This is a genomic window from Bacillus sp. GZB (assembly GCF_001975995.1).
Lineage (GTDB): Bacteria > Bacillota > Bacilli > Bacillales > Bacillaceae > Bacillus > Bacillus velezensis.
In genome coordinates this window covers 571372-627705 of record NZ_MTQG01000016.1, presented here as the reverse complement: position 1 = coordinate 627705, position 56334 = coordinate 571372, and the positions used below count along the sequence as shown (strand labels likewise).

At 46.9% G+C, this 56334-nt stretch carries 63 protein-coding genes and 2 pseudogenes (2 of these 65 cut by a window edge); 55 read left to right on the top strand and 10 right to left on the bottom strand.

Annotated features, from left to right (window positions below):
- The 3 genes from BXO87_RS08995 to BXO87_RS08985 all read left to right on the top strand — a co-directional run.
- Positions 1–406, top strand: partial view of a YitT family protein gene (locus tag BXO87_RS08995; protein ID WP_007407623.1) — the 3' portion only. It extends 224 nt beyond the left edge of the window; only the last 406 of its 630 coding nucleotides appear in the window; the start codon falls outside the window, past its left edge; its stop codon occupies positions 404–406.
- Positions 407–501: 95 nt separating this feature from the next.
- Positions 502–2004 (top strand): cardiolipin synthase, encoded by a 1503-nt coding sequence (gene cls, locus BXO87_RS08990; protein WP_076851336.1) that lies wholly within the window; start codon positions 502–504, stop codon positions 2002–2004.
- Between the two features lie 80 nt (positions 2005–2084).
- Positions 2085–3809: an ABC transporter ATP-binding protein gene (locus tag BXO87_RS08985; RefSeq protein WP_020956475.1), complete on the top strand. Its 1725-nt coding sequence runs from the start codon at positions 2085–2087 to the stop codon at positions 3807–3809.
- Between the two features lie 70 nt (positions 3810–3879).
- On the opposite strand, the gene BXO87_RS08980 is transcribed toward BXO87_RS08985, so the two are convergent.
- The 3 genes from BXO87_RS08980 to cls (BXO87_RS08970) form a co-directional block, all read right to left on the bottom strand.
- Positions 3880–4152, bottom strand: a complete 273-nt coding sequence (locus BXO87_RS08980; protein WP_003151087.1) for a hypothetical protein — start codon at positions 4150–4152, stop codon at positions 3880–3882.
- 68 nt (positions 4153–4220) lie between these two features.
- A complete protein-coding gene (gene uvsE, locus BXO87_RS08975; protein ID WP_047936272.1) occupies positions 4221–5183 on the bottom strand; it encodes a UV DNA damage repair endonuclease UvsE in 963 nt (320 codons plus the stop codon).
- A 12-nt stretch (positions 5184–5195) separates the two neighbouring features.
- A complete protein-coding gene (cls, locus tag BXO87_RS08970; protein ID WP_020954350.1) occupies positions 5196–6395 on the bottom strand; it encodes a cardiolipin synthase in 1200 nt (399 codons plus the stop codon).
- A gap of 138 nt (positions 6396–6533) precedes the next feature.
- Between cls (BXO87_RS08970) and BXO87_RS08965 the strand changes: the two genes are divergently transcribed.
- The 3 genes from BXO87_RS08965 (at position 6534) to pyrG (ending at position 11245) form a co-directional block, all read left to right on the top strand.
- Positions 6534–8642: a (Fe-S)-binding protein gene (locus tag BXO87_RS08965; protein ID WP_047936271.1), complete on the top strand. Its 2109-nt coding sequence runs from the start codon at positions 6534–6536 to the stop codon at positions 8640–8642.
- 227 nt (positions 8643–8869) lie between these two features.
- Positions 8870–9397 (top strand): DNA-directed RNA polymerase subunit delta, encoded by a 528-nt coding sequence (gene rpoE / locus BXO87_RS08960; protein WP_032875929.1) that lies wholly within the window; start codon positions 8870–8872, stop codon positions 9395–9397.
- A 240-nt stretch (positions 9398–9637) separates the two neighbouring features.
- Positions 9638–11245, top strand: a complete 1608-nt coding sequence (gene pyrG, locus BXO87_RS08955) for a glutamine hydrolyzing CTP synthase (protein ID WP_007407615.1) — start codon at positions 9638–9640, stop codon at positions 11243–11245.
- A gap of 47 nt (positions 11246–11292) precedes the next feature.
- On the opposite strand, the gene BXO87_RS08950 is transcribed toward pyrG, so the two are convergent.
- Complete coding sequence (locus BXO87_RS08950; protein ID WP_007614394.1) at positions 11293–11814, bottom strand: DUF2529 domain-containing protein; 522 nt, start codon at positions 11812–11814, stop codon at positions 11293–11295.
- Positions 11815–11978: 164 nt separating this feature from the next.
- Between BXO87_RS08950 and spo0F the strand changes: the two genes are divergently transcribed.
- From spo0F to BXO87_RS08900, 11 genes and pseudogenes are all read left to right on the top strand, one after another.
- On the top strand, positions 11979–12353 hold the full coding sequence (gene spo0F / locus BXO87_RS08945; protein WP_012118670.1) for a sporulation initiation phosphotransferase Spo0F: 375 nt from the start codon (positions 11979–11981) through the stop codon (positions 12351–12353).
- Between the two features lie 175 nt (positions 12354–12528).
- Entirely contained in the window at positions 12529–13386 is an 858-nt protein-coding gene (locus BXO87_RS08940) for a class II fructose-bisphosphate aldolase (protein WP_003151102.1), read from the top strand.
- A 118-nt stretch (positions 13387–13504) separates the two neighbouring features.
- Positions 13505–14143 (top strand): fructose-6-phosphate aldolase, encoded by a 639-nt coding sequence (gene fsa / locus BXO87_RS08935; RefSeq protein ID WP_007407613.1) that lies wholly within the window; start codon positions 13505–13507, stop codon positions 14141–14143.
- Between the two features lie 307 nt (positions 14144–14450).
- Positions 14451–15740: a UDP-N-acetylglucosamine 1-carboxyvinyltransferase gene (locus BXO87_RS08930; RefSeq protein ID WP_007407612.1), complete on the top strand. Its 1290-nt coding sequence runs from the start codon at positions 14451–14453 to the stop codon at positions 15738–15740.
- Positions 15741–15773: 33 nt separating this feature from the next.
- Entirely contained in the window at positions 15774–16739 is a 966-nt protein-coding gene (gene glpX, locus BXO87_RS08925; protein ID WP_003151105.1) for a class II fructose-bisphosphatase, read from the top strand.
- Between the two features lie 201 nt (positions 16740–16940).
- Positions 16941–17150 (top strand): annotated as a pseudogene (locus BXO87_RS21260) (hypothetical protein).
- Complete coding sequence (gene rho, locus BXO87_RS08920; protein ID WP_003151107.1) at positions 17147–18433, top strand: transcription termination factor Rho; 1287 nt, start codon at positions 17147–17149, stop codon at positions 18431–18433. Before BXO87_RS21260 ends, rho begins: the two are co-directional and overlap by 4 nt.
- Before the next feature lie 122 nt (positions 18434–18555).
- The gene (rpmE, locus tag BXO87_RS08915) at positions 18556–18756 is read left to right on the top strand and encodes a 50S ribosomal protein L31 (RefSeq protein WP_003151132.1); all 201 of its coding nucleotides are present in this window, start codon (positions 18556–18558) and stop codon (positions 18754–18756) included.
- Between the two features lie 84 nt (positions 18757–18840).
- A complete protein-coding gene (locus tag BXO87_RS08910; protein WP_014306007.1) occupies positions 18841–19431 on the top strand; it encodes a thymidine kinase in 591 nt (196 codons plus the stop codon).
- Positions 19432–19707: 276 nt separating this feature from the next.
- On the top strand, positions 19708–21405 hold the full coding sequence (gene malS, locus BXO87_RS08905) for an oxaloacetate-decarboxylating malate dehydrogenase (protein ID WP_007407609.1): 1698 nt from the start codon (positions 19708–19710) through the stop codon (positions 21403–21405).
- Positions 21406–21491: 86 nt separating this feature from the next.
- Positions 21492–22448 (top strand): AEC family transporter, encoded by a 957-nt coding sequence (locus BXO87_RS08900; RefSeq protein ID WP_007407608.1) that lies wholly within the window; start codon positions 21492–21494, stop codon positions 22446–22448.
- Positions 22449–22481: 33 nt separating this feature from the next.
- On the opposite strand, the gene racA is transcribed toward BXO87_RS08900, so the two are convergent.
- Together racA and gloA2 are read right to left on the bottom strand one after the other, a co-directional pair.
- Complete coding sequence (gene racA, locus BXO87_RS08895) at positions 22482–23045, bottom strand: chromosome-anchoring protein RacA (protein ID WP_038460183.1); 564 nt, start codon at positions 23043–23045, stop codon at positions 22482–22484.
- A 110-nt stretch (positions 23046–23155) separates the two neighbouring features.
- Complete coding sequence (gloA2, locus tag BXO87_RS08890) at positions 23156–23539, bottom strand: SMU1112c/YaeR family gloxylase I-like metalloprotein (protein WP_007614387.1); 384 nt, start codon at positions 23537–23539, stop codon at positions 23156–23158.
- A gap of 111 nt (positions 23540–23650) precedes the next feature.
- Between gloA2 and prfA the strand changes: the two genes are divergently transcribed.
- The 3 genes from prfA (at position 23651) to BXO87_RS08875 (ending at position 25932) form a co-directional block, all read left to right on the top strand.
- Positions 23651–24721: a peptide chain release factor 1 gene (gene prfA, locus BXO87_RS08885; protein WP_003151139.1), complete on the top strand. Its 1071-nt coding sequence runs from the start codon at positions 23651–23653 to the stop codon at positions 24719–24721.
- A gap of 1 nt (position 24722) precedes the next feature.
- On the top strand, positions 24723–25583 hold the full coding sequence (gene prmC / locus BXO87_RS08880) for a peptide chain release factor N(5)-glutamine methyltransferase (protein ID WP_038460181.1): 861 nt from the start codon (positions 24723–24725) through the stop codon (positions 25581–25583).
- A 97-nt stretch (positions 25584–25680) separates the two neighbouring features.
- The gene (locus BXO87_RS08875) at positions 25681–25932 is read left to right on the top strand and encodes a DUF5316 family protein (protein WP_076851312.1); all 252 of its coding nucleotides are present in this window, start codon (positions 25681–25683) and stop codon (positions 25930–25932) included.
- Here BXO87_RS08875 and BXO87_RS08870 read toward each other — a convergent pair.
- On the bottom strand, positions 25919–26293 hold the full coding sequence (locus BXO87_RS08870) for a UPF0715 family protein (RefSeq protein ID WP_032869468.1): 375 nt from the start codon (positions 26291–26293) through the stop codon (positions 25919–25921). The genes BXO87_RS08875 and BXO87_RS08870 overlap by 14 nt on opposite strands.
- 160 nt (positions 26294–26453) lie before the next feature.
- Between BXO87_RS08870 and spoIIR the strand changes: the two genes are divergently transcribed.
- The 18 genes from spoIIR to BXO87_RS08780 all read left to right on the top strand — a co-directional run bounded on the left by spoIIR (position 26454) and on the right by BXO87_RS08780 (position 40631).
- A complete protein-coding gene (spoIIR, locus tag BXO87_RS08865) occupies positions 26454–27134 on the top strand; it encodes a stage II sporulation protein R (RefSeq protein WP_038460177.1) in 681 nt (226 codons plus the stop codon).
- Positions 27135–27204: 70 nt separating this feature from the next.
- Positions 27205–27648 (top strand): GNAT family N-acetyltransferase, encoded by a 444-nt coding sequence (locus BXO87_RS08860; RefSeq protein WP_007614382.1) that lies wholly within the window; start codon positions 27205–27207, stop codon positions 27646–27648.
- A 156-nt stretch (positions 27649–27804) separates the two neighbouring features.
- Entirely contained in the window at positions 27805–28845 is a 1041-nt protein-coding gene (locus tag BXO87_RS08855) for an L-threonylcarbamoyladenylate synthase (RefSeq protein WP_038460175.1), read from the top strand.
- A 68-nt stretch (positions 28846–28913) separates the two neighbouring features.
- Positions 28914–29471, top strand: coding sequence for a manganese efflux pump MntP (locus tag BXO87_RS08850; protein WP_038460173.1), 558 nt, complete (start codon positions 28914–28916; stop codon positions 29469–29471).
- Between the two features lie 73 nt (positions 29472–29544).
- Positions 29545–30000 carry a low molecular weight protein arginine phosphatase gene (locus BXO87_RS08845; protein WP_038460171.1) on the top strand — a complete coding sequence of 152 codons (456 nt, stop codon included), beginning with the start codon at positions 29545–29547 and terminating at the stop codon, positions 29998–30000.
- Positions 30001–30133: 133 nt separating this feature from the next.
- Positions 30134–30583, top strand: coding sequence for a ribose 5-phosphate isomerase B (gene rpiB / locus BXO87_RS08840; RefSeq protein WP_038460169.1), 450 nt, complete (start codon positions 30134–30136; stop codon positions 30581–30583).
- A gap of 13 nt (positions 30584–30596) precedes the next feature.
- Positions 30597–31139 (top strand): TIGR01440 family protein, encoded by a 543-nt coding sequence (locus tag BXO87_RS08835; RefSeq protein WP_007407598.1) that lies wholly within the window; start codon positions 30597–30599, stop codon positions 31137–31139.
- 146 nt (positions 31140–31285) lie between these two features.
- Entirely contained in the window at positions 31286–32533 is a 1248-nt protein-coding gene (gene glyA, locus BXO87_RS08830; protein ID WP_007614376.1) for a serine hydroxymethyltransferase, read from the top strand.
- A gap of 133 nt (positions 32534–32666) precedes the next feature.
- Positions 32667–33296, top strand: coding sequence for a uracil phosphoribosyltransferase (gene upp / locus BXO87_RS08825; protein WP_003151154.1), 630 nt, complete (start codon positions 32667–32669; stop codon positions 33294–33296).
- A gap of 421 nt (positions 33297–33717) precedes the next feature.
- Positions 33718–34101 (top strand): ATP synthase subunit I, encoded by a 384-nt coding sequence (gene atpI / locus BXO87_RS08820; RefSeq protein ID WP_003151155.1) that lies wholly within the window; start codon positions 33718–33720, stop codon positions 34099–34101.
- Between the two features lie 7 nt (positions 34102–34108).
- Positions 34109–34843, top strand: coding sequence for a F0F1 ATP synthase subunit A (atpB, locus tag BXO87_RS08815; RefSeq protein ID WP_029325729.1), 735 nt, complete (start codon positions 34109–34111; stop codon positions 34841–34843).
- A gap of 45 nt (positions 34844–34888) precedes the next feature.
- The gene (gene atpE / locus BXO87_RS08810; protein WP_003151167.1) at positions 34889–35101 is read left to right on the top strand and encodes a F0F1 ATP synthase subunit C; all 213 of its coding nucleotides are present in this window, start codon (positions 34889–34891) and stop codon (positions 35099–35101) included.
- 142 nt (positions 35102–35243) lie between these two features.
- Positions 35244–35756, top strand: a complete 513-nt coding sequence (gene atpF / locus BXO87_RS08805; protein WP_003151168.1) for a F0F1 ATP synthase subunit B — start codon at positions 35244–35246, stop codon at positions 35754–35756.
- The gene (locus BXO87_RS08800) at positions 35753–36298 is read left to right on the top strand and encodes a F0F1 ATP synthase subunit delta (RefSeq protein ID WP_003151169.1); all 546 of its coding nucleotides are present in this window, start codon (positions 35753–35755) and stop codon (positions 36296–36298) included. The genes atpF and BXO87_RS08800 overlap by 4 nt, the downstream gene beginning before the upstream one ends.
- A 16-nt stretch (positions 36299–36314) precedes the next feature.
- Positions 36315–37823, top strand: a complete 1509-nt coding sequence (gene atpA, locus BXO87_RS08795; protein ID WP_003151170.1) for a F0F1 ATP synthase subunit alpha — start codon at positions 36315–36317, stop codon at positions 37821–37823.
- Between the two features lie 75 nt (positions 37824–37898).
- The gene (atpG, locus tag BXO87_RS08790) at positions 37899–38762 is read left to right on the top strand and encodes an ATP synthase F1 subunit gamma (RefSeq protein WP_003151172.1); all 864 of its coding nucleotides are present in this window, start codon (positions 37899–37901) and stop codon (positions 38760–38762) included.
- A gap of 25 nt (positions 38763–38787) precedes the next feature.
- Positions 38788–40209, top strand: a complete 1422-nt coding sequence (gene atpD / locus BXO87_RS08785; RefSeq protein ID WP_003151173.1) for a F0F1 ATP synthase subunit beta — start codon at positions 38788–38790, stop codon at positions 40207–40209.
- Between the two features lie 23 nt (positions 40210–40232).
- Positions 40233–40631, top strand: coding sequence for a F0F1 ATP synthase subunit epsilon (locus BXO87_RS08780; protein ID WP_038460167.1), 399 nt, complete (start codon positions 40233–40235; stop codon positions 40629–40631).
- 44 nt (positions 40632–40675) lie between these two features.
- On the opposite strand, the gene BXO87_RS08775 is transcribed toward BXO87_RS08780, so the two are convergent.
- Entirely contained in the window at positions 40676–41146 is a 471-nt protein-coding gene (locus tag BXO87_RS08775; RefSeq protein ID WP_032875950.1) for a hypothetical protein, read from the bottom strand.
- 172 nt (positions 41147–41318) lie between these two features.
- Between BXO87_RS08775 and BXO87_RS08770 the strand changes: the two genes are divergently transcribed.
- The 16 genes from BXO87_RS08770 (at position 41319) to BXO87_RS08700 (ending at position 54602) form a co-directional block, all read left to right on the top strand.
- A complete protein-coding gene (locus tag BXO87_RS08770; protein WP_007614366.1) occupies positions 41319–41549 on the top strand; it encodes a DUF1146 family protein in 231 nt (76 codons plus the stop codon).
- A gap of 141 nt (positions 41550–41690) precedes the next feature.
- Positions 41691–42431, top strand: coding sequence for a YwmB family TATA-box binding protein (locus BXO87_RS08765; protein ID WP_007614364.1), 741 nt, complete (start codon positions 41691–41693; stop codon positions 42429–42431).
- Positions 42432–42464: 33 nt separating this feature from the next.
- Positions 42465–43775, top strand: coding sequence for a UDP-N-acetylglucosamine 1-carboxyvinyltransferase (gene murA / locus BXO87_RS08760; protein WP_007614362.1), 1311 nt, complete (start codon positions 42465–42467; stop codon positions 43773–43775).
- 199 nt (positions 43776–43974) lie between these two features.
- Positions 43975–45006, top strand: coding sequence for a stage II sporulation protein D (gene spoIID, locus BXO87_RS08755; protein ID WP_012118658.1), 1032 nt, complete (start codon positions 43975–43977; stop codon positions 45004–45006).
- A gap of 264 nt (positions 45007–45270) precedes the next feature.
- A complete protein-coding gene (locus BXO87_RS08750) occupies positions 45271–45957 on the top strand; it encodes a VWA domain-containing protein (protein WP_038460165.1) in 687 nt (228 codons plus the stop codon).
- A 309-nt stretch (positions 45958–46266) separates the two neighbouring features.
- Complete coding sequence (locus BXO87_RS08745; RefSeq protein ID WP_012118657.1) at positions 46267–46947, top strand: VWA domain-containing protein; 681 nt, start codon at positions 46267–46269, stop codon at positions 46945–46947.
- 85 nt (positions 46948–47032) lie between these two features.
- On the top strand, positions 47033–47197 hold the full coding sequence (locus BXO87_RS20820; protein ID WP_003151191.1) for a hypothetical protein: 165 nt from the start codon (positions 47033–47035) through the stop codon (positions 47195–47197).
- A gap of 94 nt (positions 47198–47291) precedes the next feature.
- Complete coding sequence (gene fdhD, locus BXO87_RS08740) at positions 47292–48080, top strand: formate dehydrogenase accessory sulfurtransferase FdhD (protein ID WP_017418742.1); 789 nt, start codon at positions 47292–47294, stop codon at positions 48078–48080.
- 17 nt (positions 48081–48097) lie between these two features.
- The gene (gene moaA, locus BXO87_RS08735; RefSeq protein WP_012118655.1) at positions 48098–49123 is read left to right on the top strand and encodes a GTP 3',8-cyclase MoaA; all 1026 of its coding nucleotides are present in this window, start codon (positions 48098–48100) and stop codon (positions 49121–49123) included.
- 190 nt (positions 49124–49313) lie between these two features.
- Entirely contained in the window at positions 49314–50444 is a 1131-nt protein-coding gene (locus BXO87_RS08730; protein WP_007407584.1) for a response regulator aspartate phosphatase, read from the top strand.
- Between the two features lie 121 nt (positions 50445–50565).
- Positions 50566–51045, top strand: a complete 480-nt coding sequence (locus BXO87_RS08725; protein WP_038460162.1) for a hypothetical protein — start codon at positions 50566–50568, stop codon at positions 51043–51045.
- A gap of 74 nt (positions 51046–51119) precedes the next feature.
- On the top strand, positions 51120–51308 hold the full coding sequence (locus BXO87_RS08720) for a CsbD family protein (protein ID WP_026092293.1): 189 nt from the start codon (positions 51120–51122) through the stop codon (positions 51306–51308).
- Between the two features lie 353 nt (positions 51309–51661).
- On the top strand, positions 51662–51979 hold the full coding sequence (ureA, locus tag BXO87_RS08715) for an urease subunit gamma (protein WP_007407581.1): 318 nt from the start codon (positions 51662–51664) through the stop codon (positions 51977–51979).
- Positions 51976–52350 carry an urease subunit beta gene (gene ureB / locus BXO87_RS08710; protein ID WP_003151199.1) on the top strand — a complete coding sequence of 125 codons (375 nt, stop codon included), beginning with the start codon at positions 51976–51978 and terminating at the stop codon, positions 52348–52350. The genes ureA and ureB overlap by 4 nt, the downstream gene beginning before the upstream one ends.
- The gene (ureC, locus tag BXO87_RS08705) at positions 52347–54056 is read left to right on the top strand and encodes an urease subunit alpha (RefSeq protein ID WP_038460160.1); all 1710 of its coding nucleotides are present in this window, start codon (positions 52347–52349) and stop codon (positions 54054–54056) included. The genes ureB and ureC overlap by 4 nt, the downstream gene beginning before the upstream one ends.
- 141 nt (positions 54057–54197) lie before the next feature.
- Positions 54198–54602 carry an Rrf2 family transcriptional regulator gene (locus BXO87_RS08700; RefSeq protein WP_007614341.1) on the top strand — a complete coding sequence of 135 codons (405 nt, stop codon included), beginning with the start codon at positions 54198–54200 and terminating at the stop codon, positions 54600–54602.
- A 354-nt stretch (positions 54603–54956) separates the two neighbouring features.
- Here the strand turns inward: BXO87_RS08700 and xynA are convergent, their stop codons facing one another.
- Positions 54957–55598: an endo-1,4-beta-xylanase XynA gene (gene xynA, locus BXO87_RS08690; protein WP_038460158.1), complete on the bottom strand. Its 642-nt coding sequence runs from the start codon at positions 55596–55598 to the stop codon at positions 54957–54959.
- A 380-nt stretch (positions 55599–55978) separates the two neighbouring features.
- Here xynA and BXO87_RS21015 point away from each other — a divergent pair.
- Positions 55979–56059 (top strand): annotated as a pseudogene (locus BXO87_RS21015) (NAD(P)-dependent oxidoreductase); the annotation flags it as partial.
- A 37-nt stretch (positions 56060–56096) separates the two neighbouring features.
- On the opposite strand, the gene BXO87_RS08680 reads toward BXO87_RS21015, so the two are convergent.
- Positions 56097–56334 carry the 3' portion of a DUF5362 family protein gene (locus BXO87_RS08680; RefSeq protein ID WP_032875973.1) on the bottom strand. Its footprint extends 149 nt past the window's final position, so 238 of the gene's 387 nt are visible here — the last part of the coding sequence; its start codon lies beyond the right edge, outside the window; its stop codon occupies positions 56097–56099.

Sequence of the window (56334 nt, the reverse complement as noted above, 5' to 3'; positions counted from 1 at the left end):
TGCAGTCACAGTACTGACTCTGTTTACCGGCGCGGATCACTGGCTGCCGCCGGTCTCTGTTTCACCGCTTGCCGGGGCGATTTGCGGCGGGGCGCTGATCGGGTTCGGCCTGTCGCTCATGTTTTATCATCAGGCATCGCTCGGCGGCGCCAATATCCTCGCTTTATTTCTGCAAAAGCGCTGCGGATGGAATCCGGGTGCCGTTAATTTCCTCTTCGATTTTGGCGTCGTGCTGGCCGGCATTTTTTCCGTCGGGTTGCTGAAAGGGCTCTTCTCCTTAGTGTCGATAGCGGTCACCGGTCTGATCATCGGCATCTTCAAAAATAAAATCAAAGGCAGCTGCTCGCTCAATCCGGCATTGCTTCAGAACATCACACCCGGCCAATCACAAGAAGCTTCATCATAAGCCTTTCCGCTCGTGCGGAGAGGCTTTTTCATATGTTTACAGGCCTGAAAACAGAGGGTATACAGAGATATCGGATCAGATGGGAGAGAGTCGGGATGCTGAAAAGGAGACTGGAATTTTGCTTTTTATATATGATGCTTATCGGAGCATATGTCATATGGTTTTTTCCGGTTTCCAGGCTTGAGTTTTACGGAGGGGTGCTTTGTTATGCAAGCATTATTTTGTTCAGCATTTATTCGTTAATTCTTGAAAACCGCACCTCGCAGCACACGCTGTTATGGATTCATATTCTTGTGTTTTTTCCGATCGCCGGGTACTTATTTTACCTTTTTTCCGGCCAGCTTTATGAAAAAGGCAAGCTGTTCAGGTCGAAACGGACATACAACCGGGAAAAGCTGAGAACGATATTTGATATGGAACAAACTCCCGACCTGACCGGGCTGAAAGGAAATCAGAAGCGTTTCTTTCAATATTCAATCAAGGCGTCCCATATGAATATCAATACAAAAAGCAGGCTGAAGATGCTCAAAAACGGGGACGAAACATTTCCGGAGCTGTTTGAGGCGCTCCGGGAGGCCGCGTCATTTATACATATTGAGTATTACATGTTCAAATCAGACATGCTCGGGCACAAGATGATGGACATTATGATGGAAAAGGCGCGTCAAGGCGTGGAAGTGCGGTTTTTGTTCGACGCGGCCGGCAGCCTGAAGCTGGCCGGAAAAGATATTAAAAAACTGAAACGCGCGGGCGTGAACATCGTCCCGTTTCTGCCGCTGAAATACGGTTTTTTCAACCAAAAATTCAATTTCAGAAATCACCGCAAGATCGTCATCGTTGACGGGAAAGTCGGTTTTGTCGGCGGGCTGAATGTCGGCAAGGAGTATATCGGCAAAGACCAAGATGTCGGCTTTTGGCGGGACACCCATATGAAAGTCGAAGGAGAAATCGTTCAGACGCTCCACAGCATTTTTATGCTTGATTGGGAATACGTTTCGGATGAGGTGCTGATTGATCAGAAAGCATATACCCGCCCGGTTGCGGCAGAAAGCGGCGGCGTCTATCAAGTCGTTCCGACAGGCCCCGATATGAAGGAGCGGATGAGCGATCTGTATTATGCCATGATAGCGGCGGCCGAATCGTCTGTATGGATCGCGACGCCTTATTTCGTGCCGAATGAGCCGATCCGCACAGCGCTAAAGGAGGCTGCTGCCAGAGGCGTCCGGGTGCGTGTCATGGTGCCGGAAACCAATGACGGATTTTTAACCCAGTACGCGACGAGATCATATTTCCCCGAGCTTCTTCGCGAAGGAATCGAAGTCTATTCTTATCAAAAAGGCTTTATGCATCAAAAGGTGCTCATCACTGACGGAAACCTCGCCTCTGTCGGGACGGCGAATATGGACATGAGAAGCTTTCAGCTGAACTTTGAAGTCAATGTCTTTTTTACGGATCAAGAGGCGATCAAAGATCTTGAAGCGCATTATCTGGAGGATATGAAGGAGTCTGAAAAAATCAGCCCCGTCCGTTTCTATAAGCGCACATTATGGGAAAGAACGAAGGAATCCTTCGCACGGTTATTTTCCGGCGTTTTATAAAAAACGCTTTTAAAACTCCTTGTGTATAGTATAATTGAGAAATATTATCATTAAGAACGAGGCACAAGGAGGACGGAATCGTGCTGCGACAATTTTTTTCTTATTATAAACCGTACAAAAAGCTGTTTTTTCTCGACTTCTTTTCTGCCATCGCCGGCGGATTGATGGAGCTGAGTTTTCCTCTGATTGTCAATTACTTTATCGATACATTGCTTCCGGGGCGGGATTGGAGTCTGATTATTTTGACTTCCGCTGCTTTATTCGGGGTCTACGCCCTCAGCTCGGCACTTCAGTATGTTGTGACGTATTGGGGCCATATGCTCGGCATTAACATTGAAACCGATATGCGGAAAAAGCTTTTCGACCATCTGCAAAAGCTTTCGTTCAAATTTTACGATAACAACAAAACGGGCAGTTTAATGTCCAAGCTCACCAATGATTTGATGTATATCGGAGAAACCGCCCACCACGGGCCTGAAGACCTGTTTATCGCGATCATGACGATTTTGGGCGCGTTCGGTGTGATGCTGTTCATTAACTGGCAGCTTGCGCTGTTGACTTTTATCATTATGCCGGTCGTCATATGGCTTGCTTTGTATTTCAATAAAAAAATGACCTCTGCATTTACAAAACTGAACAAAGACGTCGGGGACTTCAGCGCGAGGGTTGAAAACAATATCGGCGGCATCCGTCTTGTTCAGGCTTTCAGCAATGAAGCGTTTGAAACGCAGCGGTTTGACGTGAACAATCAGCGTTTCCGCAAAACAAAGCTGACGTCATATAAAATCATGGCGAAAAACGGCTCGATCAGTTACATGCTGACAAGATTCGTCACGCTGTTCGTCTTATTGTGCGGCACATGGTTCGTGATCCGCGGATCGTTATCTTACGGGGAATTCGTCGCTTTTGTGCTGCTGACGAACGTTCTGTTCCGTCCGATTGATAAAATCAACGCGATTATTGAGATGTATCCGAGAGGCATTGCCGGTTTTAAAAGCTTTATAGAAATACTGGAAACGGAGCCTGATATCAAGGACGCCCCGAACGCGAGACATGTGTCCGGTTTAAAAGGGAATATCCGTTATGATGGTGTGTCATTCGGTTACGAAGAAAACAGTCCGGTTCTGTCGGGAATCAATTTGTCCATTCATGCCGGGGAGACAGTCGCATTCGTCGGGCCTTCGGGAGCGGGAAAATCAACGCTGACAAGTCTGCTGCCGCGCTTTTATGAGCCGTCTGAAGGCGTGATTTCCATTGACGGAATCGATATTAAGGACATGACGCTGTCATCATTGCGCGGACAAATCGGCGTCGTCCAGCAGGATGTCTTTCTGTTTTCCGGCACATTGCGGGAAAACATTGCTTACGGGCGGCTCGACGCGTCTGAGGAAGAAATCTGGCAGGCCGTCCGCCAGGCGCATTTAGAGGACTTGGTAAACGGGTATCCCGACGGTTTAAACACGGTGATCGGCGAGCGCGGCGTGAAACTGTCAGGCGGGCAGAAGCAGCGGCTTTCCATCGCCAGAATGTTTTTGAAAAACCCGTCGATCTTAATTTTAGACGAGGCTACATCAGCCCTCGATACAGAAACGGAAGCCGCCATTCAAAAATCGCTGCAAGAGCTGTCTGAAGGACGCACGACGCTTGTGATCGCCCATCGGCTGGCTACGATTAAGGATGCGGACAGGATCGTCGTCGTCACGAAAGAAGGCATCGCTGAACAAGGTCATCATAAGGAACTGCTGGCATCCGGCGGCATGTACCAGAGACTTCATCAGGCCCAATTCGGCGAGCTGATTCATTAATAAAAGAAAAAGGATAGACGAGCGGGGGCCGGGCAGCCTCCTGTCTATCCTTTTTTTATGTAGTCCGTATTTAATGGGCTTCTTTTTGCGCAGGTTCGATGATATGTTTGAAACGGTCAACAAGCTGCACCGCTTTCTTTCCTTCCACTACAATTAAATATTCTTGTTCTTTATGGGCCATTCTGAACGTTTCCAGCTCAATGATATCTTTGATTTTGCACATCGTTTTTTTAGAGTAGATATACAGCTCGTGGCCTCCCGTGTGGCAAAGCTGATAAAGCTGAAGCATGTTTCGTAAAGTGAACTTCTTAGCGGCTATTTTCAAAGATGTAATGTTTTTCATGTGTTTTCTCCTCCGTCTGATGGTCTGTTATTTCGGAAATTCCCCATATAAACGGGTGATAAACCTGGTTATGCCTTCCACTTCAGCACTCCGCCCGCCAGGCGTTTGACTCCGCGGATGGCGCTTAATTCTTCGACGAGCCGGAGCAGCGCCCGGTCTTTTTCTTTCGCCTCAATCATAAAATCGATGTCCGTATCCCATTGTCGAAACCGCTCCAGCACCGGCAGAATAAAATTCGCATCCACATAGTCCGCATGACTGCGTATGGCTGATTCTGATTTTGGCGAGGAGAGATGGACCTTCGGCTTTAAGCCGATCCGCTGCCATGTTTTGATCATCCGCGGAAGAATGTCATCTAAATCAGCGTCATCGGTCGGATTGGCGTAAAAATGGTGATAATCAAACACAAACGGAATACCTTCTTGTTCACATACACTGAGTGTTTCCTCGGACGTATATGTTTTATCATCGTTTTCTAAAGTCATCCGCTGTTTGATGACATCGGGAAGTTCTTTCAGATTCACGCGGAACCGGCCAAGCGCGCTTTGTTTGTCACCGTAAGCGCCTCCGACATGGATGTTGATGACGGAACGGTCCGCGATGCCCATTGCGTCCAGCATGTCATAATGATAGGCCATATCCTTGACCGCATTTGCGGTAATCTCCTGTTTCGGGCTTGTAAAAAGCGTGAATTGGTTCGGATGAAAGCTCGTTCTGAGATCATATTTTCTGACCAGCCCGCCGATCTCACGAAACTCCTGGCGAAACGGCGTGACAAAATCCCACAGCACATCCGGATGGGTGGCGAGCGGCACAATCGAGCTTGAGAACCTGTACAGCGGGATGCCGTGGCTGATCACATAGTGGATGGTGCGCAGCGTATTGGTGAGATTGGCTTTCGTCACAGAAAGCAGGGCGTCTTTCCGCTCACTGCGGGAAAGCTTGGTATAGCGCGCATATGTTAAGGTTTTTGCGGGGGACGCGTCCCAAAGGCACATGGCGTTTGCGACGAATCCGAATCTGAACAGCATATGGTTTCTCCTTTATAAAAAGTAAGATATGGCCTTTCCCAGCCATTCTGCAGGAAGCTGTCTGACGGAGCGCTGTTTCACTTTTTCTAATGTGAGAAGCTCGGATTTTTCGATATCCTGCTTTATGGTTGAAAGCACTTCCTTTGTAAAGGCTTCATCATGAATGATGACATTCACCTCTTCATTCCAGAACAGGCTCCGTTTATCAAAATTCGGCGTGCCGATAATGCTGATGCGGTCATCAATAATGAAAGCTTTGACATGATAAAAGCCTTGATAATACCGATAGATGAGGCAGCCGGCCTTCAGAAGCTCGGGATAATAGGTAAAAGCTGTTTCCCGAACGAGCGGGTGGTCTGACTTCATCGGCACGATCAAGATGACTTTGACGCCTTTTCGGCAGGCTGAAATAAGCGCTTCCTGAAGCTTTTTGCTCGGTACATAATAAGGCGTGCCGATAATGATTTTTTTCTCCGCCTTACGGATGCAGTTTTCATAATGCGACTCAAGCGAAAAACCGTCAGATGCATATGTCCTATGAGAGATATTCCCTTCGGATAATGCCGGATAAACCCCGGGTGATCCGGGTGCTTTTCCGGTGTTTCGTTTCAGATCGCTTACAAAAAGAGTCTGAAGATCCGCCGTGCCTTCGCCGGTCATCCGCAGGTGATAATCCTCCCAGTTTCCGAACTTCGCTTTTTTGCCGAGGTACTCTTCAGCGATATTAAAACCGCCGACATAGCCGATTTTGCCGTCAATGACGGTCACTTTCCGGTGATTCCGTTTTTGCAGCCTGAAAAAAAGAAACGGAAATGCCGGTTTATTTAGAAAATGAACGTGAACGCCGGCTTTTTTCATCGTTTGAATGGAAGGCTTTTTCACTTGGCGGCTGCCCGCCCAATCGAGCAGCAGATATACGGAGACGCCGGCCTGGGCCTTTTCCTTCAATAAATGAAACATCTCATGGCTGACTTGATCGTTCTTCATAATAAAAAACATCATATGAATAGAAGAGACGGCTTGGCGGATATCAGCCGTCATCTGCCGCACAAGCTCGCTGCCGCAGTGAATGAGTGTGATATCACTCTTTTTCGGGTCAAAAACGGGCTCATACGCCTGTTTTTTGTACGCCGCTCGGCCAAGCAGCATATCAAGCAGCATAAGTGCGATCAATATGATAAAAATGACAAGCAACACAAAAATGACCTTCATACCGACGCTCCTTTCCGAAGTATTCGTAGTGTGCCCTGAGAATGTGAATTTAATTATTGACTGAACACTCATTCATTATTTATGATAAAGTAAAGATATGACAATGAAGAGGGGTATCAGAACAAAGGGGGAGACAAGATGAACGCATTTCTCATGGTAAACGCGCTGCTGTTTTCAGCTGTAACCGCTTACGCCGTTTATTTATTCGTTTACCTGATCAGAACGAGGATCGCTTATATTAAGCTCGGCCAAAGGGAAGAATTTGATAAACGCCTGAAAGAACGTCTTCAGAAGATATGGGTGAATGTGTTCGGACAAAAAAAACTGCTGAAAGATAAAAAGAGCGGCATCATCCACGTTCTGTTTTTTTACGGTTTTATACTCGTTCAGTTCGGCGCAATTGATTTTATTCTGAAAGGGCTGCTTCCTGACCGTCATCTGCCGTTCGGTCCGCTTTATCCGGCGTTTACCTTTTTTCAGGAAATCGTCACGTTTCTGATTTTAATCGCCGTAGTCTGGGCGTTTTACCGGCGCTACATTGAAAAACTCGTCAGACTGAAACGCGGGTTTAAAGCGGGGCTTGTCCTGCTGTTTATCGGCGGACTGATGGTGACGGTGCTTCTCGGGAACGCCATGAACCTTTTATGGCACGATCATTCTCTGTCTTGGACGGAGCCGATCGCTTCCTCCATTGCGTTTGTGCTCGGCGGTCTTTCAGCGCCGGCTGCCGCCGCCGTGTTTTATGTTTCATGGTGGCTTCATCTGTTGTTTTTGCTCAGCTTTTTAGTGTACGTGCCGCAATCAAAGCATGCGCACTTAATTGCGGGTCCGGCGAATGTGTTCCTCAGCAGGCTGGATTCAAAAGGAAAGCTGGAAAAAATCGATTTCACCGATGAGACGAAAGAAAGCTACGGCGTCGGAAAGATTGAAGACTTCCGCCGCTCTCAGCTTGTCGACCTTTACGCCTGCGTCGAATGCGGCCGCTGTACAAATATGTGTCCGGCCTCCGGTACGGGCAAGATGCTCTCGCCGATGGACCTCATTTTAAAGCTCAGAGACCATTTGACGGAAAAAGGCGCTGCGGTGACGTCAAAATCTCCGTGGGTGCCCGCGCCCGTTTTTCAGCACACGAAAGCGAATCAGCTCGCCGCGGCTTCCTCAGGGGGAGGATCGCGTGAAGCGGCCGCAGCCATTGATTACAACCCGAGCTTAATCGGCGAGGTCATCACGGAAGAGGAGATTTGGGCGTGCACCACTTGCCGCAACTGTGAGGATCAATGTCCGGTCATGAATGAACACGTTGATAAAATTATCGATCTTCGCCGTTATCTTGTGCTTACGGAAGGGAAGATGGACAGCGACGCGCAGCGGGCCATGACAAGCATTGAAAGACAGGGAAACCCGTGGGGCTTAAACCGGAAAGAGCGGGAGAACTGGCGGGAGCAGGCTGATACAGAAATTCCGACAGTGAGTGAAATGAAAAAACAAGACAAAGAGTTCGACTATTTGTTTTGGGTCGGATCAATGGGTTCCTACGATAACAGGAGCCAAAAGATTGCCGTCTCATTTGCAAAGCTGCTTAATGAAGCGGGCGTATCCTTTGCGATTCTCGGCAATAAGGAAAAAAACTCAGGCGATACGCCGCGCCGTTTGGGCAACGAGTTTCTGTTCCAAGAGCTGGCGGAACACAACATCGGCGAATTTGAAAAACACGGAATCAAAAAAATCGTCACGATTGATCCGCACGCCTATAATATGTTCAAAAATGAATATCCTGATTTCGGATTCCGGGCCGAAGTCTATCATCATACTGAATTATTAGCCGAGCTTGTGTCACAGGGGAAACTAAAACCGCTTCACCCGGTGAATGAAACGATTACCTTCCATGACTCGTGCTATTTAGGAAGATACAATGAAGTGTATGAGCCGCCGAGAGCGATCTTAAAAGCCATTCCGGGCGTTCAATTGAAGGAAATGGAGCGCAGCCGCGAAAACGGGATGTGCTGCGGCGCCGGAGGAGGGCTCATGTGGATGGAAGAAGAAACGGGAGCGAGAATCAACACGGCCCGGACTGAGCAGGCGCTTTCTGTCAGTCCGACGGTCATCAGTTCCGGATGTCCTTACTGTCTGACCATGCTCGGCGACGGTACGAAAGCGAAAGAAGCCGAAGACGCGATCGGCACTTATGATGTCAGTGAATTGCTCGCCATGTCTGTATTCGGCGCTGAAAAACAAGAGTCTTTATAGAAAGAAGCGTGCCGCCGGCGCATATGCCGGCGGCTTTGTTTTCGCACATCAGCCGATTTATGAAGGGACGGCTCTAAAATTTCTTAAATTACGCTGTTAAGGGTAGCATATTCTGTTTTAATTTGTTTATAATGAGAGGTATGGTTTATGAACAAAACAATACAAATTCGTTCTTATTATAGGATAGAAACAGATACATATAAGTAATAGAAAGGGAGTGTCCGACCTTGAGTATCAAACAATATTCTCAGGAACAGCTGAAGCAGATGGCTTTAGTTGAAATCGCTCACGAAATTTTCTCAGAACATAAAAAACCGGTTCCGTTCCAGGAGCTGCTGAATGAAATGATCTCCTTGCTCGGTGTTACGAAAGAGGAACTGGGCGACCGTATCGCCCAATTTTATACAGACCTGAACATTGACGGCCGCTTTATTGCTCTGTCAGACCAGACGTGGGGGCTTCGCAGCTGGTATCCGTACGATCAGCTGGACGAAGAAACACAGCCGACTGTAAAAGCGAAAAAGAAAAAAGCGAAAAAAGTCGTTGAAGAAGATCTCGACCTTGATGAATTCGAGGAAGTTGATGAAGATGACATCGATCTCGATGAAATAGAAGAAGATATTGACCTTGACGCAGACAGCTTCGACGACGAAGATATCGATGAAGAAGATGACGACGAGCTTGAGATCGAAGACGATGTGATTGAAGAAGATGAGGAAGATTATGATGATGAGGAAGAGGAACGCAAAGACTGATTTTATATCAGCAAAACGATCTTGACTTTCATTGTCGAACTATGTAGTATGTATTTTGGGCTCTTCAAAAAGAAGAGAATTCATAAGAGTGCTACGCTCCCTTTCAAGAAATTGAAAGGGAGCTTTCTTATTTTCATCTCCCAAATTCTTTTACACATCATTTGTTTTTAGTGAAATGATTTTCTATAAAACGGCACATTTTAAGGAATGTAGCGCAGACCGAAGAGAGGAGCAAACGAAATGACGAAATATATTTTTGTAACCGGGGGAGTTGTATCATCACTCGGAAAAGGAATTGTGGCTGCGTCACTTGGCCGCCTTTTGAAAAACAGAGGCATGAGCGTCACTATCCAAAAATTTGACCCTTATATCAACGTTGACCCGGGAACGATGAGCCCGTACCAGCACGGTGAGGTATTCGTTACCGATGACGGCGCTGAGACTGACCTTGACTTAGGGCATTATGAGCGTTTCATTGACATTAATCTGAACAGATTCAGCAACGTGACGACCGGCAAAATTTATTCTGCCGTATTGAAAAAAGAGCGCCGCGGGGACTACCTCGGCGGAACGGTTCAGGTCATTCCGCATATCACAAATGAACTGAAAGACCGCGTGTACCGTGCAGGCAAAGAAACAAACGCAGATGTAGTCATTACTGAGATCGGCGGAACAGTGGGAGACATCGAATCCCTTCCGTTCCTTGAAGCCATCCGTCAAATGAAAAGCGACATCGGCCATGAAAACGTGATGTACATTCACTGTACGCTTGTTCCGTACATCAAAGCGGCGGGCGAGCTGAAAACAAAACCGACGCAGCACAGCGTAAAAGAGCTGAGAAGCCTCGGTATTCAGCCTAATATCATCGTCGTGCGCACGGAAATGCCGATTTCTCAAGATATGAAAGATAAAATCGCGCTCTTCTGCGATATTGACACGAAAGCGGTCATCGAGTGCGAAGATGCGGACAACCTTTACTCCATCCCGCTTAACCTTCAGGAGCAGGGACTCGATAAGCTTGTCTGCGATCATATGAAATTAGAATGCAAAGACCCGGATATGACGGAATGGAAAGACCTTGTCACGAAAGTGAAAAACTTGTCTAAAACCATTACAATCAGCCTCGTCGGTAAATACGTCGAGCTTCAGGATGCTTACATTTCAGTCGTTGAATCACTGCGCCACGCCGGCTATGCGTTTGACGCTGATGTGAAGATCAAATGGATTAACGCCGAAGAAGTGACAGAAAGCAATATTCAAGAGCTGACTAGCGGCACAGACGGAATCATCGTGCCCGGCGGTTTCGGAGATCGCGGCGTAGAAGGGAAAATCATCGCCGCCAAGTATGCGCGTGAGAATAAAATTCCGTTCTTCGGCATCTGCCTCGGTATGCAGATTGCATCCATTGAATATGCGCGAAACGTATTAGGTCTGGAAGGGGCTCACTCTGCGGAGATCGATCCGTCCACTCCTTATCCGATCATCGACCTTCTGCCAGAACAAAAAGATGTCGAGGATCTTGGAGGAACGCTTCGTCTCGGACTGTACCCTTGTAAGCTCCAGGAAGACACGAAAGCCTTCGAAGCGTATGCGGATGAAGTGGTATACGAACGCCACCGCCACCGTTATGAATTCAACAACGAATACAGACAGCAAATGGAAGAGAACGGTTTTGTGTTCTCAGGAACAAGCCCTGACGGCCGTCTTGTGGAAATCATCGAGCTGAAAGACCATCCTTGGTATGTCGCTTGCCAGTTCCACCCTGAGTTCAAATCAAGACCGACAAGACCTCAGCCTTTATTCAAAGACTTTATCGGCGCTTCCGTACAAGCTGCAGAACAGAAGTAATAAAAAAAGACTTGCCTCCTTTAAAAGCGGCAAGTCTTTTTTCTGCATCAGGCATATTCCTGCATCATTTCCTTTAACGTAAAGGACAGTGCGTGATAGACATACAGGCCTGTCATTAATGAAGGAAAGCCGTATCTTGTCCCGTCTTCATCAGGCAGAAGCGGCATTTTTAATTTGCTGTCAATATGAACATCACAAAATGCCTCAATCCCGGTTTGATCTTTGATGACAGGAGATACGCCAACGAGGCCGATCCCTTTTTCATAAAGCTTTTGAGCCAGAGCCTGTTCTTCAGCCGTGCCCGGACCTGAACAAAACATCAGCACCCTGTCGCTTTCTGTAATCGAATCAGCTGTATCCGGAAACGCTTTGACGGAAGGCATCGGTTCTGAGCCGAGTTCCGCCTCGCACAAAATGCCCTGCATCTCATTTGCGCCGTATAAATAAATGGTATGACCGCTGACGGCTGCCTGCGCCAGCAGGCGCGCGCCGTCTTCTATTGCTTCGGATTCCTTATCCTGAATGCGGGAAAAAATGCCTGCAAGCTGCGTCGTAAATATCTTTAACATGAGTGAAACCTCCTTTACACATACAAGAACAGTATACAACAAAAGAGAAAATGCTCAGAAAATGTCGGAAAGTAGACTATTATAATTAAAGGAAATGTGAAAATCAAACAGAATACATAAACAACTGCTTCCTTTTGACGAAAATGATAATATTGGGGTGTAAAATGATGAATGAAAAGATTTTAATCGTAGATGACCAATACGGTATACGCATATTGCTCAATGAAGTGTTTCATAAAGAAGGGTACCAGACGTTTCAGGCCGCCAACGGCATACAGGCGCTGGACATCGTAACGAAAGAACGGCCCGATCTCGTGCTTTTAGATATGAAAATCCCCGGCATGGACGGAATCGAAATTCTCAAGCGCATGAAGATGATCGACGAATCCATCCGCGTCATTATCATGACCGCTTACGGAGAACTCGATATGATTAAGGAATCAAAAGAGCTCGGAGCGCTGACCCATTTTGCGAAACCTTTTGACATTGATGAGATCAGAGACGCGGTGAAAAAATATTTACCTCTAAAATCGAATTAATAAAATTAGAAACAATTATGTCATTGTGTTGCCGATTTGTCGAAAAGTTGGTATCCTAGAGATGGAGAAAAAGCGATCTGTTGTTTTACATATGACAGGTTTTTATGGTCATGCTATAGGTGGAAAGCTTTTTTCGAGAAGAAGCAAATCAGGCTACATAAGGAGGACTTTCGACATGCCTTTAGTTTCAATGACGGAAATGTTGAATACAGCTAAAGAAAAAGGATATGCTGTTGGACAATTTAACTTAAATAACCTTGAGTTCACTCAAGCTATTTTACAAGCAGCAGAAGAGGAAAAATCCCCGGTTATTCTTGGTGTTTCAGAAGGCGCGGGACGCTACATGGGCGGCTTCAAAACAGTGGTTGCCATGGTTAAAGCTCTTATGGAAGAATACAAAGTGACAGTTCCTGTCGCCATTCACTTAGACCACGGTTCAAGCTTTGAATCTTGTGCGAAAGCGATTCATGCAGGTTTCACTTCTGTAATGATCGACGCATCTCACCACCCGTTTGAGGAAAACGTAGCAACTACAGCTAAAGTGGTTGAGCTTGCTCATTTCCACGGCGTTTCAGTTGAAGCTGAGCTTGGAACTGTAGGCGGACAGGAAGATGACGTGATCGCTGAAGGCGTAATCTATGCTGACCCTAAAGAGTGTCAAGAACTTGTAGAGCGCACTGGCATCGACTGCCTTGCACCTGCACTGGGTTCTGTTCACGGTCCTTACAAAGGCGAACCGAACCTCGGTTTCAAAGAAATGGAAGATATCGGCAAATCAACCGGCCTTCCATTAGTACTTCACGGCGGTACAGGAATTCCGACTGCCGACATTAAAAAATCAATCTCACTTGGTACGGCTAAAATCAACGTAAACACTGAAAACCAAATTTCTTCTGCAAAAGCTGTCCGCGAAACATTGGCAGCTAAGCCGAACGAATACGATCCTCGTAAATATCTTGGACCTGCTCGTGAAGCGATCAAAGAAACGGTTATCGGCAAAATGCGTGAGTTCGGTTCTTCAAACCAAGCTTAATCCAATGTAACATCCATAAACCGCCTGACAGCATTGACAGGCGGTTTTATGTCTTACCTTTAGAAAGCGCAATCATGTTTTACAGTTCTGAAAATTTATTACTGGGGAGGCTTTCCTTATGTTATTTTTCATTGATACAGCAAACATTGACGAGATTAAAGAAGCTTATGAACTTGGCGTTCTTGCCGGAGTTACGACAAACCCTAGTTTAGTGGCGAAAGAAGCTGACGTGTCTTTCCATGACAGACTTCGTGAGATTACGGAAGTCGTGAGCGGATCAGTAAGCGCGGAAGTCATTTCCCTGAATGCTGAAGAGATGATTGAAGAAGGTAAAGAACTTGCGAAAATCGCACCGAATATCACGGTGAAAATCCCGATGACGTCTGAAGGGTTAAAAGCCGTAAAAGCGCTGAGCGACCTGAACATTAAAACAAACGTAACGCTCATCTTCAGTGCCAACCAGGCGCTTTTGGCGGCAAGAGCCGGAGCGACTTATGTATCTCCGTTCTTAGGCCGTCTGGATGATATCGGCCATAACGGTCTTGAACTGATTTCAGAAATCAGACAGATTTTTGACATTCATGATATTGATACACAAATCATCGCAGCTTCCATCCGTCATGCGCAGCACGTGACTGAAGCCGCTTTACGCGGTGCGCATATCGGTACGATGCCGCTTAAAGTCATTCACCAGCTGGCGAAACATCCGTTAACGGATAAAGGCATCGAGCAATTCTTGGCAGACTGGAATAAATAGGTGAAAAGGGCGGCAAACCGGTTGCATCCGTTTGCCGCACCCTTATGTTTTCCTGTTTGGCAGCGGGCCTTCAGTATCAAAGTGAAGAGTGTGTTTCCCCGGAATGTGAACCCGGCGGGCCTCTGTGCATCCTGTGTTAAAAATGCCCCGCAAAGCTTCGCTATTTTCTTCCTGTTATTTTATAATGTCCTTGTATTCTTTCTCTTCGAATTGGCTACATTTTGGACAAGAGCTTTATTTGCAGAGACAGAATAAAATGCCATTTTATTTACGCTCCGCAGCTATCTTCTTATGGAAGGAGACTATCATGGAAAAGTTGAATATTGCCGGCGGCGATCCGTTAAACGGAACCGTACATATCAGCGGTGCGAAAAACAGCGCCGTCGCATTGATACCCGCAACCATTCTGGCAAATTCCGAAGTAACGATCGAAGGGCTTCCGGAGATCTCAGATATTGAAACGCTGCGTGACCTGCTGAAAGAAATCGGCGGAAACGTCCATTTTGAAAAAGGAGAAATGGTCGTCGACCCTTCCCCGATGATCAGCATGCCGCTTCCCAACGGCAAAGTGAAAAAACTCCGCGCTTCCTATTACTTAATGGGCGCGATGCTGGGCCGCTTCAAACAGGCGGTCATCGGACTGCCGGGCGGATGCCATCTCGGGCCGCGGCCGATTGACCAGCATATCAAAGGGTTTGAAGCGCTTGGGGCGGAAGTCACCAATGAACAAGGCGCGATTTATCTGCGCGCCGAAAGGCTGAGAGGCGCACGGATTTATTTAGATGTCGTCAGCGTCGGAGCGACGATCAATATCATGCTTGCCGCTGTACTGGCTGAAGGTAAAACCGTGATAGAAAACGCCGCCAAGGAACCTGAGATTATTGATGTTGCCACATTGCTCACCAGCATGGGCGCAAAGATCAAAGGCGCGGGAACCAATGTAATCAGAATCGACGGCGTAAAAGAGCTGCACGGATGCAGGCATACGATCATTCCGGACAGAATTGAGGCGGGCACCTTTATGATCGCCGGCGCCGCGATGGGGAAAGAAGTCATTATTGATAATGTCATACCGACTCACCTGGAGTCATTAACGGCGAAGCTCAGGGAAATGGGTTTTCACATTGAGACGAGTGACGATCAGCTTCTTATGCTCGGCGGGCAGAAGCAGATAAAACCGGTCGACGTAAAAACGCTTGTTTACCCGGGATTCCCGACTGATCTTCAGCAGCCGATGACATCTCTGTTAACGAGAGCCAGCGGCACGAGCGTCGTAACCGACACCATCTACTCGGCCCGATTTAAACATATAGATGAGTTGAGACGGATGGGGGCCAATATGAAAGTGGAAGGCAGGTCGGCCATTATCACCGGTCCGGCCGAGCTTCAGGGCGCAAAAGTAAAGGCGAGCGATCTGCGTGCAGGCGCTTGTCTGGTCGTAGCCGGGCTCATGGCTGACGGCGTAACCGAAATTACCGGTCTCGAGCATTTAGACCGCGGCTACAGCAATCTTGAGAAAAAACTCGAAGGTCTGGGCGCCACAATCTGGCGGCAAAGGCTGACGGACGAAGAGATAGAACAGCTCCAAAATTCATAGAAATGCGGACTTTTGAGAGGAGATCGTGTTGAAATGGAAAGAAGCTTATCGATGGAATTGGTTCGAGTCACTGAAGCGGCGGCTTTAGCATCTGCCAGATGGATGGGCCGCGGGAAAAAAGATGAAGCTGATGATGCGGCGACAAGCGCAATGCGTGACGTGTTTGACACGGTGCCGATGAAAGGCACGGTCGTGATCGGGGAAGGCGAGATGGATGAAGCGCCGATGCTTTACATCGGCGAAAAGCTTGGAAATGGATACGGCCCGCGCGTCGATGTCGCCGTCGATCCTCTTGAAGGCACAAACATCGTAGCGAGCGGCGGCTGGAATGCGCTGACGGTGATCGCGGTCGCCGACCATGGAACATTGCTGAACGCCCCGGATATGTATATGGAAAAAATCGCGGTCGGTCCTGAAGCGGTAGGCTGCATCGATATCGAAGCGCCTGTCATTGATAACTTAAAAGCCGTTGCGAAAGCGAAAAACAAAGACATTGAAGATGTCGTGGCAACCATTTTAAATCGTGACAGACACGAAAAAATCATCTCTGAATTGCGTGAGGCGGGCGCCAGAATCAAACTGATCAACGACGGTGATGTCGCGGGCGCCATCAATACGGCCTTTGACCATACGGGAGTAGACATTCTCTTCGGTTCAGGCGGGGCTCCTGAAGGCGTGCTGTCTGCCGTTGCGTTAAAAGCGCTCGGCGGCGAAATCATCGGCAGGCTTCTGCCGCAAAGTGCGGAAGAGCAGGCCCGCTGTGAGCGAATGGGCCTTGATGTATCCAAAGTGCTCCGGATGGAGGACCTTGTGAGAGGGGATGACGCCATTTTTGCCGCAACGGGCGTCACGGACGGAGAGCTGCTGAAAGGCGTTCAGTTCAAAGGCTCCGTCGGTACGACTGAAAGTCTGGTCATCCGTGCGAAATCAGGAACGGTCCGATTCGTTGACGGAAGACACAGCCTGAAGAAAAAACCAAATCTTGTGATCCGGCCATAAATAGAGAAAAGCGGGACGGAAAGTCCCGCTTTTCTTTTGCAATAAAGAGTCAACCCTATCATTTATATGTCAAAGCATTATTTAAGTTGAATAATTTTTTGAAATGAGGTAAAAATAAAGAGTGCTGCGATTTTTCTGTGTCATTCCTTCTTTTGATTACTGGGAAATTTTCAAATTCTACCGCATACAGACGATATAAATATTGATCTTCTCAAGTTTTTGTCCTCGCTTCCTTCAAAACTCATTAAGACATTCCTTTTTTAAAAAAAGCGCCGATCATGGGTGGAAGTGTTACCGATAGAAGTTCCTTAACGTTTTATAAAAGAATGTGCTTTGGCGGAATCATGCGAAGCAGCCGATTTGAATGAAAACAGCAATACATTGACTATGAAAAGCGTGGTGTTTTTATGAAAGACGTATCTATTTCCTCTTTGGAAAATATGAAATTAAAAGAACTATATGAACTGGCCAGACATTATAAAATCTCCTACTACAGCAAACTGACTAAAAAAGAATTAATCTTTGCCATTCTGAAAGCCAACGCCGAGCAGGAGGATCTTCTGTTTATGGAAGGCGTGCTCGAAATCATCCAATCGGAAGGATTCGGCTTCCTCAGACCGATTAATTACTCGCCAAGCTCAGAAGACATCTATATTTCTGCTTCGCAGATCCGCCGCTTTGATTTAAGAAACGGTGACAAAGTATCCGGCAAGGTGCGTCCGCCGAAAGAAAACGAACGCTATTACGGACTTTTGCACGTTGAAGCGGTAAATGGAGACGATCCGGAATCTGCGAAAGAGCGCGTTCATTTTCCTGCGCTGACTCCGCTTTATCCGGACCGCCAAATGGTGCTTGAGACGAAACCGAATTATCTCTCAACAAGAATTCTCGATATGATGGCTCCCGTCGGTTTCGGCCAGCGCGGTCTGATCGTGGCGCCGCCGAAAGCCGGTAAAACCATGCTGTTAAAAGAAATCGCTAACAGCATTACGACAAATCAGCCTGACGCTGAATTGATCGTTCTCTTAATTGATGAAAGACCGGAAGAAGTAACGGATATTGAACGTTCCGTAGCGGGCGATGTCGTCAGCTCGACGTTCGATGAAGTGCCGGAAAATCACATTAAGGTAGCGGAACTTGTGCTTGAACGGGCGATGCGTCTCGTTGAACACAAAAAAGACGTTATCATTCTGATGGACAGCATTACCCGCCTGGCACGGGCCTACAACCTCGTTATCCCGCCAAGCGGACGTACGCTTTCCGGCGGGATTGACCCGGCTGCGTTCCATCGTCCGAAGCGCTTTTTCGGTGCCGCGAGAAACATTGAAGAGGGCGGCAGCCTGACCATTTTGGCGACGGCGCTCGTAGACACGGGCTCCCGGATGGATGACGTCATCTATGAAGAGTTTAAAGGAACGGGCAACATGGAGCTTCACCTTGACCGTTCTCTTGCGGAAAGACGGATTTTCCCGGCGATCGATATCCGCCGCTCCGGCACGCGGAAGGAAGAGCTGCTCGTGCCGAAAGAGCATCTTGACCGTCTATGGGCGATCCGCAAATCGATGTCTGATTCTCCGGACTTCGCAGAGAAGTTTATGAGAAAAATGAAAAAAACAAAAACGAATCAGGAATTCTTCGATCTGATCAACCAAGAATGGAAGCAGGCAAACCTTTCATCATCAGCCCGCCGCTGATAAAAAATGTATTTGCAAATGCAGTAAATGACTGATATAATTCTCTCATATGCGTTCCGGATTCGCTCCGGAATAATAACTCTGTTTCCACACGGGATTCAGGGCGGAAGGAGATGGATACAATGAAAGCAGGAATTCATCCTAATTTCAAAAAAGCAACAGTTAAATGCGCTTGCGGAAATGAATTTGAAACAGGCTCAGTAAAAGAAGAGGTACGCGTTGAGATTTGCTCTGAATGCCACCCATTCTACACTGGACGTCAAAAATTCGCTTCTGCTGATGGTCGTGTTGATCGCTTTAACAAAAAATACGGTCTTAAGTAATAATAGATTTTACAGGCAGGCAAGAATTGCTTCTTGCCTGTTTTTTATGTCCATAAACAGGAAAAAAAGGGGAGCGGATAGCCTATGTACATAATGAAGCAAAGCGGATGGCTTGAGCTGATATGCGGCAGCATGTTCTCTGGGAAATCAGAAGAGCTGATCCGCAGAGTGAAAAGAGCGACATATGCGAAGCAGGAGGTCAAGGTGTTCAAACCTGCCATTGATAATCGCTACAGTGAGGAGGCCGTCGTTTCTCACAACGGCACATCCATGACAAGCCACGTCATCTCGTCTTCGGCTGAAATATGGGATCATATCAGTGAAAGCACGGACGTCATCGCGGTAGATGAAGTGCAGTTTTTCGGCGAATCGATCATCGGCGACTTATCCTTGCTTGCGGATAAAGGCTATCGTGTCATCGCGGCCGGACTTGATATGGATTTCCGGGGAGAGCCGTTCGGCGTGGTGCCGAATCTGATGGCGGTTGCCGAATCAGTGACGAAGCTGCAGGCGGTCTGCTCCGTTTGCGGGTCGCCGGCAAGCCGTACGCAGCGTTTGATTGACGGGAAGCCCGCGTCCTATGATGATCCGGTCATTTTAGTCGGCGCGTCGGAGTCATACGAAGCGAGATGCAGACATCACCACGAAGTGCCGAAAAAACAGACTGATAAATAACCCTTTTCATGAAAACATCGGTAAAAAATCCGGTGTTTTTTTGACGGTTTTTCAAAAATTGTAGTTAATTAACTTAAAAAAGAGTATGAAAAAATTAAGTAATTTTCATCTCTTGAATTTTCATTTTTACAGGCATAAAATGACTAAGTAATGTAAATAGTTATGAGACATTGTTCGAATAATTGTCAAAAAAAGATATAGCAGATCGCGATCACACTAGCCAAAATGGGTAATTACTTAACTTTGTTAACTATTTGAAGAAAGAAGGAGATTTTCTTGAATAATATTAAAGTAACGAAGGAAGGCAACTTAGAAACTACTTTAAGAGGAAAAGAAGTTCTATCTATCCCTACTTTAAATAAAGGTGTTGCGTTTTCAGCAGAAGAAAGAAAAAGCCTTGGATTAGACGGGCTGCTTCCTCCGACCATTCTGTCTCTTGATGAGCAGGCAAAACGCGCATACGAGCAGTTTCAAGCTCAGCCGGACCGCCTTCGCCAAAACGTGTATTTGAATGATTTGCAAAACCGTAACGAAGTTCTTTTCTTTAAATTGCTTCAAAACCATCTTCGTGAAATGCTACCGGTTGTTTACACACCGACTGTCGGTGAAGCGATTCAAGAATACAGCCATGAGTACAGAAGACCTCAAGGGATTTACCTTTCTATCGACAATGTAGAAGGAATCGAAGAGGCATTTGAAAACCTTCATGCCACTGCCGGAGATATTGATCTGATCGTTGCGACAGACTCAGAAAGCATCCTCGGAATCGGTGACTGGGGTGTAGGCGGTATCAACATCGCCATCGGTAAATTAGCCGTATACACAGCTGCTGCCGGTATTGACCCAAGCCGCGTTATTCCTGTCGTTCTTGACGTCGGTACGAACAATGAAAAACTTCTGAACGATCCTTTATACATCGGTAACCGCCATGAACGTATCCAAGGCGAACGTTACGAAGCTTTCGTTGACGCTTATGTAAAAGCTGCGCTTAAATATTTCCCTAAAGCTCTTCTTCACTGGGAAGACCTTGGAAACAAAAACGCGCGCAATATCATGAAGAAATACAACCATGAAATTCTTACATTCAACGATGACATTCAAGGAACAGGCGCGATTACGCTTGCAGGTGTGCTTGCGGCTATGAAGAAAACAGGCGCGTCTATTAAAGACCAGCGTGTGGTTGTCTTCGGTGCAGGATCTGCCGGAATCGGAATCGCTGACCAAATCCGCGACACTATGGTGCTTGCCGGTCTTTCTGAAGAAGAAGCCAACAAAGCGTTCTACACAATGGACTACAGAGGCTTGTTAATTGAAGGTATGGAAAACATTCTTGATTTCCAAGAGCCGTACCTGCGCACAGCTGAAGAAATTAAAGATTGGAAACGCGATGAAAATGGACAAATTCCTTTCATTGAAGTGATCCGTCAAGCGAAACCGACAATCTTAATCGGTACATCAGGCCAAAGCGGCGCGTTCAGTGAAGAAATCGTCAAAGAAATGGCAAAACACGTTGAGCGTCCGGTCATCATGCCGATGTCTAACCCGACACCGCTTGCTGAAGCCGTTCCTAGCGATCTTTTCAAATGGACTGACGGCAAAGTGCTTGTGGCGACAGGAAGCCCGTTTGACAATGTAGAGTACAATGGCGTTTCTCATGAAATCGGACAATCTAACAACGCATTCGCGTTCCCTGGACTTGGTCTCGGTTCAATCGTTGTAGAAGCGAAAGTAATTACTCCTGCAATGTTTGCGGCAACTGCTGACGCAATCGCAGAAAGCGTTGATTTTGAAACACCGGGTGCAGGCCTTCTGCCGAGCATGAGCGACTTACAAGAAGTTTCAATTAAAGTTGCGATCGCCGTAGCGGAAACTGCCATTAAAGAAGGCGTGGCAAACCGCATTCCTGAAAATGTAGAACAAGCCGTTCTTGATGCAATGTGGAAACCGCAATATAAGCAAGTTGTCGCTAAATAATTTTTACGATTAATTTTACAGTCCGAGGGAAAGCTTTTATGTAAAGGCTAAAGTATACGGACATTAAGGATTTGGAGGAGAATATTTTGAGCTTCTTAGATATTTTAATCCTCCTGGCGCCGATCTTTTTCGTGATCGTGCTGGGATGGTTCGCAGGTCGCTTCGGAAGTTATGACGCGAAGTCAGCAAAAGGGGTAAGCACCTTAGTTACGAAGTACGCGCTTCCGGCGCATTTTATCGCAAGTATTTTAACCACTTCAAGAAGTGCGTTTTTATCACAGGTTCCATTGATGGTCGCTTTGATCATTGGGATTGTCGGATTCTTTATCGTCATTCTGTTGGTTTGTAAATTTATCTTCAAGTATGATTTAACGAATTCATCTGTATTTTCTTTAAACTCTGCACAGCCGACATTTGCTTTTATGGGTATTCCCGTACTGGGAAGCTTATTCGGAGCAAGCGAAGTAGCGATTCCTATCGCCGTTACGGGTATCGTGGTTAACGCCATCCTTGACCCGCTTGCGATCATTATCGCTACTGTCGGTGAGTCATCTAAGAAAAAAGACACTGAAAACGAGAACTTCTGGAAAATGACTGGTAAGTCTATTCTTCACGGTCTTTCCGAACCGCTTGCGGCTGCACCGCTTATCAGTATCATTCTGGTACTCTGCGGTGTAACACTCCCTGGCTTGGGAGAAAAAATGCTTGATCAGCTCGGAAGCACAACATCAGGTGTTGCGCTCTTCGCCGTCGGTGTAACTGTCGGTATCCGCAACATTAAGCTCAGTCTGCCGGCTTTCGGTATCGCTTTGTTAAAAGTTGCCGTTCAGCCTGCGCTGATGTACTTGATCGCTCTTGCAGTCGGACTTCCGGCTGACCAGATCACTAAAGCGGTATTGCTCGTTGCATTCCCTGGATCTGCGGTAGCGGCGATGATTGCCACACGTTTCGAAAAACAAGAGGAAGAAACTGCGTCCGCGTTCGTGATCAGTGCGATTTTATCTCTCATCTCACTGCCGATCATCATTGCGCTGACTGCATAATGAAAAGCTCCCTGTTTCAGGGAGCTTTTTTGATTAGAATTGAAATTTAAAAGGCGAAAATCTCGTTTTTTTTCTGGGTTTCTTATGTTCTGAAGAAGCGGCTGTTTCTGAGAGGGGAGCTGTCTGGGAAAGTTCCTGGATGCGGGAGGCCAATGTCTGCAATTCGGTATTGAGGTCGTCAATTTCCCGCCTGTGCTGAAGAAGCTGATAAGACACCCCTTCATCCGCCTTTTGTTTCAGCTGGCGTTCAAGCTCCTCTATCCTTGAAAGCAGATGGTTCTCACCTTGTTTCTCTTTCGTGAGAATGTCCAGTTTGCGCTCCAGCTCTGCCAATCTTTGTTCAGCGCCGCCATTGATTTTCGGACGCTGCAAAATGAAGCCCGTCCGTTTTTTCGGCTGCCGGGGCACTTGAACATCCAGAAGGGCAGTGCCTTCAGAAATTTGCCGTTTGACCGATTTCAGCACATCAAGATCCTCAGGTGTAAAGGCATAATGTCCGAGCTCATTCCTTTCAGCCGGAAGATTCAGCTGCTTGACCCACCTTTGCACCGTTTTTGCGGAGACGCCGAGCTCTTTTGCGGCCATGTTTGTATTCATGATCACATACCTCCTTTTTGCTAGGTATTCGACCATGAGGCGGCGTTCCCTTCATGTTAGACAAAACAAGAAGGAATTCGCCAAAGAAAACGGCATTTCTTCAAAAAACGTTACGCTTCATACAATTCAAGCGGAAGCTTGTCGGGATCGAAGAAAAAGGTAAACCGTTTCCCCGTCAGCGGATCGGTTCTGATCGGTTCTGTGCCGACGCCCTTTTCCTTTAACTCCCTGACGGCTGCTTCAAGATCGTTTACGGTGAAAGCGAGATGCCGGAGACCCGCGGCTTCCGGTCTGGTCGGCCGTTCGGGCGGATCGGGAAAGGAAAACAATTCAATCGCATACGCGCCGTCCAGCGCCAGATCAAGTTTATAAGATCCGCGATCCTTTCGGTATGTTTCTTTTATAATGCCGAAACCGAGAATCTCGGTGTAAAAAGCTTTCGACTTTTCATAATCAGAGCATATGATTGCTATATGGTGGATGGATTTCAGCATATCCGCCTCTCCTTTTTTGCTTCAGTATAACAGAGGCGAATTGCTTTTGACTGGCGATAAGCCCTATACTATAATGAGAATGTTACGCACAGGAAAACAGAGGTGAAGACCGTGTTAGACCGTTTACAGTCAATTGAACAACGATACGAAAAATTAAATGAGCTTTTAAGTGATCCGGAAGTGGTCAACGATCCGAAAAAGCTTAGAGAATATTCGAAAGAGCAATCTGATATACAAGAAACCGTTGAAGTCTATAGACAATACAGAGACGCATCAGAACAGCTTGCCGATGCGAAAGCGATGCTTGAGGAAAAGCTTGATGCCGATATGAGAGAAATGGTGAAGGAAGAAATCTCCGAACTGCAGGGAGAGACGGAAACCTTATCAGAGCGTTTGAAAGTGCTCCTCATCCCGAAAGACCCGAACGATGACAAAAACGTAATCATGGAGATCCGCGGAGCAGCGGGAGGAGAAGAAGCCGCGCTGTTTGCGGGAAATCTCTACAGAATGTACTCCCGTTACGCCGAAATCCAAGGCTGGAAGACCGAAGTCATGGAAGCAAACGTGACCGGAACGGGCGGTTATAAAGAAATCATCTTTATGATTACGGGAAAAGGCGCATACTCCAAGCTGAAGTATGAAAATGGCGCGCACCGCGTACAGCGTGTTCCGGAAACGGAATCAGGCGGCCGTATTCATACATCCACGGCGACGGTGGCGTGTCTTCCTGAAGCGGAAGAAGTAGAAGTGGACATCCACGAAAAAGACATCCGCGTCGATACATTCGCATCAAGCGGACCGGGCGGACAAAGCGTAAACACGACGATGTCGGCCGTACGCCTGACGCATTTACCGACCGGTGTCGTCGTATCCTGTCAGGATGAAAAATCCCAGATTAAAAACAAAGAAAAAGCGATGAAGGTGCTCCGCGCCAGAATCTATGACAAATTCCAGCAGGAAGCTCAGGCTGAATATGATCAGACTCGTAAATCAGCCGTCGGTTCAGGCGACCGTTCCGAGCGTATCCGCACATACAATTTCCCGCAAAACCGTGTGACGGATCACCGCATCGGCCTGACGATTCAAAAGCTGGATCAAATCCTGGAAGGCAAGCTTGATGAAGTGGTTGAAGCGTTAATCGTAGAAGACCAGTCAAGCAAGCTCCAGCAGGCGGAAAATTAAGATGAAGACCGTTTTTGAAGCCCTAAGCTGGGCTTCTTCTTATTTAACCGAAGCGGGAAGAGAAAAAAACGCGGCCGAGCTGCTGCTGTTAAATGATACCGGAATGGATCGGAGCAAACTTCTCGCAAGTCTGCAGGAGCCCGTCGGCGAGGACGAGCTTTATCGATTCAGACGGCACGTGGAGATGCATAAAGAAGGTATTCCGATTCAATATATTATCGGGAAAGAACAGTTTTACGGCAGAGAATTTTTTGTGAATGACGATGTTCTCATTCCGCGTCCGGAAACGGAAGAAGTCGTCTTTCATCTGCTGGACAGACAGAAGCGGGTATTTTCCGAGGTAGAACGCCTGAACGTCATTGATATCGGTACGGGGAGCGGAGCCATTGCGGTGACGCTCGCGCTTGAATGCGGACATTTTTCAGTATCGGCTTCGGATATTTCAAAAGAAGCGCTGCAGGTGGCGGAAAGAAATGCGCAGAACCTCGGAGCGGACGTCTGTTTTTTGCAGGGAGATCTGTTAACTCCTTTTATTTCATCAGGGAAAAAAGCGGATATTATTGTTTCCAATCCGCCGTATATTTCTGAAGAAGAAATGGCGGATTTGTCGGATATCGTCCGTTTCCATGAGCCGCTTCATGCACTTACGGACGGCGGTGACGGTTTGAAGTTCTACAAGCGGTTTATGGAGGAGCTGCCTCTTGTCATGAAAGATAAAGCGCTTGTCGTCTTTGAAATCGGATATAATCAGGGAAAAGCCGTGAAAGACCTGTTCCGTCATTCCTTTCCGAATGCGGAAGTGGAAGTCGTACAGGACATCAACGGAAAAGACAGAACCGTATCCGCGATCATCACATCATGAAAAAAGCCCGCCGGTGACGCACACGGCGGGCTTTTGTTACAATGGAAAGAAAATGAAAGGGGCATCCGCCTAGAAAAAAGCGTTCGCCTTCGGATGTATACTCGCCGCCGCAGCTTATGCGGCGGGGTTTGTTCTGCCGTTTGGCTTTGCCATCATTTTCGGCGCCGTTACGGCTGTTCTTATCGTCACAGCGATCATCGTTTCCGGGTTGGCCGTAAGCGGAGCGGAGCAGCGGGCCAATTATCATTCTGAAACAGAAGAAGGACGGCACGCCCGTTTAAAGATGGCCGCCGTTTTCTTTTGCGCCGCTCTCCCTTCAGCCGGCTGTCTGCTGATTACGCTTCTGTAGCCGGATTTTGTCTTTGCAGCAATACGGAATCCCATACCCAATAGACGACGGCTGTTAAAACCGCAAAGATATAAAAGGCTGAATTAGAAAACAGAGATTGGCCTGACGGCTGCAAAAGACCGAAGATGATCCCGTTTGCAATGAATGACACCCCTAAATAATAAAGAAGATACAGCGGATGAAATCTCTTCGGCTTTTTATTCAGAAAGTATTGAAGCGGCAGCGCAAAAATCAAATAAGGAAACAAAAAATAAAACGCCATCGAAATGAAAGCCGCGATAATGAATTGATGAACATACAAAATAGAATAAATGACAGACATACATGCCGCCGACAGCAGCACGGTGTAATTATATTTCATCTGAAAACCTCCTATCAAAATAATATCGTACCATATTTTGAATCTGTCAATGCAGATTATCAGCTTGCTAGATTTTTTTCTTCCCGCCGGTTTAAACCTTTTCCGTCATGTCCATAATGGGACTAGATAAAAAAAGCACGGAGAGGAACGGTGGGGACCGATGAAACAGACCATGATGATCTGCATATATATTTTTCTTTTATTATCAGGAGCGCTTGCGGGTTTGACAAAAGAAGAAACGGCGCGGGCATCAGCCAATGAGCCCGTCGTCATACCGGATGAAGCGATCCGGCTCAGAATTTTGGCCAACAGTGATAACGATGAGGATCAAAAGCTCAAGCGCCAGATCAGAGATGCTGTAAACAAGCAAATCACGGACTGGGTGAAAGATATCACTTCCATTGAAGAAGCGCGGCGGCTCATTCGTTCGAAGCTTCCTGAAATTAAAGAAATCGCCAAACAAACGATGAGAGAAAAGGGTGCGCATCAATCTGTTTCAGTTCAATTCAATAAAATCTCATTTCCGACAAAGCTGTACGGCAATATGGTCTATCCGGCCGGAAAATATGAAGCGATTTTAATTACACTCGGCAATGGCGAGGGCGCCAACTGGTGGTGCGTCTTGTTTCCGCCGCTGTGCTTCCTTGATTTCTCAAACGGCGAAGCGGTGAAAGATCAGGAAGACGGCGGACAGAAGCAGGAAGAAACGCAGAAACAGACTAAAAAAGTGCTGGATGACGTAAAAGCAAAGGCAGATAAAGCGAAGAAAGAAAATAAAGATGATGATGATACAGAAGTGAAGTTTTTCCTCGTCGATTGGATTTCAGATCTATTTTCCTGAAGCAAAAGGCATAAATCCGGATTCGATTCATAGATTGGAAGAAAGAGTTGATCGAAACGGAGGGAAATATATGTTTTATCAGCTGAGAGTGGCAAGAGATCAAGATACGGAGGCGCTGGAGGCCTTTTTGAAAAAGGCTGATACGGCACATGCGGAAATCGATCAGCAGATCAGCCGGTTTATCGTGCTGGAAGACAGCGAAAAAAAGATTGCCGCCTGTCTCGGGATCGAAAAATTCAGCGGCGGAAAAGGGCTTCTCCGTTCACTCGTCATGTCGGACAGGCTGAATCAAAGCCATATCGTTACACTGTTTCAAAGTATGGATGTGCTGTGCAAAAAACATGAGATTCAAGATGTCTACTTAGTCGCCAATCAGCCCTCATCTGCTGAGTTTCTGAATGTGATGGGATTTGAAGCGTGCGCCGATGCGCCTGATGAACTGTATACGTCCGAACATTTCCGCAACTCGTTATGCACAGAAGGTTCGTTTTTAATGGTGAAAACCTCTGCCTGATCTAACTTATACACAAGGTTATCCACTTATTAAAAAGTGTTGTCCACAGTTTGTGGATAACACTTGTTTTATTAAAGGACATCTTTTATACTTTCAAAAGGAATACACGAGAGAAAATAAAGTTTTACCGCTTTAAAATAAGGAGTTTGGTTATACATGAAAACAAAAAGATGGTTTGTGGATTGTTCGCGCGAATTATCCACAACCGATCCCCAGATTACACAAGCCGCGGAATTGCTCCGGCAGAATGAGGTTGTGGCTTTTCCGACAGAAACCGTTTACGGACTGGGCGCTAACGCTGAAAATACGGAAGCCGTAACCAAAATATATGAGGCGAAAGGAAGGCCGAGCGATAACCCGCTGATTGTGCATATATCCCATATCAGCCAGCTTGATCGTTTTATCAGCCATATTCCTGATACGGCGAAAAAGCTTATGAAGCTATTCTGGCCGGGGGCGCTGACCCTTGTCCTGCCGTGTAAGCCCGGTGTGCTGTCACCCCGTGTCACCGCGGGACTTGAGACGGTAGCGGTCAGAATGCCTGATCATCCGGCAGCATTAGCCCTCATCAGCTCTGCCGGACTGCCGATCGCCGCGCCGAGCGCCAATTTATCAGGAAAACCGAGCCCGACGAAGGCCGAGCATGTAGCTCATGATTTAAACGGCCGCATTGCCGGTATTGTGGACGGCGGCGCGACGGGAATCGGAGTGGAATCAACTGTTCTGTCCTGTACGGGGAAACAGCCCGTGCTGCTTCGTCCGGGCGGCGTGACAAAAGAGCAGATTGAATCCGCCGCCGGCCCGGTTCTTGTGGATAAAGGGCTGACCGAAGAAGATGAGGTTCCTATTTCTCCGGGTATGAAATATACACATTACGCGCCTTCTGCGCCGATGGCTATTGCCGACGGCGGCGCCCGGAGAATTCAAGAACTGGCAGACGTATATAAAAGCCGGGGAAAACGAATCGGCATTTTGACAACAGAAGAGAACGCCGATAGTTACCAGGCTGATTATATCAAGGTCTGCGGCAGACGCGCCGACCTTGAAACAGTGGCATCCGCCTTATACGATGCGCTCCGCAGCTTTGATGAAGCGGAAGTGGACATGATTATTTCTGAGTCCTTTCCGGATACCGGAGTGGGGCTCGCCGTGATGAACAGGCTGATGAAAGCCGCAGGCGGCACCGTTATCCATTAACTTGTTCTACCCCTTATCGGACATGCATAAGCTAAACAAGCGGGCACGTCCAAGGGGGTTTTTATTTCATGTCGAATCTATTCATCGGGGAACTTGTCTCCTTAAGCATCATGGCATTTGCTTTGGGGACGGATGCCTTTTCCGTCGGGCTCGGAATGGGAATGATTCAGCTGAAGAAAAAACAGATTTTTCATATAGGGGTTGTCATCGGGCTGTTTCATGTCATGATGCCGCTTGTGGGAATGGCGGCCGGGCATCTGCTGTCCGGTTTTTTGGGGATGCTCGCCGTTTACATCGGCGGATCTCTTCTTTTCATTTTAGGAGTGCAGATGATCATCGCCGCGTTTAAACAATCAGACGGGCCGCTCATATCTCCGGCAGGCTCGGGACTGTTGCTGTTTGCGGTCGGTGTCAGTCTGGACAGCTTTTCTGTCGGGCTCAGTCTCGGGATGAACGGCTCCAATCCGTTTCTGGCCGTTACACTGTTCGGGGTCTTCAGCACCGTTTTAACATGGGCGGGCCTTTTGGCGGGAAAAAAGGTGCAGTCGTGGCTCGGCTCCTACAGCGAAGCGCTTGGCGGAGCCATTTTGATCGGATTCGGGCTGAAACTGCTTTTACCGATATAAGATACGTAAAAAAAGAAACGAAGATGCCGTTTCTTTTTTCTTCATTTATAATAGGCAGTAAGAGGTGACGGACATGAAAATAATCTTTGTATGTACAGGCAATACGTGCCGCAGTCCCATGGCTGAGGCTCTTTTTAAATCCATTGCAGAAACGAAAGGGCTGGATGTCAGCGTAAGCTCGGCCGGCGTATTCGCGACTCCGTACGGAAAAGCGTCGGTCCATGCCGTAGAAGCGCTGTTTGAAAAACGGATCGCTCTCAATCACAGTTCATCTCCCTTATCGGAAGAACATATCGAGACGGCTGATCTGGTGCTGGCGATGACGGAACAGCATAAACAGCTGATTGAAGGCCGATATCAAAACAGTCAGGGCAAAGTCTTTACCATTAAAGAATACGTAACGGGGGAAAACGGCGATATCTCTGACCCGTTCGGCGGTCCGCTTGATGTTTATAAACAGACGCGGGACGAACTGGAGGAGCTGCTGACCCTTTTGGCTGATCAATTGCTTGACGGAAAAAGCAAGTAATCTGTCAGAAAATCTGCAAACAGGTCATTTGCAAAACGAATGTGAAAGAGTAGAATGAAATCAACGGATTTCGTAATAAAAAGGACAAGCACACTGGGCTGTCTTCGCCCAGCCACACCTAGGAGGTAAATGAATGAAAGTAGCTATTGCGTCAGATCACGGCGGCGTCCATATCCGCAAAGAAATAAAAAGTCTTTTGGATGAATTGCAGATTGAATACATTGATATGGGCTGTGAATGCGGCGCCGGCTCTGTCGATTATTCAGACTACGCTTTTCCGGTAGCGGAAAAAGTGGTGAACGGCGAAGCTGACAGGGGAATTTTAATTTGCGGCACAGGCATCGGCATGAGCATCTCCGCAAATAAGGTAAAGGGCATACGCTGTGCGCTTGCCCATGACACCTTCAGCGCAAAAGCGACGCGTGAACACAATGACACGAATGTTCTTGCGATGGGCGAACGCGTCATCGGCCCGGGGCTGGCGCGCGAAATCGCAAAAGTCTGGCTGACGACTGAATTTACGGGCGGCCGCCACGAACGGCGGATCGGCAAAATCGCAGATTACGAAGAAAAAAATCTGTAAGAGGTGCTGGACAATGGAAGAGATGAAGCAAAAATGGACGGACATGCTGACTGAGTTTCAAGAGCAGGCAGGACTGACGGACGGCAGTCTGCTGGTGATCGGGTGCAGTACAAGTGAAGCCGCCGGAAGCCGGATCGGCACCGCCGGAAGCGGGGATTGGGCTGAATTGATATACGGCGGACTTAACCGGTTTAAGGAAAAAACGGGTGTGCATCTTGCTTTTCAATGCTGCGAGCATTTAAACAGGGCGCTTGTCATTGAAGCGGAAACGGCCGAGCGGTTCAGGCTCCCCATTGTTTCAGCCGTCCCCGTCCCGAAAGCGGGCGGAGCGATGGCCTCTTATGCATACCGGCAGATGCGTTCTCCCGTGCTCGCCGAATCGATTCAGGCTGACGCCGGGATTGACATCGGTGATACGTTCATCGGCATGCATCTGAAACCCGTTGCCGTCCCTGTCCGGATATCAAGCCGTGAGCTTGGAGAAGCACATGTGACGATGGCCCGGACAAGACCAAAGCTGATAGGCGGAATTCGTGCTGTTTATGAATGCGAATGATGAAAATACTTTTCCTGTATAATGTTCGTGTTTTCTAATTAAATTTTGTGTTTTTTTTAAATAAGCTGTTACATTCACCTGAAAAACCATGTACAATAAGGGTGGTAAAAATAAAGAACAGGAACGGATAGGAGAGGATCTCGCTGATGAAACATTTACCTGTACAAGACAAACAAGTGTTTAACGCCATCAAAGATGAGCGTAAGCGTCAACAGACTAAGATCGAATTAATTGCTTCTGAAAACTTCGTGACGGAAGCGGTAATGGAAGCACAAGGCTCTGTTTTAACAAACAAATATGCTGAAGGCTACCCCGGCAAACGCTACTACGGCGGCTGTGAGCATGTTGATGTCGTCGAGGACATCGCCCGCGACCGCGCGAAAGAGATTTTCGGAGCTGAGCATGTAAACGTTCAGCCGCACTCAGGCGCTCAAGCGAACATGGCTGTTTACTTCACGATTTTAGAGCACGGCGACACGGTGCTCGGGATGAACCTCTCCCACGGCGGCCACTTAACACACGGAAGCCCGGTTAATTTCAGCGGCGTTCAATACAACTTTGTAGAATACGGTGTCGATAAAGACACGCAATATATAGATTATGAAGATGTGCGTGAAAAAGCGCTGGCGCATAAGCCGAAACTCATCGTTGCCGGAGCGAGCGCGTACCCCCGCACGATCGACTTTAAAAAATTCCGCGAAATCGCTGATGAAGTCGGCGCTTACTTCATGGTAGACATGGCGCATATCGCGGGTCTTGTCGCAGCCGGTCTTCATCCGAATCCGGTTCCTTACGCTGACTTTGTAACGACAACGACTCACAAAACACTTCGCGGCCCCCGCGGAGGAATGATCCTTTGCCGTGAAGAGTTCGGCAAAAAGATTGATAAATCCATTTTCCCGGGAATCCAAGGCGGACCGCTTATGCATGTCATCGCGGCCAAAGCCGTTTCTTTCGGAGAAGTGCTTGAAGATGATTTCAAAACATATGCGCAAAACGTCATCTCGAACGCGAAGCGCCTGGCTGAGTCCCTGAACAAAGAGGGCATTCAGCTCGTATCAGGCGGAACGGATAACCACCTTGTGCTTGTTGACCTCCGTTCTCTCGGTCTGACCGGAAAAGTCGCTGAACACGTTCTTGATGAAATCGGCATTACATCTAATAAAAACGCGATCCCTTACGATCCGGAAAAACCGTTCGTCACAAGCGGAATCCGTCTTGGTACGGCAGCTGTGACAAGCCGCGGCTTTGACGGTGACGCGCTTGAAGAAGTCGGCGCCATCATCGGCCTCGCGCTGAAAAATCATGAAGATGAAGCAAAACTTGAAGAAGCGAGACAGCGCGTATCTGCCTTGACTGAAAAGTTTCCTTTATATAAAGAACTGGACTATTAATAAGGAAGAAACCCGCCGGAACCTAATCCGGCGGGTTTTTTTATGATTTTCTTGAAACTGTTTGTCTTTTTCTGTAGAATCAATAGAAGTGTGAAAAAGTCACTCGGACAACAAAAAAGGAGCTGAACACAGTATGGGAAAGGTTTACGTATTTGATCATCCTTTAATCCAGCATAAACTGACATATATTCGGAATGAAAATACAGGCACAAAGGATTTCAGAGACCTTGTGGACGAAGTCGCGTCACTGATGGCGTTTGAAATTACACGTGATCTTCCTCTTAAAGAAGTGGAAGTGAAAACACCTGTTCAAACAGCGACATCCAAAGTGATTTCAGGGAAGAAACTCGGTATCGTGCCGATCCTGAGAGCGGGTCTCGGAATGGTTGACGGCATGCTGAAATTAATCCCGGCCGCTAAAGTGGGACATGTCGGATTATACCGTGATCCGGAAACCTTAAAACCGGTGGAATACTATGTCAAGCTTCCTTCTGATGTAGAAGAACGCGAATTTATTGTCGTGGATCCGATGCTTGCTACGGGAGGTTCTGCGGTGGAAGCGATAAACAGCCTGAAAAAGCGCGGCGCGAGAAACATTCGTTTTATGTGTCTTGTAGCGGCTCCGGAAGGCGTGGAAGAGCTGCAGAAACATCACTCTGACGTTGATATTTATATCGCCGCCCTTGATGAAAAACTGAATGAAAAAGGCTATATCGTTCCGGGCCTCGGTGATGCGGGTGACAGACTGTACGGAACCAAATAAATCGGAAAACCTCATTCAGGGGGTTTTCTTTTTTTATCCAGATATTTGCTGAATGGGCAGACTTCATACATTTATAGGTGAATTTGTGAACATTCTGTGTATGCTTTCGGTATAAAAAGTTTTTTAACTTTAAACAGATTGACACATGTTAGGGGCTATTGTATGCTAAACGAGGGTATTATGAGAAGGTTTTCATTCCTTTCATTTCTAGTATCCATCCTCATTTTAAATCCTCCAAAAAACCCGTTATATGAGGATTTATCTAAGCGAATGAAACAGCATCCCGTGGCATCAGGAGGATGAGTGGTTTTTTCGAACAGGCCGTTTTGCGGGACAAAAAAAGGCCTTCTGCAAAGGGTTAACCGCATGTTTTGCCGTATCCAGGAATTATATTACATTTTCATCAGGAGACAGATAGTTGATGGACGATCCCAATCTTACATTCAGCAGACAACGGAGATATGTATTTGTGATCTTAGCAATCTATTTGCTGGGATATGGTCTTACGGCGTATAAAACTGTTTTTCTAGGCCTCTTTTTGGGAACTGTTTTCAGTTTGTTTAATTTGTGGCTCTTGACCAGAAGAATGAATGCTTTTGACAAGGCCGTGGCGAAAGGAAAGTCCATACGATCACTCGGGAGCGCAGCGCGTTGGTGCAATGCGATACTTGCGATGGCTGTCGCCTTTAAATATCCCGATAAAGTCAGTGTGGCAAGTGTGATTATTGGATTAATGACAATTTATCCCGTCATTATGATAGATTCCATTATTCAGCTCAAACGTTCATCAATGGAAGAGAGGTGAAAACCCATTGAATCACGATTACAGAACTATGGATTTGTTTGGTCTTACTTTTAATCTGACAAACATTCTGATGATTACTGTGGCAAGTGTGATTGTGCTGCTGATTGCGATTCTCACTACGAGAACGCTGTCCATCCGTCCAGGAAAAGCCCAGAACTTCATGGAATGGATTGTTGATTTTGTCCGCAATATTATAGGCAGTACAATGGATTTAAAAACAGGGGCTAACTTCTTGGCGCTTGGTGTAACCTTGCTGATGTACATATTTGTATCAAATATGCTGGGGCTGCCGTTTTCTGTAACGGTCGGACACGAGCTTTGGTGGAAATCACCGACGGCCGATCCGGCTATTACTCTGACTCTAGCCGTTATGGTTGTGTCGTTAACGCACTATTACGGCGTGAAGATGAAAGGTTTGAAGGAATACTCTAAGGATTACCTCAGACCGGTTCCGCTTATGTTCCCGATGAAGATCATTGAGGAGTTTGCGAATACGCTGACACTCGGACTTCGTCTTTACGGTAACATTTTCGCCGGGGAAATTCTTCTTGGCCTGCTTGCGAATCTGGCGACGAATTTCTACTCAAACAGCTTCTTTCTCGGTTTGGTCGGCACAGTCGGAGCCATTCTTCCGATGCTTGCATGGCAGGCGTTCAGCTTGTTCATCGGTACCATCCAGGCATTTATCTTTACGATGCTGACGATGGTGTACATGTCACACAAAATCAGTCATGATCATTAAAATCATATATCCATTCGGATAACATTTTAAAGGAGGAACTTTTTCATGAATTTAATAGCAGCTGCAATTGCAATCGGTTTAGGTGCACTTGGTGCAGGTATTGGTAACGGTCTGATCGTTTCACGTACGGTAGAGGGAATCGCCCGTCAGCCGGAAGCAGGAAAAGAACTTAGAACTCTTATGTTCATGGGTATCGCATTGGTTGAGGCCCTTCCGATTATCGCTGTCGTTATCGCGTTCTTAGCGTTCTTTGGCTAAGCAAAAAAGCCTTATATGAACTAAAAATGGCGAAGATCACTCTAAGAGAACCTTCGCCATTGCTTTATGTCTGATAAGCACGCCGTCCCGAAACGGCTTTTTATCAGCAGAGAAAACCTGCAGAAGGGAGTTGCCGTAGTAGATGTCTCAATTACCTCTTGAATTAGGACTGTCGTTTAACGGCGGAGATATCCTATTCCAATTGTTAGCTATGTTAGTTTTATTAGCGCTTCTCAAGAAATTCGCTCTTGGACCGCTATTAAATATAATGAAACAGCGTGAAGATCATATCGCCGGCGAAATTACGTCCGCTGAAGAAAGAAATAAAGAAGCGCAGAAGCTGATTGAAGAGCAGCGCGTTCTTTTAAAAGAAGCGAAACAGGAATCACAATCACTCATTGAAAATGCGAAAAAACTGGGTGAAAAGCAGAAGGAAGACATTATCCAGGCTGCACGCGCCGAGTCTGAAAGATTGAAAGAAGCGGCGAGAACCGAAATTGTCAAAGAAAAAGAACAAGCGGTTTCCGCACTTCGCGAGCAAGTCGCATCACTTTCTGTCTTAATCGCATCGAAAGTGATTGAAAAAGAGCTTGATGAACAAGCCCAGGAACAACTGATTCAGGACTATCTTAAAGAGGTAGGAGAAAGCCGATGAGTGGATCTGCTGTCTCTAAACGATACGCGTCAGCGCTTTTCGACATTGCCGTTGAGACTTCTCAAATCAATGAAATCGAAGAAGAGCTTACCGTACTAAAAGAAGTGTTCCGGAACGAAGCCGGATTACAGGAAGTGTTAAGCCATCCGAAGGTATCGGCCGCTAAGAAAAAAGAGCTGATTCAGCAATCGTTCGGCGCACTGTCTGAGTCTGTGCTGCATACGATTTTTCTTCTGATTGACCGCCGCCGGTCTTCGATTGTGCCTGATCTCACAGACGAGTTTATCAAACTTGCCAATCAGGCCCGTCAGACAGAGGACGCGGTTGTTTATTCAGTAAAACCGCTGTCAGAAGCGGAAATGTTATCATTGTCTCAAGTGTTTGCAAAAAAAGCCGGAATCGCTTCGCTCAGAATCAGAAATGAAGTGCAGACGGATTTAATAGGCGGCATTAAAGTCCGCATTGGAAACCGGATATATGACGGAAGCGTGAGCGGAAAGCTTGAGCGCATGGAACGTCAACTTGCCGGAGGAAATCGATAGAAGGGGTGAAACCTAAGTGAGCATCAAAGCTGAAGAGATTAGCACGCTGATAAAGCAGCAAATTCAAAATTACCAATCTGAAATTGAAGTTCATGACGTAGGTACAGTCATCCAAGTCGGAGACGGTATTGCGCGTGTGCACGGCCTTGACAATTGTATGGCCGGTGAACTTGTTGAGTTTTCAAACGGCGTTTTGGGTATGGCTCAAAACCTTGAAGAATCCAACGTAGGTATCGTTATCTTAGGACCTTACAGAGATATCCGTGAAGGTGATGAGGTCAAAAGAACGGGCCGCATCATGGAAGTTCCTGTAGGTGAAGAATTAATCGGACGTATCGTCAACCCGCTCGGACAGCCGGTAGACGGACTGGGTCCGATTCTGACAAGCAAAACACGTCCGATCGAAAGCCAGGCTCCAGGCGTAATGGACCGTAAATCGGTACATGAGCCGCTGCAAACGGGTATCAAAGCGATTGACGCGTTAATTCCGATCGGCCGCGGACAGCGTGAGCTGATTATCGGTGACCGTCAGACAGGTAAAACATCTGTTGCGATTGATACAATCTTAAACCAAAAAGATCAAGACATGATCTGTGTGTACGTAGCGATCGGTCAAAAAGAATCTACAGTACGCGGCGTGGTGGAAACACTTCGTAAGCACGGCGCGCTTGATTACACGATTGTTGTGACGGCGTCCGCTTCACAGCCGGCTCCGCTTCTTTACCTTGCACCGTATGCAGGGGTGACAATGGGTGAAGAATTCATGTACAACGGCAAACACGTTCTCGTCGTATATGATGATTTATCCAAACAAGCGGCCGCTTACCGTGAGCTGTCATTGCTTCTTCGCCGTCCGCCGGGCCGTGAAGCATTCCCTGGGGATGTATTCTATCTTCACTCCCGTCTGCTTGAGCGCGCAGCCAAGCTGAGTGACGCAAAAGGCGCAGGATCAATTACGGCGCTGCCGTTCGTCGAAACACAAGCAGGAGATATCTCCGCTTATATCCCGACAAACGTCATTTCCATTACTGACGGACAGATTTTCCTTCAATCCGACCTATTCTTCTCAGGCGTGCGTCCTGCGATCAATGCCGGATTATCCGTATCCCGTGTCGGCGGATCAGCCCAAATCAAAGCGATGAAAAAGGTAGCGGGAACATTGCGTCTTGACCTGGCTTCATACCGTGAACTTGAAGCGTTCGCCCAATTCGGATCTGATCTTGACCAGGCGACTCAGGCGAAACTGAACCGCGGTGCGCGTACAGTTGAAGTGCTGAAGCAAGACTTGAATAAACCGCTTCCGGTTGAAAAACAGGTAGCCATTCTTTATGCGCTGACAAAAGGATATCTTGATGATATTCCGGTTGCGGATATCAGACGTTTTGAAGAAGAGTACTACATGTACCTTGATCAAAACCATAAAGATCTGCTTGACGGCATTGCGAAAACAGGAAACCTTCCTGCTGATGAAGACTTCAAAGCTGCAATCGAAGGCTTCAAACGCACATTTGCACCAAGCAACTAACCCTTAGAAGATGAGAGAAAAAGGTTCTCTTTTTCTCTCTTTTTACGCAAATGAAGAATAAAGGTGGTGAAATCTTTGGCCTCATTACGCGATATTAAGTCAAGGATCACGTCAACGAAAAAAACAAGCCAGATTACAAAAGCCATGCAGATGGTATCCGCTGCGAAGCTGAACCGTGCGGAAACCAACGCGAAGTCATTTGCTCCGTATATGGATAAGATCCAGGAGGTTGTGTTTAACGTCGGAAAAGGCGCGAAAAACGCGAAACACCCGATGCTTGTCTCAAGAGAAGTGAAAAAGACGGCGTATCTCGTCATTACGTCTGACCGCGGGCTTGCGGGTGCGTTTAACAGTTCGGTTTTGCGAAACGCTTACCGCACCATTCAAGAACGCCATCAGTCTAAAGATGAATACACGGTGATTGCAATCGGCAGAGTCGGCCGCGATTTCTTCAAAAAACGGGAGATGCCGATTTTGTCTGAGTTAGTGGGGCTTGGCGACGAGGTCACTTTTGCTCAGATTAAAGATTTGACCCGTCAGACGGTTCAAATGTTTATCGACGGCGCTTTTGATGAACTGCATTTGGTGTATAACCATTTCGTCAGTGCGATTTCACAGGAAGTGACGGAGAAAAAAGTGCTGCCTTTAACGGATTTCGGAACGAGCGGCGGGAAGCGCACGGCTTCTTACGAGTTCGAACCGGATGAAGAAGAGGTGCTCGAAGTGCTGCTTCCTCAATATGCGGAAAGCTTAATTTACGGCGCGCTTCTTGACAGTAAAGCAAGTGAACACGCTGCGAGAATGACAGCAATGAAAAATGCGACGGATAATGCGAAAGAACTCATTGATTCACTTTCGCTTTCATATAACCGCGCGCGTCAAGCGGCGATTACACAAGAAATTACCGAAATTGTCGGCGGTGCAGCCGCTTTAGAATAGAAAGATTTTGTCAGGAGGGATAGCGATGAAGAAAGGACGCGTAAGTCAGGTGCTTGGACCGGTTGTCGACGTACGTTTCGAGGACGGCCACTTGCCTGCGATTTATAATGCGATTAAAGTTTCACAGCCAGCTACAGGCGAAAATGAAGTAGGCATCGACCTAACGCTAGAGGTTGCTCTTCATTTAGGCGATGATACAGTCCGTACAATTGCCATGGCATCTACGGACGGAATTCAGCGCGGAATGGAAGCTGTTGATACAGGTGCGCCGATTTCCGTTCCTGTCGGTGATGTGACTCTCGGACGCGTATTTAACGTACTGGGAGATAAAATTGATTTAAATGAACCGCTGCCTGCGGATGCTCAAAAGGACCCGATCCACAGATCAGCTCCTTCATTCGATGAGCTTTCAACTGAGGTTGAAATTCTTGAAACGGGAATTAAGGTTGTTGACCTGCTCGCTCCTTACATCAAGGGCGGTAAAATCGGATTGTTCGGCGGCGCCGGCGTAGGTAAAACCGTATTAATCCAGGAATTAATCAACAACATCGCGCAAGAGCACGGCGGTATTTCCGTATTCGCCGGTGTAGGAGAGCGTACTCGTGAAGGGAACGACCTTTTCTACGAAATGAGCGATTCAGGCGTTATCAAGAAAACAGCCATGGTCTTCGGACAAATGAACGAGCCGCCGGGCGCACGTATGCGTGTAGCACTGACGGGTCTTACAATGGCTGAGCATTTCCGTGATAAACAAGGACAGGACGTACTGTTCTTTATCGATAACATTTTCCGTTTCACACAAGCGGGTTCAGAGGTTTCCGCGCTTCTCGGCCGTATGCCTTCTGCGGTTGGTTATCAGCCGACGCTTGCGACAGAAATGGGTCAGCTTCAAGAGCGTATTACGTCTACAAACGTTGGTTCAGTTACATCTATCCAGGCGATCTACGTGCCTGCCGATGACTACACTGACCCGGCTCCGGCGACAACGTTCGCTCACTTGGATGCAACGACTAACCTTGAGCGTAAATTAACTGAAATGGGTATCTACCCTGCGGTTGATCCGCTGGCTTCCACTTCCCGCGCGCTTGCTCCGGAAATTGTCGGAGAAGAGCATTATGCGGTGGCGCGTGAAGTCCAGTCAACGCTTCAGCGTTACAAAGAACTTCAGGATATTATCGCGATTCTCGGTATGGACGAATTAGGTGAAGAAGACAAGCTTGTCGTTCACCGCGCACGCCGTATCCAGTTCTTCCTTTCTCAAAACTTCCACGTAGCTGAGCAGTTTACGGGACAAAAGGGTTCTTACGTGCCTGTTAAAGAAACGGTACGAGGCTTTAAAGAAATCCTTTCCGGTAAATATGACCATCTTCCGGAAGATGCATTCCGTCTTGTGGGACGCATTGAAGAAGTCATTGAGAATGCAAAAGAGATGGGTGTAGAAGTTTAATCTGGTCCTAGGAGGGTAAAAGCATGAAGACCGTTAAAGTCAATATCGTTACTCCCGACGGCCCAGTATATGATGCTGATATTGAAATGGTAAGTGTAAGAGCCGAGAGCGGTGATCTCGGTATCTTGCCTGGCCATATTCCGACCGTGGCTCCGCTTAAAATCGGCGCTGTCCGCCTTAAAAAAGACGGGCAGACCGAATTGGCGGCTGTCAGCGGCGGATTTTTAGAAGTCCGTCCTGATCAGGTCACTATCCTTGCACAAGCCGCTGAAACAGCGGAAAGCATTGATAAAGAGCGCGCCCTTGCTGCGAAAAAGCGGGCGGAAGACCGTTTGAACAAACGATCAGATGATACTGACATTCGTCGGGCTGAGCTTGCGCTACAGCGGGCTGTAAACAGATTGGATGTTGTAGGAAACTAAAAAAGAATCCTTCTCGGCTGTCTGAGAAGGATTCTTTTTCTATATTAACGCATAAGAGATTCATAGACGCAGATAAGCGGATGATCCTCTTCTTTTTGCAGATATAAATGTTCGCAGCAGTTGTCGGTGTGCCACGTTTTGTTTCCTCTCCGCACACCCGTCGTATAAGCGCCGTCCGTATACGGATAAGGTTTGACGACCCATTCGGCATCGTCATGGTGTCTGATGGCGCAATCGATGACATACACACTGAGCATTTTCTCAAATTCGTCAATCGGCAGGTTCCAATCCGCCAAAAGCAGCTCTTGTATGCTGCGGAAGTAAAGAGCTTCCACTTCCAGCAGGCTGCCGCGTGAATAATCAAGAGAAATGTTGAAAAACTGACATAATTCTTTCAGTTCCTCTGTTTGAGACTGTCTATAATCATAGTAGAATGCTATCGCTTCCCACTCGTGGTCAAATACGGGAAGAGTTTCTCCATACTGCTTTTCCGGATGAAAAAAGGAATGATTCATATTCCCATCTCCTTTCCAAAAAAGTATATCATGCCGGAGAACGGACATTTAAGCGGGGATTGCCCCTAATTTTGGATAAAAATTCTGATGTAAAAATGATCATCTTTCTCTCTTCTTCTTATATAATAAGAGAGGATATGAGGGGCGGAAAAAATGAAAGGAGATGGGATTTGTGAATGTATTGGGGCAGCAGGCCGCAATCAGCATCCTGGTTCACCTGGTATGCATTGCGGTGACATGGTGGGCGCTTCAGGCCGTCAACTTTGATCCGCTGATCCGAAAAGGAAAAATAGTGCAGGCGAGGCTGCTGATCATTCTTCTTACCATTGCGATCGGTACGGCAGTCGCTGACTTCTTTTTAGATTATCTTACCTATTCGAAACAGCTTCCATACTTATTTTAAGATGTTTCGTCTGTTGAAATGAAGGGAATCGCTGGGTGAGAAACCAATTTTTCTTCACCCGCTTGGCGAGTTTTGACGAAGTTTTCCATGTATTGCTTTCCCCGGCTCCGGTAAAAATGGGAGTAAGGGGGAGAGATCGATATGAAGAAAAAAAGAGCAGGCCGCATCATCTTGTTTTTTGTTTTTTTAAGCGCCTTAATAGCGGTATTTCATTCCATTCATGCAAGTGAGCTGTCTCCGCTTGCCCAGATTGCCGAAGGAATGGAGCGGCAGCAGGTCACTGTAGATGAATGGACGCTTCATGCGAAAAAAAATCTGAACCTGTCACTGAGTGAATTTGATGACAAGGTAAAAGAACTGAAGACGCAGTATCCGCAATATCATTGGGAATCCGCGCGGGAAGATAAAATCGTAAAGGCCGTCGGCACGTATTCTGACAAAAAAAATCACACAACTTTTAAACTGCAGCTCGTCACTACCCTCAAAAACCAGAACCCAACTTCGTATTTATTATATGAGCAAATGAGCCCGGAGCAACCGGAAAACTGGAATGATACATATGAACAGTTTGAACGGCAGGCACATGACATATTCCAAAATAAAGTATTTATTTTTACTTGTCTAAAGGGTCATTTAAATGATAATATGAGTATTGTTTTGCAAAAAAAAGCAGAACAGCTCATGAAAGAATTTGAAGCAAGTCCAGTTGAACATGTAGTTGAGCCTCATTTCGTTTCTGTTTCTGCATTTACATATAAGTGGACAGATTACATCATGACATCGAAACATAAGATGAATGTGCAAGTTGCGCTTAGAAGTGCGGGAATGGGCGAAAAACATACCGTTACGGTTGGCACACCAATCGTGACGACTGAATATTAATATAGAGAATATAGGGACGCGGAGGGGAATACCTTGGAAAAAATCATCGTCCGCGGCGGTCAGAAGTTAAACGGCACAGTGAAAGTTGAAGGAGCAAAAAATGCCGTTTTACCAGTTATCGCTGCATCTTTATTAGCAAGTGAAGAAAAAAGCGTAATATGTGATGTACCTACGCTCTCCGATGTATATACAATTAATGAAGTGTTGCGTCATTTAGGAGCAGATGTGCATTTTGAGAATAATGAAGTTACCGTAAACGCTTCTTACGCTTTAGAAACAGAAGCACCTTTTGAATATGTGCGCAAAATGCGCGCGTCAGTGCTTGTTATGGGCCCTCTGTTAGCCCGTACGGGTCATTCAAGAGTAGCGCTTCCGGGCGGCTGCGCAATCGGCTCAAGACCGATTGATCAGCATTTAAAAGGCTTTGAAGCAATGGGTGCAAAAATCAAAGTAGGCAACGGCTTTATTGAAGCAGAAGTGGAAGGCCGTCTGCAGGGCGCAAAAATCTATTTAGATTTCCCAAGTGTGGGTGCGACAGAAAACTTGATTATGGCAGCTGCTTTAGCTGAAGGAACAACAACGCTTGAAAACGTGGCAAAAGAGCCTGAAATCGTTGACTTAGCGAACTATATCAATGCGATGGGCGGAAAAATCCGCGGAGCCGGCACAGGCACCATTAAAATTGAAGGTGTCGAGAAGCTTCACGGCGTAAGACACAACATCATTCCTGACCGTATTGAAGCGGGTACTTTCATGGTGGCTGCGGCGATCACGGAAGGAAATGTATTAGTCAAAGGTGCGGTTCCAGAGCATCTTACGTCTTTAATTGCGAAGATGGAAGAAATGGGAGTCAAAATTACGGATGAAGGAGAAGGCCTTCGTGTCATCGGTCCTGCCCAGCTGAAGCCGATCGACATTAAAACGATGCCTCACCCAGGATTCCCGACTGATATGCAGTCGCAAATGATGGCGCTGCTTCTCCGTGCGAGCGGAACAAGCATGATTACTGAAACTGTGTTTGAAAACCGTTTTATGCATGCTGAAGAATTCCGCCGGATGAATGGCGACATTAAAATTGAAGGACGTTCTGTGATCATTAACGGTCCTGTACAGCTGCAAGGCGCAGAAGTTGCCGCTACGGACCTGCGTGCGGGCGCGGCGCTGATTCTTGCGGGATTAGTGGCTGAAGGTCATACACGCGTCACGGAACTGAAGCACTTGGATCGCGGTTATGTGAATTTCCATCAAAAACTTGCGGCTCTTGGCGCTGACATCGAGCGTGTCGTTGATGAAACGGCCGCTGAACAAGAAAGCAAAGAAGTCGTAACTGACCTAAACGCATAATGGCTGTAAAAACAGTATGTCAATCTGGCATACTGTTTTTTTATGGTTTATCATCATTATTATGCTCTGATTTCCAAAAAAGAATACGTTTTTCGCGTGAAAAATGGAATAAAGATTCTGTCCAAAAGGAAGTCATATTAGCTTGTCCCTGCCCATAAGATGAAGTAGAGTCGAATCCCAAGCAGGAGGCAGCTGATATATGAAACCGATTGTATTTCTACTATCCGGGCTGTGTATACTTATTCTTCTAGTCCCCACCATTCTCGTCCTTCCGTTTCAGGCAGAAAAAGGAGCAGCCGTAAACAGAGAGCCCGGACACAAAACAGCACACACCACACGAGAAACAAAAGGAGCAGAAACATTGAAAGAATCACCTGTATCCATTCCGGTTTATCGGACATCCAATCATTCTGTAGAAAACATTCCGCTTGAAGAGTACGTGATCGGTGTCGTGGCTTCCGAAATGCCCGCAAACTTTAAACCGGAGGCCTTAAAAGCCCAGGCGCTCGCCGCCCGTACATTCATCGTCAGACTGATGGTCGCTGACTCAGCCGTTCAGGCGCCGAAAGGATCACTGGTGGATGATACGCAAATGTTCCAAGTCTATCAAAGCAAAAGCCAGCTGAAAAAAGAATGGGGTTCTAAGTACGCACACAACCTCAAGAAAATCACAAACGCGGTGGCCGGCACGCAAGGAAAGATTTTAACGTACGATAACAAGCCGATTGAGGCATCTTTCTTCTCTACGAGCAACGGGTATACGGAAAATGCGGAAGCCTATTGGACAAGCGCCATTCCTTATTTAAAAAGCGTGAAAAGTCCGTGGGATAAGCAATCGCCGAAATATCTTGCCACCCAGACCTTCAGTGTGCCGGAGTTTCAGCAAAAGCTCGGCGTACAGCTCTCGGGACAAAACACGGTGGGACAGATTACAGCCAGAACGCCGGGCCATCAAGTGGCAACGGCCGTCATCAACGGCAAAAAGCTGAAAGGAAGAGACATCCGGGAAAAACTCGGACTCCGTTCTGCCGACTTTGAATGGAAACGAAACGGCGGCAGCATCACCATTACGACAAAAGGATTCGGCCACGGCGTCGGCATGAGCCAGTACGGGGCCAATTACATGGCGGAGCAGGGAAAATCAGTGGCGGACATCGTCAAGCATTATTATCAGGGAGTAGACATTTCCGAAGCAGATTCATTTTTAAACAAATATATGGCGAAAAAATAGACGCTTTCTTGAGCGTCTGTTTTTTTGAAAACTATTCCATAAACGGTAAAGCAACCAACAGACTCATATAACGAAAGCCTAAAGGCTGACAAATGTCGATTGAAGGCTGAGCGCCGGGTGTAAATCACTGATAAAAATGCCGCTTCTATGTGAATATACGCAAAAATAATGAGGAACGCCGTCCTATTTATTTCCCTTTTCATCTCATTTACGATAAATATTGTTCGGCGTTGAACGTAAATCTATTGAAAAGGGGAAAAAGCAATGAAAAAAACATTTTCACTCATACTCATGCTCGGATTGATGCTGACTGTTGCATCTCCTGCTTTTGCTGCCGAGAATGCAAACGAGAAGACTCTTTCATTTAAAAACAATACCGCCATTTTACTTGATGCGAGCGGCAGTATGGCAAAACGGATTGACGGTGTTTCTAAATACAACATGGCAAAAGAAGAAATTGTCCGTTTTGCGGATCAAATTAAATCTAAATCACAGGTCAGAATGACAGTTTTCGGTTCGGAAGGCAATAATAAAAACTCCGGAAAGGTTCAATCTTGTGAATCCATTCGCGGTGTGTATGGATTCCAAAGGTTTGACAGACAGAGCTTCCTTAACTCTCTTAACGGAATCGGGCCTACGGGCTGGACACCGATTGCAAAAGCATTAGAGGATGCGAAGGCTTCCTTTACCGGTTTGCACAAACTAGGCAGTAAATCCGTTTTCCTGTTGACGGACGGCGAGGAGACATGCGGAGGAGATCCTGTTAAGACAGCGAAAGAACTTCGTAAACAGCATATTAAAGTCAACGTGATCGGCTTTGACTTTAAGGAAGGCTTCAACGGCCAGCTTCACGAGATTGCCAAAGCGGGCGGAGGAAAATATTACGAAGCTCACAGCCAAAAGGATATGAACCGCATCTTTACAATGGCAGCGAGTTCATTAGCGGAATAAGAAAAGGTGCCGTTTATCGGCCCTTTTTTTTATTTTTATTTAACAAAAATTTCAAGAAAAGATGAAGAGAAAACTGTAAAAAGAATCAGATTCCGGACTTATATTACAAAAAGGGCGAAAAAGGCATTAAATCTGTCATCATTTATCCAATCTTTTTAGGATGATGCGCATAATTCTGTTCATTTTTAACGGCGTACAGCCGCTTATACAAAAGGAATCCCGCCCTATATCTTTTTGCATACTCGTCATCTAGCATAGAGAAGAGCCGGGGGCCCATCGGCCAAAAACAAACGGAGAGGAATGAAGGAAATGAAAAAAATGTTCACTGCGGGGATTGTCGGACTTTTGACGCTTTCACTCGGATCACCTGTTTTTGCAGCTGAGAAAAAGCACGAAGAAACAAACGTTGCCGTGCTGTTTGACGCAAGCGGAAGCATGATACAAAAAACAGGGGGAGAGCGTAAAATAGATGTCGCGAAAGAGTCTGTCACTTCTTTTGCGGAAGTTCTTCCTGAAGACACGAATCTGATGCTTCGGGTATTCGGGCATAAGGGCAATAATAAAAACTCAGGCAAAGCCGTATCATGTAATGCGACAGAAACGTTATACGGCCTTCAGCCGTACGCCGTGACTCCATTTGAGCAATCACTCAGCAAGATTAAACCGACCGGCTGGACACCGATTGCGAAAGCGCTCTCTGATACGCGTGAAGAATTTGAGCGGGCCGGCGCCACGGGGAAAAACGTCGTATATCTGATCACAGACGGTGAAGAAACATGCGGCGGTAATCCTCAGGCCGAAATTCAAAAGCTCCGTAAAGCGAACGTCAACACGATCGTCAATATCATCGGCTTCAACTTCGGCATGAAAGGAAGCGAAAGCCTTGAAAAAGCGGCGGAAGCGGGAGGCGGCACATATGTCTCAGCTGACAGCGCGGACGAGTTCAAACAGGCTTGGGAAGACGCTGCAAAGGATTTAGCAAAAGAATAGGTTAAAAAAAGACGCCCGCGCGGCGTCTTTTTTGTTTAGAAAACGGAACCGCGGGAATGATACGGATAAAAGGAGATGAACGCTGTTGTTAAAAGGAGCAGGCATTATATTAGTGCTGGCGGCAGTCGTTTTTGTTCTGATCGGAATTTTTCTGAAGCTTGCCGCCTTCATATTCGTCAGTATATTGGCCATTATCGCCGCAGTTATCTTATTCACCATTCTGAGCAGACATCATCGCAATGAAACATAGAGTCCTAAGAGGGCTCTTTTTTTAAACCGCAAATTCGACAAAATACAGGGATTGTGGAAGAATAAAAGAGAAGGATACTGCGGAGGGGAAAACAGTGGATGAAAAAACAACAGCGGTAAGAGACATATACCGCTATGAAAAAGGGGTATTAACAAAGACGGCAGATCGGATGGTTTCAGAGTATCCGCTGACCGTCATGGTGAACGGGCAGGAATTTGTTACGCTCGTCTGCACGCCTGACCATTTAGAGGAACTCGTCATCGGATTTCTCGCATCAGAAGGCGTCATTCGTTTTGAAAAAGAAATCAAAAGCTTTACTATAGATGAAAGTCTCGGGTTTGCATATGTTGAACTGACGAATCCCGGAGTGCTTGAGCAAAAAGACTATACGAAGAGGGTCATCGGTTCATGCTGCGGGAAAGGCCGCCATTTTTACTTTCAGCAGGATGTGAAAACGGCCAAAACCGCCGTCAGCCGTATCACTATAACTCCTGAGACGTGCCTTCGCCTGATGAAGGAGATGCAAAGCGGGAGCGGCACCTTCCGGGAAACGGGCGGCGTCCATAATGCGGCGCTGTGCGATACGGAAAAGCTGCTCTTCATGAGGACGGACATCGGGCGCCACAACGCGCTGGATAAGCTGTACGGCTGCTGTTTGAAAAACGGAATGCCGGTCCGTGACAAGCTGATCGTCTTCAGCGGCCGGATTTCCTCGGAGGTTTTATTAAAAGCCGCAAAAATCGGCGTGTCGATTGTCATTTCAAAATCGGCGCCGACGGAGCTCGCGCTGCAAATGGCGGAAGAGCTGAACATAACCGCGATAGGTTTTGTCAGAAACGGATCATTTAACGTATATACACATCCTGAACGGGTTGAACAATAGAAAGGGGTCTTGGGCTTATGAATACAGAAACGCGCCGGGTGACAGACAAAAGGGAAAGGCCGCTCAGGGATCTTCGTATCTCTGTAACCGACCGCTGCAACTTCAGATGCACGTACTGTATGCCAGCCGAATTATTCGGACCGGATTATCCATTTTTACAAAAGACGGAATTGCTCTCCTTCGAGGAGCTTGAGCGGCTTGCGAAGCTGTTTGTCGGCCGCTTCGGCGTTGAAAAAATCAGGCTGACGGGCGGAGAGCCGCTCATGAGAAAAGATATGCCTGAATTGATCAAAAAACTTGCGCGCATCCCCGGACTTAAAGATATCGCGATGACGACAAACGGCTCTCTGCTTCCCGTGTATGCGGAAAAACTGAAGCAGGCGGGGCTGCATCGCGTGACAGTCAGCCTCGATTCTTTAGAGGATGAGCGGTTTAAGGCCATTAACGGCCGCGGGGTTTCGGTGAACAAGGTGCTTGAGGGCATTGAGGCGGCAAAAGCGGCCGGACTCGGTGTGAAAATCAATATGGTTGTTCAAAAGGGCGTCAATGAAAAAGATATCCTGCCGATGGCCCGCTATTTTAAAGAAAAGGGTCATATTCTCCGGTTTATTGAATTTATGGATGTAGGCAATACGAATCAATGGAATAAAAAAGACGTGATCACGAAGGCCGAGATTATTGATCTGATCAACCAGCACATGCCGACGGAGCCGATAGAAGCGAATTATAAAGGAGAGGTCGCTTCCAGGTTCCGCTATCTTGACGGTTCGGGCGAAATCGGCGTGATTTCCTCCGTCTCGGATGCATTCTGCGCCTCCTGCAACAGAGCGCGCCTGTCGGCGAGAGGCGAGCTGTTTACGTGCCTGTTTGCGTCAAGCGGCTATGATGTTCGGAAACTCGTGCGCGGCGGTCTGACCGATGACGAATTGACGGAATCCATCGCCTCTGTCTGGAGAAATCGCACGGATCAGTATTCAATTGACCGCGCGCTTTCTAAAACGGATGGGAAAAAGAAAGTGGAAATGTCTTATATAGGCGGATGAAGAAAAGCTTGCCCGGACAAGGGCAGGCTTTTTTATTCACAATATGAGAGCGGTCTGTTCAAAAAATAACGATGTCAGCCGAAATATATGATAGGAATTTTGATGCAGGACAATCAAGTTATGCAATTCCAAAGCCATACAATATGTTAAAATATAACCAATAGAAATTAGAAAAGGTTGTGAAAGGGGCATGACCGCATACGAGATTCCGTCATCTCAAGTTGGAGTTAAGATCAACAAATGGTACAAGCACATTTTAGCGTTTCAAGCGGCTGATGCCATAAAGCTGAAAGAGGAAATTGATGAGGATATACAACGTATGGAGGAAGACCAGCTGCTGCTGTTATATTATCAGCTGATCAGCTACCGCCATCATATTATGCTTGATTACGTCAAGCCGGAATGCACCGAACAATCACAGATTCAGTACAGCGAGCTGCAAAAGACGATCGAAAGCACGGACAGCATATCGGGACTGTCTGAGTATTATTTCCATTTGTTCAGAGGGATGTATGAATTCGATCACAATAACTATGTTGCGGCTATTTCTTTTTACCGGAAAGCGGAAAAACTCCTTTCATTTGTCGAGGATGATATAGAGAGGGCGGAATTCCATTTCAAGATGTCTGAAGTGTTTTATGTCATGAAGCAGACTCATTTTTCCATGAATCACGGGATTCAGGCGCTGGATACGTATATGAAACACGATTTCTACAGAGTGCGGAGAATTCAATGCCATTTCGTCATCTCAGGAAACTACATCGACTGCAAAAACTACGACAAAGCGCTTGAGCATTTAGACGAAGCCCTCCGCCTTTCTTTGCTTGAAGGACAGCCCCGCCTGATCGGGTCTTCGCTTTACAATCTGGGGAATTGTTATTCTGAAAAGCGCGATCTGGATGAAGCGGCCCGGTACTTTAGAAAAGCGGTTCCCGTTTTTGAAGAGCATCAGCTTGAACAGCTTCCGAAGGCGCTGTTCAGCTTAACGCACACCCTTTTCAGGCTGCATGATGACCAAGCGGCCCTTACCTATTATGAAAGAGGGGTCATGATCGCGAAAGAACGGGGCGATCGATTCAGTTTAGAGAAGTATAAGTTTTTACAAGCGCTTTATTTGGAGTCACTCAATATGGATTTAATCCATGAAGTGTTTGACTATATGAATGAAAAATCGCTGTATGTGTATATTGAAGATTTCGCCTTGGAGGCCGCCGTTTACACAAGCGCACATGAGCAATATAAAGAAGCGGCGTATTTTTATGAAAAAGCGATTCGCATGAGAGAAAACATTCAAAAAGAACAGTGTTTATACGATATATAATTTTCTTAACCATCTGCTCAGCAGATGGTTATTTTTTTATGCACATCATAACGTTTGACCATAGAAAAAAACGGAAAAATCGCAAAAGAGAGAAAAAAGTACGATGGGAAGGAGGGATTTGTTGTTCGGATTCAATGATATGATGAAGTTTTTTGTATCATTTCTCATCATTCTGCCGATGGTGTCTGTCATCCATGTGGCGGGACACAGCTTTATGGCCATGCTGTTCGGAGGCAAGGCATCATTGGATATCGGAATGGGGAAACGTCTTTTAAAAGTAGGGCCGATTCAGGTTCGGCGTATCTACTTCATAGATTCTTTCTGCAAGTTCGGCGAATTGCGGATAGATAACCGCCTGACGAGCGCGCTCGTCTATTCCGGAGGCTGTCTGTTTAATCTCGCTTCTATCTTTTTAATAAATCTGCTGATCATGAAAGATGTCCTTGAGCCAAACTTATTTTTTTACCAATTTGTCTATTTTTCAACTTATTATGTTTTCTTTGCTCTTCTGCCGGTGCAATACGGGGATAATAAGCTGTCAGACGGATTGGCCGTTTACAAAGTGCTCCGCTACGGGGAACGCTGTGAAATCAATAATTGAGAGTTTACATGTTTGTGATCGGGCTGAAAGGGAAGAAAACAAGTACACAGAACAAAAAAGGAGCTGAAGAGATCATGAGTGAAGATAACGGTTTAAAAGACAAAGTAAAAGGCGGCATGAACAAAATGAAAGGGGAAGCAAAGGACAAAGCAGGCGACATGGCAGACAAGTCCGACTTAAAAGCGGAAGGTAAAAAAGACAAAGCGAAAGGCAGCCTGCAAAAGGGTGTCGGCAAAACGAAAGATAAACTCAGTGATGATTAATTTGGTAGTGAAACACAGCAAAAGCCCAAAATATTTTGGGCTTTTTGTTATGAGAAATGACAAAAATTCCAGTTCATTTGGTTAATATTCACTAAATTTTTAAATATTCTATAAATTCTCTGGCGATTTCTTTATAATATTCACATAGAATGTAACCTTTCTTCACATTTGATTAAACGTTTGTTGAAGAAAAAAATGAGAAATCGGTAAATTCTGCAAAAGGAATCGGGCCGTTCACCGTCGAATAACTTTTATCACTTAACATTTCATGAGGTGAAGGGGGTGACGGCCGCCTGCATCGTTTCGGTATGACCATGCGGATTGTGTTTGACTATCACTAAGGGGGAATACAGATGAAATTGACACCGGTTGAACAAGAAAAATTGCTTATTTTTACGGCGGGAGAGCTCGCTAAGCAGCGGAAGGCGCGCGGCGTTCTGCTGAATTACCCTGAAGCCGCCGCATATTTGACCTGTTATCTGATGGAAGGCGCGAGAGACGGAAAAAGCGTTGCTGAGCTGATGGAATCCGGCCGCAATGTATTGACGGAAAAAGACGTTATGGAAGGCGTTCCGGAAATGCTGGACAGCATTCAGGTGGAAGCGACGTTCCCGGACGGGGTTAAGCTTGTCACCGTTCATCAGCCGATCAAAGCGGAGGTGAAGTCATGAAGCCGGGAGCGATTCAAGTCGCAAAGGGGACCATCACCATTAACGAAGGCCGGAAGACGCTGGAGGTGTCAGTCACCAATAACGGAACACGGTCAGTGCAGGTAGGATCGCATTTTCATTTTGCCGAAGCCAACGGCGCCCTTTCCTTCAATCGGGACAAAGCAATCGGCATGCGCCTTGATATCCCGTCAGGCACATCTGTCCGTTTTGAACCGGGAGAAGAGAAAACCGTCACGCTCGTGGAAATCGGAGGGCGAAAAACGGTCAGAGGTCTCAACGGCATGGCCGATACGTATATGGATGAGCGGGGAAAAGAGAAGACGCTGTCAAATCTTAAAAAAGCCGGATGGATGGAGGAGGCGATCCGATGAAAATGTCACGTGAGCAATACGCAGAACTGTTCGGACCGACAACGGGAGACAAAGTCAGACTCGGAGATACGGATTTATGGATTGAAGTCGAAAAAGATTTCACGAATTACGGTGAAGAAATGATTTTCGGCGGAGGGAAAACAATCCGGGACGGCATGGGGCAGAACGGGCGTATCACCGGGAAAGACGGAGCGCTTGATCTGGTCATTACAAACGCCGTTATCCTGGATTATACCGGAATCGTCAAGGCGGATATCGGGGTGAAGGACGGCCGGATTGTCGGCGTCGGGAAAAGCGGCAACCCTGATATTATGGATGGGGTGGACCCGCACATGATTATCGGTGCCGGAACAGAAGTCATTTCCGGCGAAGGGAAAATCGTAACGGCCGGCGGGGTGGATACGCATATCCACTTTATCTGCCCGCAGCAGATGGAAGTCGCGCTTTCTTCAGGCGTGACCACGCTTCTCGGCGGCGGAACGGGTCCTGCGACGGGAAGTAAAGCGACGACTTGTACATCCGGTGCATGGTACATGTCGAGAATGCTGGAAGCGGCCGAGGAGTTTCCGATCAACGTCGGTTTCTTAGGAAAAGGGAATGCATCCGATAAAGCGCCGCTGATCGAGCAGGTGGAAGCAGGTGCGATCGGCCTGAAGCTGCATGAAGATTGGGGATCAACGCCAAGCGCCATTAAAGCTTGCATGGAAGCAGCGGATGAGGCGGACATTCAGGTGGCGATTCACACAGACACGATAAATGAAGCGGGCTTTTTAGAAAATACGCTTGATGCGATCGGCGAACGGGTTATCCATACATATCACATAGAGGGAGCCGGCGGAGGCCACGCACCGGATATTATGAAACTCGCATCTTACGCCAATATCCTGCCGTCCTCTACGACGCCGACGATTCCATATACCGTCAACACGATGGACGAGCATCTTGATATGATGATGGTCTGCCATCATTTAGATTCAAAAGTGCCTGAAGACGTGGCATTCAGTCATTCACGCATCAGAGCGGCCACCATTGCGGCGGAGGATATTCTGCACGATATCGGCGCGATCAGCATGACGTCATCTGACTCACAGGCGATGGGCAGGGTGGGAGAAGTGATTATCCGGACATGGCAGGTTGCCGATAAAATGAAAAAACAGCGCGGCGCTCTATCAGGAGAAAACGGCAATGACAATGTGCGCGCCAAACGCTATATCGCTAAATACACGATCAACCCGGCCGTCACTCACGGCCTGAGCCATGAAGTCGGTTCCGTTGAAAAAGGAAAGCTTGCCGACCTCGTACTATGGGACCCGGTTTTCTTCGGCGTCAAACCTGAACTTGTGCTCAAAGGCGGCATGATCGCCCGCGCCCAAATGGGAGATCCGAATGCTTCCATTCCGACGCCTGAACCCGTGTTTATGCGGCAGATGTACGCATCATACGGTAAAGCAAACCGAAATACCTCTATTACATTTATGTCCCAGGCCGGTATCGCAAACGGTGTGCCGGAAAAGCTCGGCCTTGAAAAAATGATTTCTCCCGTACGGAATATCCGTAAGCTGAGTAAGCTCGACATGAAGCTGAATGACGCGATGCCGAATATACAAGTCGATCCGAAAACCTATCAGGTGTTCGCCGACGGAGAAGAGCTGGCATGCCAGCCCGTCAGCTATGTTCCGCTCGGACAGCGTTATTTCTTATTTTAATCCCTCTCCGGCCGGTTTCCCGCCGGCCTGTTTACACCTCTATTGCCAACTTGATTTCATCCTGCCGCCCGTTTTAGTGTATATTAGTAGTTGACAAACAAATGAAATGTAACCATTGTGGTTACAACGGTGGTGAAAAACATGATTAACAGCCGTCTTGCTGTGGCCATTCACATTCTATCGCTGATCTCAACGGATGAACGGGCGTCATCGGACATGATTGCGGGCAGCGTAAACACCAATCCCGTCGTCGTGCGGAGAACGATCAGCCAGCTGAAAAAAGCGGGTATTCTGACTTCCCGGGCGGGTGTTCCGGGAGCCAGCCTGAAAAAAGATCCGTCGGAGATCACCCTCTTAGAGGTTTACAGGGCGGTGCAGAATAGGGAAGAGCTTTTTGCGGTTCACGACAATCCGAACCCCGACTGTCCGGTCGGCAAAAATATTCAGCGCGCGCTCGATGAGACGTTCGGAAGCGTACAGCGGGCAATGGAGAATGAACTTGCGAGCAAGTCCCTTTATGATGTAATGAATCATCTCTTTTGTTAAAAAGAGATGGGTTCATGCCGCTATTGGTGTAACAAAAATGGTTGCAAGTGATAATGAGGAAATCACGGTTTTGGCTCCATATTCAGGCAAGCCTGGATGCGGGGTTGCGATCTGTTTAATGAACTAAAGGAGGTGGTAACCGTGATATTTTTATTTTGCTTAAGGCTTATGTGAAGGTGTCTGTTGTAAGCGGGTTACCGAAAAATGACGGCACTCTTATTTTAATACGCGAAAACTGATGGAGAATATCCTGCCTCCGGTAATGCCAAAACCGTTCGCCTCTTAACAATCATTATAAAATTTCTCAAGGAACGATCAGCAGCCCGTTAGCTGCCCCTAATTAAAGATGAGCTGTTACCATACTGTTACATTAGAACTTCCGCTGCTTTTATATCCTTCTGTCGCTAAGACTTGATAAGCCCAATTACTGCCCAGATTCATTCCATGGCTCTTCCAGGCGTTAACATGATTGCTGAAAGTGATTGTAGCGTTGCTTCCGGTTGGTCTCTTCGACTGGCGAACACTCCAGTACTGCGTAAAAGTAGTGTTATCGCCATCAATGGAAGGTGCGTTATAACGTGTCGTTGTATATATGTCATATGTACCTCCATCACTTTTTACGGTACCTTTATACGTTCCGGTAGGTCTGTAAGTACCCCATGAATCCACTACATAATATTCGATGAGAGGTGCTCTCGTCCAGCCATATAAAGTCAAATATCCATTGCCATTCGGCGCCCAGACTCCGGCATTATAGTTTATTGTTCTAAATGGCGAGCCTGTAGTCCAGCCTTTACCAACAACGAAATTTCCGGTATTAGACCAATTAACACTGTAATTCCCGCCAGATCCATTGACTGCGTTGACTGTTCCGCCCCCATCAGTCCAATTTTGCCAGTAATCTGTGCCAGCTGCAGAGGCGGTTGCCGAAAACATGCTGATACTCATGAAAGCTGCCGTTAATCCAACTAAGAATTTCTTTTTAAACTTAAACATATGTTACCTCCTATACTATTTTTTCTGACTTTGACATGAGGCAGCACTCGTAAATATTTAAAACAATTACGAACGCCAACGCTTTTGATCGTTCCTTTCAATATAATAGCATGAATACATGAGTGAATATTAAGAACAATTGTAATTTAATTACAAAGACCCAAAAAAATGTATGATAAGCGGTCTTGTTCCGCCATGGCTTTTATCCTTATTTTGCAGAATCACAATTCTTGCTTCTAAACCTGATCAGGAACAGTCGAACAATTGAGTGATTTCAGTTGAAACTCTGAGGAAAAGCTTTTTTGATGTGGCGGCGACACGTCTGGCTGAAGCCGGAATGTCTGAAATAATATCTGCAGACAGCGTTTCAGCTGCGCCATTATGCCATCGCCGTATTGGACGAATTGGATAATCCGAAGCACAAAAACGAACGCTTTCCCGTTATCGGAGAAGCGGAATAAGAAAAAATCCCGGGCGGATGCGCCGGGATTTTCCTTTTTAATATGTATTGGCATCAATATTATTAAACACGCCGTCCATGATGCCGAGCGTCATGAGGACAATGAAGAGAACGATACCGAGAACGGACAAGCCGACCGTCACAATCAGGTAGATCCCCTGCATTTTCACGAACTTTGCATAATTCTCCAGCATATGTTCCTCTGTCAGTTCATTGAACTGCTCCGCCATCTGTCCCGCTTCATTTGCCGAGCGCATCAGAAAAATGCCGGCAATG

What these genes read in the sequence shown, in the direction of transcription:
- glyA (WP_007614376.1), top strand. Translation starts at nt 31,286, where the DNA reads ATGAAACATTTACCTGTACAAGACAAACAAGTGTTTAACGCCATCAAA.
- BXO87_RS08860 (WP_007614382.1), top strand. Translation starts at nt 27,205, where the DNA reads ATGTTTTATCAGCTGAGAGTGGCAAGAGATCAAGATACGGAGGCGCTG.
- ureC (WP_038460160.1), top strand. Translation starts at nt 52,347, where the DNA reads ATGAAAATGTCACGTGAGCAATACGCAGAACTGTTCGGACCGACAACG.
- moaA (WP_012118655.1), top strand. Translation starts at nt 48,098, where the DNA reads ATGAATACAGAAACGCGCCGGGTGACAGACAAAAGGGAAAGGCCGCTC.
- xynA (WP_038460158.1), bottom strand. Translation starts at nt 55,598, where the DNA reads ATGTTTAAGTTTAAAAAGAAATTCTTAGTTGGATTAACGGCAGCTTTC.
- BXO87_RS08700 (WP_007614341.1), top strand. Translation starts at nt 54,198, where the DNA reads ATGATTAACAGCCGTCTTGCTGTGGCCATTCACATTCTATCGCTGATC.
- upp (WP_003151154.1), top strand. Translation starts at nt 32,667, where the DNA reads ATGGGAAAGGTTTACGTATTTGATCATCCTTTAATCCAGCATAAACTG.
- BXO87_RS08780 (WP_038460167.1), top strand. Translation starts at nt 40,233, where the DNA reads ATGAAGACCGTTAAAGTCAATATCGTTACTCCCGACGGCCCAGTATAT.
- pyrG (WP_007407615.1), top strand. Translation starts at nt 9,638, where the DNA reads ATGACGAAATATATTTTTGTAACCGGGGGAGTTGTATCATCACTCGGA.
- glpX (WP_003151105.1), top strand. Translation starts at nt 15,774, where the DNA reads ATGGAAAGAAGCTTATCGATGGAATTGGTTCGAGTCACTGAAGCGGCG.
- prmC (WP_038460181.1), top strand. Translation starts at nt 24,723, where the DNA reads ATGAAGACCGTTTTTGAAGCCCTAAGCTGGGCTTCTTCTTATTTAACC.
- BXO87_RS08775 (WP_032875950.1), bottom strand. Translation starts at nt 41,146, where the DNA reads ATGAATCATTCCTTTTTTCATCCGGAAAAGCAGTATGGAGAAACTCTT.
- BXO87_RS08750 (WP_038460165.1), top strand. Translation starts at nt 45,271, where the DNA reads ATGAAAAAAACATTTTCACTCATACTCATGCTCGGATTGATGCTGACT.
- atpD (WP_003151173.1), top strand. Translation starts at nt 38,788, where the DNA reads ATGAAGAAAGGACGCGTAAGTCAGGTGCTTGGACCGGTTGTCGACGTA.
- spo0F (WP_012118670.1), top strand. Translation starts at nt 11,979, where the DNA reads ATGATGAATGAAAAGATTTTAATCGTAGATGACCAATACGGTATACGC.
- BXO87_RS08855 (WP_038460175.1), top strand. Translation starts at nt 27,805, where the DNA reads ATGAAAACAAAAAGATGGTTTGTGGATTGTTCGCGCGAATTATCCACA.
- ureA (WP_007407581.1), top strand. Translation starts at nt 51,662, where the DNA reads ATGAAATTGACACCGGTTGAACAAGAAAAATTGCTTATTTTTACGGCG.
- rho (WP_003151107.1), top strand. Translation starts at nt 17,147, where the DNA reads ATGAAAGACGTATCTATTTCCTCTTTGGAAAATATGAAATTAAAAGAA.
- BXO87_RS08800 (WP_003151169.1), top strand. Translation starts at nt 35,753, where the DNA reads ATGAGTGGATCTGCTGTCTCTAAACGATACGCGTCAGCGCTTTTCGAC.
- BXO87_RS08765 (WP_007614364.1), top strand. Translation starts at nt 41,691, where the DNA reads ATGAAGAAAAAAAGAGCAGGCCGCATCATCTTGTTTTTTGTTTTTTTA.
- spoIIR (WP_038460177.1), top strand. Translation starts at nt 26,454, where the DNA reads ATGAAACAGACCATGATGATCTGCATATATATTTTTCTTTTATTATCA.
- racA (WP_038460183.1), bottom strand. Translation starts at nt 23,045, where the DNA reads ATGAATACAAACATGGCCGCAAAAGAGCTCGGCGTCTCCGCAAAAACG.
- spoIID (WP_012118658.1), top strand. Translation starts at nt 43,975, where the DNA reads ATGAAACCGATTGTATTTCTACTATCCGGGCTGTGTATACTTATTCTT.
- BXO87_RS08950 (WP_007614394.1), bottom strand. Translation starts at nt 11,814, where the DNA reads ATGTTAAAGATATTTACGACGCAGCTTGCAGGCATTTTTTCCCGCATT.
- BXO87_RS08980 (WP_003151087.1), bottom strand. Translation starts at nt 4,152, where the DNA reads ATGAAAAACATTACATCTTTGAAAATAGCCGCTAAGAAGTTCACTTTA.
- BXO87_RS08745 (WP_012118657.1), top strand. Translation starts at nt 46,267, where the DNA reads ATGAAAAAAATGTTCACTGCGGGGATTGTCGGACTTTTGACGCTTTCA.
- atpI (WP_003151155.1), top strand. Translation starts at nt 33,718, where the DNA reads ATGGACGATCCCAATCTTACATTCAGCAGACAACGGAGATATGTATTT.
- BXO87_RS08835 (WP_007407598.1), top strand. Translation starts at nt 30,597, where the DNA reads ATGGAAGAGATGAAGCAAAAATGGACGGACATGCTGACTGAGTTTCAA.
- fsa (WP_007407613.1), top strand. Translation starts at nt 13,505, where the DNA reads ATGTTATTTTTCATTGATACAGCAAACATTGACGAGATTAAAGAAGCT.
- cls (WP_020954350.1), bottom strand. Translation starts at nt 6,395, where the DNA reads ATGAAGGTCATTTTTGTGTTGCTTGTCATTTTTATCATATTGATCGCA.
- BXO87_RS08730 (WP_007407584.1), top strand. Translation starts at nt 49,314, where the DNA reads ATGACCGCATACGAGATTCCGTCATCTCAAGTTGGAGTTAAGATCAAC.
- BXO87_RS08930 (WP_007407612.1), top strand. Translation starts at nt 14,451, where the DNA reads ATGGAAAAGTTGAATATTGCCGGCGGCGATCCGTTAAACGGAACCGTA.
- uvsE (WP_047936272.1), bottom strand. Translation starts at nt 5,183, where the DNA reads ATGCTGTTCAGATTCGGATTCGTCGCAAACGCCATGTGCCTTTGGGAC.
- atpF (WP_003151168.1), top strand. Translation starts at nt 35,244, where the DNA reads ATGTCTCAATTACCTCTTGAATTAGGACTGTCGTTTAACGGCGGAGAT.
- BXO87_RS08940 (WP_003151102.1), top strand. Translation starts at nt 12,529, where the DNA reads ATGCCTTTAGTTTCAATGACGGAAATGTTGAATACAGCTAAAGAAAAA.
- atpE (WP_003151167.1), top strand. Translation starts at nt 34,889, where the DNA reads ATGAATTTAATAGCAGCTGCAATTGCAATCGGTTTAGGTGCACTTGGT.
- cls (WP_076851336.1), top strand. Translation starts at nt 502, where the DNA reads ATGCTGAAAAGGAGACTGGAATTTTGCTTTTTATATATGATGCTTATC.
- BXO87_RS08965 (WP_047936271.1), top strand. Translation starts at nt 6,534, where the DNA reads ATGAACGCATTTCTCATGGTAAACGCGCTGCTGTTTTCAGCTGTAACC.
- rpmE (WP_003151132.1), top strand. Translation starts at nt 18,556, where the DNA reads ATGAAAGCAGGAATTCATCCTAATTTCAAAAAAGCAACAGTTAAATGC.
- gloA2 (WP_007614387.1), bottom strand. Translation starts at nt 23,539, where the DNA reads ATGCTGAAATCCATCCACCATATAGCAATCATATGCTCTGATTATGAA.
- BXO87_RS08845 (WP_038460171.1), top strand. Translation starts at nt 29,545, where the DNA reads ATGAAAATAATCTTTGTATGTACAGGCAATACGTGCCGCAGTCCCATG.
- ureB (WP_003151199.1), top strand. Translation starts at nt 51,976, where the DNA reads ATGAAGCCGGGAGCGATTCAAGTCGCAAAGGGGACCATCACCATTAAC.
- rpiB (WP_038460169.1), top strand. Translation starts at nt 30,134, where the DNA reads ATGAAAGTAGCTATTGCGTCAGATCACGGCGGCGTCCATATCCGCAAA.
- BXO87_RS08910 (WP_014306007.1), top strand. Translation starts at nt 18,841, where the DNA reads ATGTACATAATGAAGCAAAGCGGATGGCTTGAGCTGATATGCGGCAGC.
- BXO87_RS08850 (WP_038460173.1), top strand. Translation starts at nt 28,914, where the DNA reads ATGTCGAATCTATTCATCGGGGAACTTGTCTCCTTAAGCATCATGGCA.
- BXO87_RS08870 (WP_032869468.1), bottom strand. Translation starts at nt 26,293, where the DNA reads ATGAAATATAATTACACCGTGCTGCTGTCGGCGGCATGTATGTCTGTC.
- BXO87_RS08720 (WP_026092293.1), top strand. Translation starts at nt 51,120, where the DNA reads ATGAGTGAAGATAACGGTTTAAAAGACAAAGTAAAAGGCGGCATGAAC.